Annotated in this window: 49 protein-coding genes (1 of these 49 running past the window's edge); 22 read left to right on the forward strand and 27 right to left on the reverse strand. The window is 74.1% G+C overall.

Translation table 11 applies throughout. From position 1 onward, the window contains the following. Positions 1-117: 117 nt before the first annotated feature. Both ACFV9J_RS35020 and ACFV9J_RS35025 read right to left on the reverse strand, forming a co-directional pair. Positions 118-1515: an FAD-dependent oxidoreductase gene (locus ACFV9J_RS35020; protein WP_385361352.1), complete on the reverse strand. Its 1398-nt coding sequence runs from the start codon at positions 1513-1515 to the stop codon at positions 118-120. Between the two features lie 27 nt (positions 1516-1542). Then, entirely contained in the window at positions 1543-2547 is a 1005-nt protein-coding gene (locus ACFV9J_RS35025; protein WP_385361355.1) for a DUF4349 domain-containing protein, read from the reverse strand. Between the two features lie 224 nt (positions 2548-2771). On the opposite strand from ACFV9J_RS35025, the gene hemG reads away from it, so the two are divergent. Both hemG and hemQ read left to right on the forward strand, forming a co-directional pair. Continuing rightward, positions 2772-4256 (forward strand): protoporphyrinogen oxidase, encoded by a 1485-nt coding sequence (hemG, locus tag ACFV9J_RS35030; protein ID WP_385361358.1) that lies wholly within the window; start codon positions 2772-2774, stop codon positions 4254-4256. 4 nt (positions 4257-4260) lie between these two features. Further along, positions 4261-4992 carry a hydrogen peroxide-dependent heme synthase gene (gene hemQ, locus ACFV9J_RS35035; RefSeq protein WP_385361361.1) on the forward strand — a complete coding sequence of 244 codons (732 nt, stop codon included), beginning with the start codon at positions 4261-4263 and terminating at the stop codon, positions 4990-4992. A 109-nt stretch (positions 4993-5101) separates the two neighbouring features. Here the strand turns inward: hemQ and ACFV9J_RS35040 are convergent, their stop codons facing one another. The 4 genes from ACFV9J_RS35040 to ACFV9J_RS35055 all read right to left on the reverse strand — a co-directional run bounded on the left by ACFV9J_RS35040 (position 5102) and on the right by ACFV9J_RS35055 (position 9971). Continuing rightward, on the reverse strand, positions 5102-6703 hold the full coding sequence (locus ACFV9J_RS35040; protein ID WP_385361364.1) for an alpha/beta hydrolase: 1602 nt from the start codon (positions 6701-6703) through the stop codon (positions 5102-5104). 113 nt (positions 6704-6816) lie between these two features. Next, positions 6817-7626, reverse strand: coding sequence for a TIGR04222 domain-containing membrane protein (locus ACFV9J_RS35045; protein ID WP_385361367.1), 810 nt, complete (start codon positions 7624-7626; stop codon positions 6817-6819). A gap of 114 nt (positions 7627-7740) precedes the next feature. Continuing rightward, positions 7741-9060, reverse strand: coding sequence for a DUF692 domain-containing protein (locus ACFV9J_RS35050; RefSeq protein ID WP_385361369.1), 1320 nt, complete (start codon positions 9058-9060; stop codon positions 7741-7743). A gap of 137 nt (positions 9061-9197) precedes the next feature. After that, positions 9198-9971, reverse strand: coding sequence for a peptidyl-tRNA hydrolase (locus ACFV9J_RS35055; protein WP_385361371.1), 774 nt, complete (start codon positions 9969-9971; stop codon positions 9198-9200). A gap of 44 nt (positions 9972-10015) precedes the next feature. On the opposite strand from ACFV9J_RS35055, the gene ACFV9J_RS35060 reads away from it, so the two are divergent. Together ACFV9J_RS35060 and ACFV9J_RS35065 are read left to right on the forward strand one after the other, a co-directional pair. Further along, positions 10016-10870, forward strand: a complete 855-nt coding sequence (locus ACFV9J_RS35060; RefSeq protein WP_385361374.1) for an ATP-binding cassette domain-containing protein — start codon at positions 10016-10018, stop codon at positions 10868-10870. Beyond that, positions 10867-11541 (forward strand): ABC transporter, encoded by a 675-nt coding sequence (locus ACFV9J_RS35065; protein WP_385361376.1) that lies wholly within the window; start codon positions 10867-10869, stop codon positions 11539-11541. Before ACFV9J_RS35060 ends, ACFV9J_RS35065 begins: the two co-directional genes overlap by 4 nt. Here ACFV9J_RS35065 and ACFV9J_RS35070 read toward each other — a convergent pair. The 9 genes from ACFV9J_RS35070 to zapE form a co-directional block, all read right to left on the reverse strand. Next, positions 11533-11769, reverse strand: a complete 237-nt coding sequence (locus ACFV9J_RS35070) for a hypothetical protein (RefSeq protein WP_385361379.1) — start codon at positions 11767-11769, stop codon at positions 11533-11535. The two genes, ACFV9J_RS35065 and ACFV9J_RS35070, sit on opposite strands and share 9 nt — an antisense overlap. Before the next feature lie 17 nt (positions 11770-11786). Then, positions 11787-12665, reverse strand: a complete 879-nt coding sequence (locus ACFV9J_RS35075) for a polysaccharide deacetylase family protein (RefSeq protein ID WP_385361381.1) — start codon at positions 12663-12665, stop codon at positions 11787-11789. A 90-nt stretch (positions 12666-12755) separates the two neighbouring features. Further along, positions 12756-14279 (reverse strand): FAD-dependent oxidoreductase, encoded by a 1524-nt coding sequence (locus ACFV9J_RS35080; RefSeq protein WP_385361383.1) that lies wholly within the window; start codon positions 14277-14279, stop codon positions 12756-12758. 69 nt (positions 14280-14348) lie between these two features. Beyond that, complete coding sequence (locus tag ACFV9J_RS35085; RefSeq protein WP_385361385.1) at positions 14349-15746, reverse strand: PhoX family protein; 1398 nt, start codon at positions 15744-15746, stop codon at positions 14349-14351. Positions 15747-15835: 89 nt separating this feature from the next. Continuing rightward, a complete protein-coding gene (locus ACFV9J_RS35090) occupies positions 15836-16624 on the reverse strand; it encodes a slipin family protein (RefSeq protein WP_385361387.1) in 789 nt (262 codons plus the stop codon). Between the two features lie 131 nt (positions 16625-16755). Then, entirely contained in the window at positions 16756-18246 is a 1491-nt protein-coding gene (locus ACFV9J_RS35095) for a SulP family inorganic anion transporter (RefSeq protein ID WP_385361390.1), read from the reverse strand. 8 nt (positions 18247-18254) lie between these two features. Continuing rightward, positions 18255-18836 carry a carbonic anhydrase gene (locus tag ACFV9J_RS35100; protein ID WP_385361392.1) on the reverse strand — a complete coding sequence of 194 codons (582 nt, stop codon included), beginning with the start codon at positions 18834-18836 and terminating at the stop codon, positions 18255-18257. A gap of 88 nt (positions 18837-18924) precedes the next feature. Further along, entirely contained in the window at positions 18925-19326 is a 402-nt protein-coding gene (locus ACFV9J_RS35105) for a hypothetical protein (protein WP_385361394.1), read from the reverse strand. Positions 19327-19516: 190 nt separating this feature from the next. Further along, positions 19517-20629 (reverse strand): cell division protein ZapE, encoded by a 1113-nt coding sequence (zapE, locus tag ACFV9J_RS35110; RefSeq protein WP_385361397.1) that lies wholly within the window; start codon positions 20627-20629, stop codon positions 19517-19519. 587 nt (positions 20630-21216) lie between these two features. Between zapE and ACFV9J_RS35115 the strand changes: the two genes are divergently transcribed. The 4 genes from ACFV9J_RS35115 to msrB all read left to right on the forward strand — a co-directional run bounded on the left by ACFV9J_RS35115 (position 21217) and on the right by msrB (position 24587). Beyond that, positions 21217-22014 carry a pyrimidine reductase family protein gene (locus ACFV9J_RS35115; RefSeq protein ID WP_385361399.1) on the forward strand — a complete coding sequence of 266 codons (798 nt, stop codon included), beginning with the start codon at positions 21217-21219 and terminating at the stop codon, positions 22012-22014. 216 nt (positions 22015-22230) lie between these two features. Beyond that, positions 22231-22704 (forward strand): indole-3-glycerol phosphate synthase, encoded by a 474-nt coding sequence (locus tag ACFV9J_RS35120; RefSeq protein ID WP_385361400.1) that lies wholly within the window; start codon positions 22231-22233, stop codon positions 22702-22704. Between the two features lie 73 nt (positions 22705-22777). Continuing rightward, complete coding sequence (murC, locus tag ACFV9J_RS35125; protein ID WP_385361404.1) at positions 22778-24166, forward strand: UDP-N-acetylmuramate--L-alanine ligase; 1389 nt, start codon at positions 22778-22780, stop codon at positions 24164-24166. Positions 24167-24179: 13 nt separating this feature from the next. Next, on the forward strand, positions 24180-24587 hold the full coding sequence (msrB, locus tag ACFV9J_RS35130) for a peptide-methionine (R)-S-oxide reductase MsrB (protein WP_385361407.1): 408 nt from the start codon (positions 24180-24182) through the stop codon (positions 24585-24587). 26 nt (positions 24588-24613) lie between these two features. Here the strand turns inward: msrB and ACFV9J_RS35135 are convergent, their stop codons facing one another. Then, positions 24614-25063, reverse strand: coding sequence for a hypothetical protein (locus tag ACFV9J_RS35135; RefSeq protein ID WP_385361409.1), 450 nt, complete (start codon positions 25061-25063; stop codon positions 24614-24616). A gap of 430 nt (positions 25064-25493) precedes the next feature. Next, positions 25494-28649 carry a tetratricopeptide repeat protein gene (locus ACFV9J_RS35140; protein WP_385361411.1) on the reverse strand — a complete coding sequence of 1052 codons (3156 nt, stop codon included), beginning with the start codon at positions 28647-28649 and terminating at the stop codon, positions 25494-25496. A 376-nt stretch (positions 28650-29025) separates the two neighbouring features. On the opposite strand from ACFV9J_RS35140, the gene ACFV9J_RS35145 reads away from it, so the two are divergent. Continuing rightward, positions 29026-30288 carry a hypothetical protein gene (locus ACFV9J_RS35145; protein WP_385361414.1) on the forward strand — a complete coding sequence of 421 codons (1263 nt, stop codon included), beginning with the start codon at positions 29026-29028 and terminating at the stop codon, positions 30286-30288. Then, positions 30285-30830, forward strand: a complete 546-nt coding sequence (locus ACFV9J_RS35150) for a transcriptional regulator (protein WP_385361416.1) — start codon at positions 30285-30287, stop codon at positions 30828-30830. Before ACFV9J_RS35145 ends, ACFV9J_RS35150 begins: the two co-directional genes overlap by 4 nt. On the opposite strand, the gene ACFV9J_RS35155 is transcribed toward ACFV9J_RS35150, so the two are convergent. Then, the gene (locus ACFV9J_RS35155) at positions 30740-32878 is read right to left on the reverse strand and encodes an ATP-binding protein (protein ID WP_385361418.1); all 2139 of its coding nucleotides are present in this window, start codon (positions 32876-32878) and stop codon (positions 30740-30742) included. The two genes, ACFV9J_RS35150 and ACFV9J_RS35155, sit on opposite strands and share 91 nt — an antisense overlap. Before the next feature lie 233 nt (positions 32879-33111). Between ACFV9J_RS35155 and ACFV9J_RS35160 the strand changes: the two genes are divergently transcribed. The 4 genes from ACFV9J_RS35160 to ACFV9J_RS35175 all read left to right on the forward strand — a co-directional run bounded on the left by ACFV9J_RS35160 (position 33112) and on the right by ACFV9J_RS35175 (position 36681). Next, positions 33112-34281, forward strand: coding sequence for an ABC transporter ATP-binding protein (locus tag ACFV9J_RS35160; protein ID WP_385361421.1), 1170 nt, complete (start codon positions 33112-33114; stop codon positions 34279-34281). After that, a complete protein-coding gene (locus ACFV9J_RS35165; RefSeq protein WP_385361424.1) occupies positions 34278-34982 on the forward strand; it encodes an ABC transporter permease in 705 nt (234 codons plus the stop codon). The genes ACFV9J_RS35160 and ACFV9J_RS35165 overlap by 4 nt, the downstream gene beginning before the upstream one ends. Then, entirely contained in the window at positions 34979-35644 is a 666-nt protein-coding gene (locus ACFV9J_RS35170) for an ABC transporter permease (RefSeq protein WP_385361426.1), read from the forward strand. Before ACFV9J_RS35165 ends, ACFV9J_RS35170 begins: the two co-directional genes overlap by 4 nt. A gap of 74 nt (positions 35645-35718) precedes the next feature. Then, positions 35719-36681 carry an ABC transporter substrate-binding protein gene (locus ACFV9J_RS35175; protein ID WP_385361428.1) on the forward strand — a complete coding sequence of 321 codons (963 nt, stop codon included), beginning with the start codon at positions 35719-35721 and terminating at the stop codon, positions 36679-36681. 30 nt (positions 36682-36711) lie between these two features. Here ACFV9J_RS35175 and ACFV9J_RS35180 read toward each other — a convergent pair whose 3' ends face one another. The 5 genes from ACFV9J_RS35180 to ACFV9J_RS35200 form a co-directional block, all read right to left on the reverse strand. Beyond that, a complete protein-coding gene (locus ACFV9J_RS35180; protein ID WP_356857036.1) occupies positions 36712-37323 on the reverse strand; it encodes an ATP/GTP-binding protein in 612 nt (203 codons plus the stop codon). Then, positions 37310-37669, reverse strand: a complete 360-nt coding sequence (locus ACFV9J_RS35185) for a DUF742 domain-containing protein (protein WP_109029712.1) — start codon at positions 37667-37669, stop codon at positions 37310-37312. Before ACFV9J_RS35185 ends, ACFV9J_RS35180 begins: the two co-directional genes overlap by 14 nt. A 1-nt stretch (position 37670) precedes the next feature. Further along, positions 37671-38090, reverse strand: coding sequence for a roadblock/LC7 domain-containing protein (locus ACFV9J_RS35190; protein WP_003972853.1), 420 nt, complete (start codon positions 38088-38090; stop codon positions 37671-37673). Next, positions 38087-40714, reverse strand: a complete 2628-nt coding sequence (locus ACFV9J_RS35195) for a nitrate- and nitrite sensing domain-containing protein (protein ID WP_385361431.1) — start codon at positions 40712-40714, stop codon at positions 38087-38089. The genes ACFV9J_RS35190 and ACFV9J_RS35195 overlap by 4 nt, the downstream gene beginning before the upstream one ends. Positions 40715-40782: 68 nt before the next feature. Further along, positions 40783-41796, reverse strand: a complete 1014-nt coding sequence (locus tag ACFV9J_RS35200) for a substrate-binding domain-containing protein (protein WP_385361433.1) — start codon at positions 41794-41796, stop codon at positions 40783-40785. A gap of 355 nt (positions 41797-42151) precedes the next feature. Here ACFV9J_RS35200 and cprB point away from each other — a divergent pair, with 355 nt between their 5' ends. The 4 genes from cprB (at position 42152) to ACFV9J_RS35220 (ending at position 47538) form a co-directional block, all read left to right on the forward strand. Next, entirely contained in the window at positions 42152-42799 is a 648-nt protein-coding gene (cprB, locus tag ACFV9J_RS35205; RefSeq protein ID WP_385361435.1) for a transcriptional regulator CprB, read from the forward strand. 532 nt (positions 42800-43331) lie between these two features. Then, positions 43332-44558 carry a damage-control phosphatase ARMT1 family protein gene (locus ACFV9J_RS35210; RefSeq protein WP_385361437.1) on the forward strand — a complete coding sequence of 409 codons (1227 nt, stop codon included), beginning with the start codon at positions 43332-43334 and terminating at the stop codon, positions 44556-44558. A gap of 91 nt (positions 44559-44649) precedes the next feature. Next, positions 44650-46830, forward strand: coding sequence for a germacradienol/geosmin synthase Cyc2 (cyc2, locus tag ACFV9J_RS35215; protein WP_385361440.1), 2181 nt, complete (start codon positions 44650-44652; stop codon positions 46828-46830). Positions 46831-46905: 75 nt separating this feature from the next. Beyond that, the gene (locus ACFV9J_RS35220) at positions 46906-47538 is read left to right on the forward strand and encodes a PDZ domain-containing protein (RefSeq protein WP_385361442.1); all 633 of its coding nucleotides are present in this window, start codon (positions 46906-46908) and stop codon (positions 47536-47538) included. Positions 47539-47563: 25 nt separating this feature from the next. Here the strand turns inward: ACFV9J_RS35220 and ACFV9J_RS35225 are convergent, their stop codons facing one another. Then, the gene (locus ACFV9J_RS35225) at positions 47564-48319 is read right to left on the reverse strand and encodes a metallophosphoesterase (protein ID WP_385361444.1); all 756 of its coding nucleotides are present in this window, start codon (positions 48317-48319) and stop codon (positions 47564-47566) included. 184 nt (positions 48320-48503) lie between these two features. Between ACFV9J_RS35225 and ACFV9J_RS35230 the strand changes: the two genes are divergently transcribed. Continuing rightward, positions 48504-49634: a M24 family metallopeptidase gene (locus ACFV9J_RS35230; RefSeq protein ID WP_385361446.1), complete on the forward strand. Its 1131-nt coding sequence runs from the start codon at positions 48504-48506 to the stop codon at positions 49632-49634. A 56-nt stretch (positions 49635-49690) separates the two neighbouring features. Then, positions 49691-50635, forward strand: coding sequence for an aminoglycoside phosphotransferase family protein (locus ACFV9J_RS35235; protein WP_385361447.1), 945 nt, complete (start codon positions 49691-49693; stop codon positions 50633-50635). A 20-nt stretch (positions 50636-50655) separates the two neighbouring features. On the opposite strand, the gene treZ is transcribed toward ACFV9J_RS35235, so the two are convergent. Further along, entirely contained in the window at positions 50656-52401 is a 1746-nt protein-coding gene (treZ, locus tag ACFV9J_RS35240; protein WP_385361450.1) for a malto-oligosyltrehalose trehalohydrolase, read from the reverse strand. Between the two features lie 177 nt (positions 52402-52578). Here treZ and ACFV9J_RS35245 point away from each other — a divergent pair, with 177 nt between their 5' ends. Beyond that, the gene (locus tag ACFV9J_RS35245; protein WP_385361452.1) at positions 52579-53130 is read left to right on the forward strand and encodes an FHA domain-containing protein; all 552 of its coding nucleotides are present in this window, start codon (positions 52579-52581) and stop codon (positions 53128-53130) included. Positions 53131-53346: 216 nt separating this feature from the next. Next, positions 53347-54672 carry a M14 family zinc carboxypeptidase gene (locus ACFV9J_RS35250; RefSeq protein WP_385361454.1) on the forward strand — a complete coding sequence of 442 codons (1326 nt, stop codon included), beginning with the start codon at positions 53347-53349 and terminating at the stop codon, positions 54670-54672. 7 nt (positions 54673-54679) lie between these two features. Here the strand turns inward: ACFV9J_RS35250 and treY are convergent, their stop codons facing one another. Further along, entirely contained in the window at positions 54680-57118 is a 2439-nt protein-coding gene (gene treY, locus ACFV9J_RS35255) for a malto-oligosyltrehalose synthase (protein ID WP_385361456.1), read from the reverse strand. Positions 57119-57187: 69 nt separating this feature from the next. Beyond that, positions 57188-57671, reverse strand: partial view of a glycogen debranching protein GlgX gene (gene glgX, locus ACFV9J_RS35260; protein ID WP_385361459.1) — the 3' portion only. It continues 1625 nt past the right edge of the window; only the last 484 of its 2109 coding nucleotides appear in the window; the start codon falls outside the window, past its right edge — the gene reads right to left on this strand; the stop codon is at positions 57188-57190.

Consider the following 57671-nt stretch of genomic DNA (forward strand, 5'->3'; position numbering starts at 1 on the left):
CAGTACGCGGGTCTGGGGCCGGCACTCCCCCAGCCTCCGGCCGGGGGGACCCCCAGAGCACGCACCTGACGCCGCGCGGCCGCCCTTCGGGCGACAACGCGAATTGTCAGACAGGCCCTAGCGCTGCCGCTCGACCTCCCTCGCCGCCTTGCGGGCGGCCACCAGCACCGGGTCCCACACCGGTGAGAAGGGCGGCGCGTAGCCGAGGTCCAGGGCGGTCATCCGCTCGACCGTCATCCCGGCCGTGAGGGCCACCGCGGCGATGTCGACCCGCTTGCCCGCGCCCTCACGGCCGACGATCTGCACGCCGAGCAGCCGCCCGGTGCGCCGCTCGGCCAGCATCTTCACCGTCATGGGGGAGGCGTTCGGGTAGTAGCCCGCGCGGCTGGTGGACTCGACGGTCGCCGTCACGAACCGCAGCCCCGCCCGCAGCGCGTCCTTCTCCCTGAGGCCGGTCCGCGCGATCTCCAGGTCGCAGACCTTGCTGACCGCCGTGCCGACCACGCCCGGGAAGGTCGCGTAGCCGCCGCCCGCGTTGGTGCCGACGACCTGCCCGTGCTTGTTGGCGTGCGTACCCAGCGGAATGTGCCGCTCCTGGCCGGAGACCAGGTCGAGCACCTCCACGCAGTCGCCGCCCGCCCAGATGTTCTCGTGGCCGCGCACCCGCATCGCGAGGTCGGTCAGCAGCCCGCCGTGGGCGCCGAGCGGCAGCCCCGCCGCCGCGGCGAGCCCCGTCTCGGGGCGCACACCGATGCCGAGCACCACCACGTCCGCCGGGAACTCGGCGTCCTTGGCCGCCACCGCCCGGACCCGGCCGTCCTCCCCGGTCAGCACCCCGGTGACCTCGGCGTCGTTGACCATGGTGATGCCGAGACCCTCCATCGCCCCGTGCACCATGCGGCCCATGTCCGGGTCCAGCGTCGACATCGGCTCCCGGCCGCGGTTGACGACCGTCACCTCGTAACCGCGGTTGATCAGCGCCTCGGCCATCTCCACGCCGATGTACCCGGCGCCGACGACCACCGCGCGACGGCCACGCGTGCGTGCCAGCGTGTCGAGCAGCGCCTGCCCGTCGTCCAGCGTCTGCACCCCGTGCACGCCGGGCGCGTCGATGCCCGGCAGCTCCGGCCGGACCGGCCGCGCCCCGGTCGCGATCACGAGCTTGTCGTACGACGTCCAGGACTGGGCCCCGGAATCGACGTCACGCGCGCGTACCCGCCCGCCGGCCACGTCGATCTCCGTGACCTCGGTGCGCATCCTGAGGTCGATGTCCCGGGCGCGGTGCTCCTCGGGCGTGCGCGCGATCAACGCGTCCCGTTCGGTCACGTCGCCGCCGACCCAGTACGGGATGCCGCACGCCGAGAACGAGCTGAAGTGACCGCGCTCGAACGCCACGATCTCCAGCTCGTCCGGGCCCTTCAGCCGGCGCGCCTGCGACGCCGCGGACATGCCCGCGGCGTCGCCGCCGATCACGACCAGCCGCTCGCTCTTCCCGTCCCCAGCGCTCATGTTCATGCGAACACGCTACGTGGGCGGGATCGTTCAGTCCCGCGCCCCGGGCTCCGCGCCGCGCGGCGCCTCCGACCCGCGCGGCCCCTCCGGACGGCGGCGCGGCAGCCGGGGGCGTACGACCCGCAGCCACAGCAGCGCGAGCAGCGCGGCCACCGCGGCGAACGGCGCCACCGCGCCGAGCACCACCGCCACCCAGCGCAGCATCGTCACGAAGGCGTCCCAGCCGCCCGCCAGCGCGTCCGTGAACCCCGGGTCCTCGTCCTCCTCCTTCTTCTCCTCGTGCTTCACCGGCGTCTCCGACAGGGAGAGGGTGATGGTGGCCAGGCTCGTGCGGTCCTTCAGGGCCGCCTGCCGGGCGAGCAGCGCCTCCAGCTCCGCCTGACGGGTGCTCAGCTCGCCCTCCAGGGTCACCACGTCGCTCAGCTGCGTCGCCCGGTCCATCAGCTCCCGGACCCGGGCCACACTCGCCCGCTGCGACTTCACGCGGCTGTCCACGTCCACCACCTGGTCGGTGACGTCCTCCGCCTTCGCGTCGCGCCGCAGCAGCTTCCCGGCGCCCTCCAGATCGTCGAGCACGTCCTCGTAGCGCTCCACGGGCACGCGCAGCGTCACCTCGGTCCGCTCGTGGCCCTGCGCGTCGCGGGTGGTGGACTCGTCGCCGACGTAGCCGCCGGCGTTCTCGGTCGCGGTGCGGGCCGCGTCGAGCGCCTTGGGCGTGTCCTTGACCTGAACGCTCAGGGAGACGGTGCGGATGATGTGGGCCGGGGCGAGCTTCGGCGGCGCGCTCGCACCGGCGCCGTCGGACCCGCCCTCACCGGCCGCGCCCGGTTTGCCGTCGGCCTGCGAGCCCTCCGCCTGCGAGCCCTGCTGTGGCGCGGCCGCCTTGGCGTTGCCGCCCGCGTCGGAGCCGGCGTCCGAGGCGGTGCAGCCGGTGAGGGCGAGCGCCGTGACCAGCAGCAGGCCGGCCAGGGCCCGGGCGGGTGGTACGGACCTCGCGGCCGCGGTTCTTCCTGTCGCCTGCCGTCGTGCCTGCATCGTGGATCCCCCCAGGTTGGTGGCAACTGATGTCTCTACGACGCGCGAAGGGGCGCGCACGACGGCGCGGAACGGTTCCGAAGAGATCACGGTCCGGACTCGCGGCCGGACGGGGCGCCGGACGGGGCGCCAGACGGGGCCGGGTCCTGTGGGCCAGGGGCCGGGGCCGGGGCCGTCCGTCCGGCCCCCGGGGCGCTGTCGGTGGCGTCTGAGACGCTGGGGTCATGAGCGCAAGTGACACCCCGGCGGGCGAGTTCCCACCGGAAGAGGCACCCGGACACGTAGTCGTCGTCGGAGCGGGCATCGCCGGACTGGCCGCCGCCCACCGCCTCCTGGAGGCCGGCGTCCGGGTGACCGTCCTGGAGGCGTCCGGCCGGGTCGGCGGCAAGCTGCTGCCCGGCGAGATCGCCGGAGTACGCGTCGACCTCGGCGCCGAGTCGATGCTGGCCCGCCGCCCCGAGGCCGTCGGTCTGGCCCGCGCCGCCGGACTCGCCGACCGCCTCCAGCCGCCGTCCACCGCGACGGCCTCCCTGTGGACCCGCGGCGCCCTGCGCCCCATGCCCAAGGGCCACGTCATGGGCGTTCCCGGCACCGCCGCGGCCCTGTCCGGCGTGCTCTCCGAGGAGGGCCTCGCCCGCATCGAGCGCGACGCCGAACTGCCCCGCACCGAGGTCGGCGACGACGTGGCCGTGGGGGAGTACGTCGCCGCGCGCCTGGGCCGCGAGGTCGTCGACCGCCTCGTCGAGCCGCTCCTGGGCGGCGTCTACGCGGGCGACGCCTACCGCATCTCCCTGCGCTCGGCCGTGCCGCAGCTCTTCGAGGCCGCCCGCACCCACACCTCGCTCACCGAGGCGGTCCGCGCCCTCCAGGGCCGCACGGCCACCTCACCGCCGAGCGGCCCGGTCTTCATGGGCATCGAGGGCGGCATCGGCACCCTCCCGCCCGCCGTCGCCGACTCCGTCCGCGCGCGCGGCGGCGAGATCGTCACCCACGCGCCCGTCACCGAGCTGCGCCGCACCGCGTCCGACGGCTGGCGGATCGTCGCCGGCGACCGGGTGCTGCACGCCGGCGCGGTCGTCGTCGCCGTCCCGGCCGGGCCCGCCGCCGAGCTGCTGCGCGCCGAGGCGCCCGCCGCCGCGGCCGAGCTGTCAGCCGTGGAGTACGCCTCGATGGCCCTGGTCACGCTCGCCTACCGCCGCTCGGAGGCCGCCGCGCTCCCCGAGGGCAGCGGCTTCCTCGTGCCGCCGGTCGACGGGCACACCATCAAGGCGTCCACCTTCGCCTCCCGCAAGTGGGGCTGGATCGCCGACGAGGACCCGGACCTGGTGGTCCTGCGCACCTCGGTGGGCCGGTACGGCGACACGGACATCCTCGGCCGCGACGACGAAGGCCTCGTCGCCGTCTCCCGGCACGACCTGGGCGAGGCCACCGGCCTGACCGCCGCGCCGGTCGCCACCCGCGTCACCCGCTGGCAGGACGGCCTGCCGCAGTACCCGGTCGGCCACCACGCGCGCGTGGCCCGCGTCCGCGAGCACGTCGCGAAGCTCCCCGGCCTCGCGGTGTGCGGCGCGGCCTACGACGGCGTCGGCATCCCGGCCAGCATCGCGAGCGCGTACGCGGCCGTCGACCAGATCCGGGGCGACCTCGGCGGTGTGGAGCAGCTCACGGCCCACCCGGTGCAGAGTCTGCACGGCGGAGCGGGAGAATAGGGCCATGAGTGACGACGCCTCCACCCCCGCCGCCGAGCGGATCCCGAACAAGGGCAAGCTGGCCAAGGACCTCAACGAGGTCATCCGCTACACCCTCTGGTCCGTGTTCAAGCTCAAGGACACCCTCCCCGAGGACCGCGCCGGGTACGCCGACGAGGTCCAGGAGCTGTTCGACCAGCTCGCCGCGAAGGACGTGACGATCCGCGGCACCTACGACCTGTCCGGGCTGCGCGCGGACGCCGACCTGATGATCTGGTGGCACGCCGAGACCGCCGACCAGCTCCAGGAGGCGTACAACCTCTTCCGCCGCACCAAGCTCGGCCGTGCGCTGGAGCCGGTCTGGTCGAACATGGCGCTGCACCGCCCCGCCGAGTTCAACCGCGCGCACATCCCGGCCTTCCTGGCCGACGAGACGCCGCGCGACTACATCAGCGTCTACCCCTTCGTACGCTCCTACGACTGGTACCTGCTGCCCGACGAGGACCGCCGCCGCATGCTCGCCGACCACGGCAAGATGGCCCGCGGCTACCCGGACGTGCGCGCCAACACGGTCGCCTCCTTCTCGCTGGGCGACTACGAGTGGATCCTCGCCTTCGAGGCCGACGAACTGCACCGCATCGTCGACCTCATGCGCCACCTGCGCGGCTCCGAGGCCCGCCGCCACGTCCGCGAGGAGATCCCGTTCTACACGGGGCGGCGTAAGGACATCGGCGAGCTGGTGGCCGGGCTGGCCTGATCAACGGGTGCGGTTGTCGGGTCGGCCGGGGGTCCGGGGGTTGTCCCCCGGGAGATGCGGTACCGGGCTGCGCAAGGACATCGGCGAGCTGGTGGCCGGGCTGGCCTGGTCAGGCCTTCGGTGCCGCGGCCCGCCTGGGCTCCGGTTCCGGGCGCGGGGCGCACGAGGTGTCCCGCGCCGGGAGGCGGCCCTCCAGCAGGTACGCCTCCAGGTGGCCGTTGACGCAGTCGTTCGGCCCGCCCGCGATGCCGTGCGTCCCCGCGTCCCGCTCGGTCACCAGCACCGAGCCCGACAGCCGCCGCCGCAGCTCCAGCGCGCCCTCGTACGGGGTCGCCGCGTCCCGTTCGGCGGCCAGGACCAGCGTCGGCGGCAGCTCACCCGGCGCGGTGCGCACGTCGAGGGGTTCCTGCCGGGGCACCTGCCAGTAGGCGCACGGCAGGTTCGTCCACACGTTGTCCCAGGTCTCGAACGGCGCCCGGCGGGCCAGCCGGGTGTTGTCCCGGTCCCAGACCCCGAAGTCGGCCGGCCAGGGCGCGTCGTTGCACTCGACGGCCGTGTACACGGCGTTGGAGTTCTCCGCCGCGACGGCGCCCTCCTCGGTCCGCGTGCCCGCCTGGTCGATCAGCGGCTGCGGATCGCCCTTCAGGTACGCCGACAGCGCCTCGGCACGGTGCGGCCAGTAGTCGTCGTAGTACCCGGCCTTCAGGAACGCCCCCTGCAACTGCGCGGGCCCCACCGTGCCGCCCGCCGGCTCCACGGCCAGCCGCGCGCTCGCCTCCTCGTAGCTGTCCTGCACCTGCCTGGCCGTGTCCCCGAGCCCGTACACGGCGTCGTGCTCGGCGGCCCACTCCTTGAAGTCGTCCCAGCGGTCCTCGAACGCCTCCGACTGGTCGAGGTTGTTGCGGTACCAGACCTGCTCGGGGTCCGGGTTCACCACCGCGTCGAACACCATCCGCCGCACGTGCGAGGGGAACAGCTCGGCGTACAGCGCGCCGAGGTAGGTGCCGTAGGACGCGCCCATGAACGTGAGCCGCCGCTCGCCCAGCGCGGCGCGGACCACCTCCAGGTCCCGGGCGTTGTTGAGCGAGTGGTAGTGCCGCAGCGCGTCCCCGCCCCGCTCCGCGCAGTCGCGCGCGTACGCCTCGGCCTCGGCGGCGCGCTTCTTCTTGTACGCGTCCGAGGGCTGCGTCGGCGCCGGCCGCGGCCCCTTGAAGAAGTCCCCGGGGTCCTGGCAGGACAGCGGCGCGGAGGGCGCGACCCCGCGCGGGGCGTATCCGACGAGGTCGTAGGCGGCGGCGATGCGCTTCCACTCGGGCACCATGCCCACCAGCGGGAAGTACAGCCCGGAGGCGCCGGGGCCGCCCGGGTTGTAGAGGAGGGCGCCCTGGCCGGGGACCTCGCGCCCGTCGTCGTCCGGGTCCTCGTGGGTGGCCCGCACCCGGCTGACGGTGAGCCGGATTTGCCTGCCGTCCGGGTGGGCGTAGTCCAGCGGCACGGTCACGGTGCCGCAGCGGATGCCGTCCGGCAGCTCCTCCGCCCTTGGGCACCTGCCGAAGTCCACCCCGGCCGCGGCCGCGCGCCGGGCCGCCGCGGCGGTGCCGAGCGCCTCGGCGGATCCGGGCCCGGCCGGCGGCGCCGCCCGGGCGGGGGCGGCGGTGAGGGTGGCCAGCAGCAAGGACCCGGCGGCCGAGTAGAGGACGGCAGCTCGCATCGCGTATCCCTTCGGTGCACGGTGTGACACAAGGGATGTTTGGTGCGGCGGCCGGGCGGGGCAAGCACCGCCCGCGGGTGTCGGCGCCGAGTGCCCCCGTACGCCCCCGGGCGTCAGGCCCGGCGCTCCCAGTGGTCCCCGGCGTACTTCTCGCGGTGGGCGAAGGCCGCACGCAGGTCCGGTTCGCCGATCGCGTGCACGCCGCGCACCGCGACCGAGGTGAGGAAGGTCCTCTCGTCCGCCGTGCCGTCGGCCCGCTGGACGAGGGCGCCGACCAGCCGTTGCCCGGCGGGGGAGGCCCAGCGCGCGTACGGGTGGATCTCCATCCGCGTGATGGCCAGGCAGCCCAGGGTCAGGGCGAGCGGCAGCGCGAACCAGAGGGCGACCAGGAGGCGCGGTTCGGTGGCGGGCAGCGGCAGCGCCAGGGCGACCAGGCCGAGCGCGCACACCGTCACCGCGGCCACCCGCACCCGGCGCGCCCCGGCCGCGACGCCACCGGAGCCGCCACCGGAGCCGCCGTCGGGTACGGCGAGGCCCGCTCCCACCAGCCGGTCGGACAGGCCCCGTACCGCGTCGGCGGCGGCCGCGGCGGCCCGTACCGGCGCTATCCGGGACTGTCCGCCGGGTCCTATCGCCCCGATGACCGACCGCTCCATGTCGTCCCGGCCGCACGGATCGACGACGGTGGCCCAGCCGGTGTGCGCGAGCAGCAGCCGCCGCTGACGCGCCATCGAGACCAGCGTCAGGTCCGCCACCCGCCGCGGACCACCGGACAGGAACGCCGCCTCGTACAGCGTCAGCGTGTGTTCACGGACGACTGCGCGCGGTTCCACGGCCGCCGCGCGCACGGCGGCCAGGCACAGCCGCAGGCACGCGAGACCGGCGACGGCCCAGGCCGACAGGAGGAAAAGGACCCAGAACATGCCGTACTTCTATGCCAAAGGCTTTCACCGGCGCCATGCCCTTTTCACATTCCGGGACGCAGCGTTGTGGGTATGTGACGTTCCGCTCGGCGATGTCCCCCGACGCCGCCCGGTTCAGCGGCGCAGCAGAACACGCCTGGTCGCACGGGCCAGCCGGGCCCCGGGACGCGCCGACCGCGGCACCGGTCCCGACCGCTCCAGCCACCACTCCCGCAACTCCCGCCGCACCCCCGGGTCCTCGCCCTCCCCCGGCGCCGTCCGCAGCACGTGCTCGACGAAGTCGAGGGCGTCCCGCCGGTAGCCGCCGGTCATCGGACGGTCCTGCGCGTAGGCGAGGAAGGCGGGCCGGTACCGCGCGCCCAGGATCACCGGCAGCTCGGGCGCGACCTTGCCGACCACGTCGGCCCGCTTCCCGGCCAGCGCCCGCGCCTGCACCCCCAGCCGCACCCGGTCGAACCCCTCGGGCACCGGCGACCCCGCGACCAGCGCGGACAACAGCGCGGCCTGCGCGAGCCCGAGCCGCTGCCGTACGGCGTCGTCGGCGCCCGTGCCCGCACCGGTACCGGTGCGCGAGGTGCGGTCGGCCGCTCCGGTCCCGGTGGCCGCCGCCCGCCCCTGCTCCACGGCGCCGCGGATCGCCTCCACCTCACCCCGCAACTCGTCGCCGGAGGGGAAGTTCTCGTCGCGCTCCAGCAGCACGCCCGGCGGCGCGACGCGCGAGGCGAGGTCGGTCAGGATGTCCAGCACCGGCCGCGCGACGGGGTGGGCGTGGCTGTCGTGCCAGACGCCGTCCCGCTCGAAGCCGCCCGCGACGTGGACGTAGGCGATGGCCTCCAGGGGCAGCTCGGCGAGCGCCTCGGCGGGGTCCTCACCCCGGTTGACGTGGTTGGTGTGCAGGTTCGCCACGTCGATCAGCAGCCGCACGCCGGTCCGGTCGGCCAGCTCGTACAGGAACTGCCCCTCCGTCAGCTCCTCGTCCGGCCACGAGACGAGCGCGGCGATGTTCTCCACGGCGAGCGGGACGGGCAGCGCGGCCTGCGCGATGCGCACGTTCTCGCACAGCACGTCGAGGGCGTCGCGCGTGCGCGGCACGGGCAGCAGGTGCCCCGCCTCCAGCGACGGCGACGCGGTCAGCGCCCCGCCCGCGCGCACGAACGCGATGTGCTCGGTGACCAGCGGCGACCCGAGCACCTCGGCCCGCTCGGCCAGCGCCGCCAGCCGTCCCGGGTCCGGCCGGTCCGCGCCGCCGAGCCCCAGCGAGACTCCGTGCGGCACGACGGTCACGCCGCGCTCGCGCAGCCGCAGCAGCGAGTCGGGCAGATGCCCGGGACACAGGTTCTCGGACACGGCCTCGACCCACTCGATGCCGGGCATCTCCTCGACGGCGTCCGCGATCTCCGGCCGCCATCCGATGCCGGTGCCCAGTCGTCGCATGGCCGATCCCTCCCTCCGCGTCGTCATGACCGGGGTATCGCCCGCGGGAGCGGGCCCGAACCCCGTTCAGGGCGCCTTCAGAGGAACATTTGAGGTTCGCGGGCCGCCCCGGGCACCGGCTGGTTCGCCGCCGCCGGCTACGGGCGCGCCCGCCGCAGCGCCGGATGGTCCGCCACCACCGTGCACGAACCCGGCGCGATCTCCGTGAACCCGGCGTCCCGCACCACCGGCAGGCCGCCGGTGGTGAGGCCGGTCCAGCGGGCCGGGTCCGCGGTGCGCGCCGACAGCGGGAAGCCCGCGTCGCGCCACGCCGTCCGCTCGTCGTCGGACAGCTCCCACCAGGCGAGCTGGGCACCGTGGCCCGCCTGGGCCATCGCCTTGCCCGCCGACATGTCCAGGTCGGGGTTGAGCCAGAGCACCGGCGCGGTGGGGTCGGCGTCGACCGGCGGCTCCGGGTCGTCGAGGTCGGTGCCGGAGACCTGGAGGCGGGCCAGGTCCTTGGGCCAGCCGTCCAACGGGACCGGCGGGAAGACCCGTACCTCGGCGTTCTTGCCGGTGACCGTGATGCCCGGCAGCGCCTCGGCCCGCCGCCACTCCGCGCCGCGGGCCCGCCGCACGACCTTGCGGATACGCGCGTCCTGCCAGTCCCGCACCGCCCGCGCCCACGTGCCGTCGCCGGTCGACCGCTCGTCGGCGAGCATCACCAGCACCGCCCGGGCCGCGGTCTCCAGCGCGTCGGTGCGGGACGGCGGCGCCGCCCGCTCGATGCGCACCACGAGCGGCAGCACGAACTGCGGTGCGAGGTCGCGGTCGCCGGGCTCGGGACGGAAGGGGCTGTCGGGGGCGGGAACGGGGGCGGGGACGGGAATGGGGGCGGGGGCGGGGACGGGTGTCGTCGGGTCGTTGCTCACGCCCTACAGTCTGCCAACCCCCGCGCCTGGGAGAGTATGGCCCCATGCGACGCGAGCTACGGCTGGACGGTGTGGGCCGCCGCTACGGTCTGCGCGGCCCCTGGGTGCTGCGCGGGGTCGAGCTGGGCGTGGAGCCCGGCGCCCTCGTCCGCGTCGAGGGCGCCAACGGCACCGGCAAGTCGACCCTGCTGCGCCTGCTCGCCGGGATCGACGCCCCCACCGAGGGCCGGGTCACCGGCCGCCCGCGCACCGCCTACGTCCCCGAACGCTTCCCGCCCGCCCTGCCCTTCACCGCCGCCCAGTACCTGACCCACCTCGGCACCGTCCACGGCCTGTCCCGCCGGGCGGCGGCCCGTGCCGCCGGGCACTGGCTGGAGCGGCTGGGGGCCGCCGGGTACGCCGGCACGCGGCTCTCCCGGCTGTCCAAGGGCAGCAGTCAGAAGGTGGCGGTGGCGCAGGCCCTGCTCGCCGAGCCGGAGCTGCTCGTGCTCGACGAGGCCTGGACCGGGCTCGACACGGACGCCCGGGCCGAGTTGGAACGGGCGGTCGCCGAGCGTACGGCGGCAGGCGGTGCCGTCGTCTTCGTCGACCACGACCCGCGCCGCCTGGCCGACGCGCCCGGCGCCGTGTACGTCGTGCGCGACGGTCACCTGCACCCCCGTACCGGACCCGCCCCGGTGCCGGCCGGGCCGCGGGTCGTCGTTCGGGTGCAGGGGCCGCCCGCCGCCGCCCTGCCCGCCGACGCGCACCGGGTTGCCGCCTCGGCGCAGGAGACCGGCCCCGGTTCCCACACGCTCAGCGTCCCTGCCTCCCACTCCGACGTCCTGCTGCGCACGCTCCTGGCCGCCCGGCCGCCCTGGCACGTGGTGAGCGTGCACGCCCCCGAGGACCGCCGATGACCGCTCTCCTGCGCTACCAGACGGCCCTCCTGCTGCGCTCCCAGCGCTGGCTGCCGCCCGTCGTCCTGTACGCCGCCGCCCTCGGCATCGGCGTGCAGGGCGGCCAGCCGGTGCTCGACTCGCTGGGCTGGGCGGCGGCCGCGCTGCTGCCGGTCGCGGCCTGGCTGGTGCGGATCTGCGTCACGGGCGAGCCGCCCGCCGCGCGGGGGTGCGTGTCGGCGGCACGGGGTCCCGCGCGGGCCCACCTGGCCGCCGTGCTGGTGGGGCTGGCCGCCGCCGTCGTCCTGGGCGCCGCCGCGACCGTCGTCGTGACGCTGATCAGCGACCCCGTCAGCACCGGCCACGGAACGCGCGTGCCCCCGCTCCCGGCGGCCGGCGCCGGACTGCTCGCCGCGCTGGTGTGCGCCCTGCTCGGCACCGCCGTCGGCGCGCTCACCGCCTGGCCGGTGCTGCGCTCGCCCGGCCGCGCGGTCCCCGCCCTGCTGCTGGCGGCCCTGCTGGCGCTGGTGACGTCGGGGTCCCCGGCGCGGGCGGCGGTCGGCGGCCTGGTCACCGGGTCCAGGTCGGGCGCGGTCCCGCTGCCGCTGCTGCCGCTGGCCGGGGCGGCGGCCGTCGCCGCGGGCGCGACCGCCGTGGCCTGTGCGCTCGGCTCGCGCAGGTCGTCAGCCTGAGCAGGCGGTGCGCTGGGCCTCCTGCCACTCGCAGACCGGGCAGAGCGTGATGCCCTTGTACGACTCCGGGTATTCCGTCGGCTCCCGGCACTGCACGCACTCGGCGTACGGCGGACAATCGGCCTTCGGCGGCCGGGGCGCGTCGATCAGGCAGTAGCCGCCGGGCTCGCAGCCGGCGCCGTCCGGCTCCGGCTCCGGTTCGTGGCCGTGGTCGTGGTCGCTGTCCATGTCTCAAGCCTAGGACGTCAGGCGTGCCCGTTCGCGGCGCGGACCAGCTCCGAGACCTTCACGAAGCGGTACCCCTGGCGGCGCAGCTCCGGCACCACCGCCCGCACCACCTCCTCGGTCACCGGGGCGGCGCTGCGCGTGCAGTGCATGACGACGACCGAACCCGGCCGCACCCCGTCGAGCACCTGCCGGGTCACCGCGTCGGCGTCCGTCGCGAAGGCGTCCCCGCTCACCACGTCCCACTGCACGGCGGTGACCCCGGTGGCCGACAACTCCTTGAGGGCCGCCTTGTCGTAGCAGCCGCCGGGGAAGCGGAAGTACGGCATCGGGTTCGGCACCCCGGCCTTCTCGAACGCCGTGTACGCCCGCTCCAGGTCCGGGCGCATGCGGTCCTTGGGCACGGTGGGCAGGCCGTAGCAGTCGTCGGTGTACGCGTAGTGGCTGTAGGAGTGGTTGGCGATCTCGAACCGCGGGTCCCGGCCGATGGAGCGGGCCTCGTCCGGGTACTCCTCGGCCCAGCGACCGGTCATGAACACCGTGGCCGGCACCTTCAGTTCCCGCAGCGCCGCGATCAGCCCCGGGTTGTCGAACCGCTCGCCCGACGCCGCCCGCGGCCCCTGGTCGGCGGTCATGTCGGCGTCGAAGGTGAGGGCGACCGGCTTGCCGTCCCGTCCGGCGCCCTGCGTGCCGTCCGTGCGGGGGCCGTGCTCGAAGACGGGGGTGAGGCCCGCGGGGCCGGGGGCGAGGGTGGGGGTGGGCGTCCGGGAGGGGGACGGGGACGGGGCGGGGGCCGAGGGAGCCGGACGGGGGGCCTGCTCGGCCCCGGTGGTTCCGCAGGCGGCGAGGGCGGCGCCCAGGGCACAGAGCGCGGCGGCGCGTCGTACGAGAGTGATCACCGTACGAACGTAGGAGTGCGATGTTCTTTTTGTATGACTATGAGAGGTGGCGTGCCGCCTCGGTCACCCGCCCGGCTCAGCTGCCGGGCGTCAGATGTCCCGCGGCTCCAGCGGCTTGGTCGCCGGGCCCTCCAGCACCTTGCCGTCGGTGCCGAAACGGGAGCCGTGGCAGGGGCACTCCCAGGCGCGTTCGGCCGCGTTGAAGTCGACCAGGCAGCCCAGGTGGGTGCAGCGCGGCGAGACGGCGTGCAGGGCGCCCTCCTCGTCCCGGTAGACCGCGAGCCGGTCGCCGCCCGCCCGGACCACCGCGCCCTCGCCCGGCGGCAGCGCCTCCACCGGCGGGGTGGGCCGCAGCCGGTCGCCGACGAAGTGCCGGGCCACCTCGGCCTGCGTCCTGAGCAGCGCGGGCGCCTCACGCACCGCCGTGCGCAGCCGGCGCGGGTCGTACAGCCCGCTCCACGCGCACTCCTCGCCGGTGATCTGCGCGGTGAGCAGCCGGCCCGCCATCATGCCGCCGCTCAGTCCCCAGCCGCCGAAGCCGGTGGCGACGTAGGTGTGGTGCGCGCCCGGGTGCAGCGGGCCCACCATCGGCACGGTGTCGGTGGGGTCGATGTCCTGCGTGGCCCAGGCGTGGGTGCGCTCGACGCCGGGGAAGTGCTCGTCGGCCCAGGCGGCGAGGGTCTCGAAGCGCTCGCGGGTGTCGCCCGTGCCGGGGGTGAAGTGCTCCCCGGTGACGACGAGCAGGCGGCGGCCCGTGTCGGCCAGGGGTGCCGTGCGCACCGAGCGGGTGTTCTCCTCCGGCGTGATGTACATGCCGCCGACGTCGCGATCCGCCTCGACGGTTCCGGCGACGACCAGTTCGCGGCGCGGGGAGAGGCGGGCGAAGAGCAGGGCGCGGTCGAAGACCGGGTAGTGGGTGGCCACCACGACGTCCCGGGCGGTGACCGTCGCCCCCGCCTCCGTCCTCACCCGGCAGGGCTCGCCCTCGTCCAGACCCTGGACGGTGGTGCCCTCGAAGATCCGCCCGCCGCGCGCCTCCAGGTCCGCGGCGAGGGCCAGCAGGTACTTGACGGGGTGGAACTGGGCCTGTCCGGTCACCTTCACGGCGCCCGCCACCGGGAACGGCAGCCCGGTCTCGGTCACGAACGAAGCGGGCAGCCCCGCCTCCTCGGCCGCGGCCGCCTCGGCGCGCAGCTCGTCCGCGCGGCCCGGGCCGCGGACGTACGTGTAGGCGTCGCGGGTCTCCCAGTCGCAGTCGATGCCCAGCTCGGCGACGACCCCGGCGGCGTGCTCGATCGCCTCGGACTGCGAGCGGGCGTACAGCCGGGCGCCCTCGGGGCCGCGGGTGCGGCGCAGCCTGTCGTAGACCAGGGTGTGCAGGACGCTCAGCTTGGCGCTGGTGTACCCGGTGACCCCGGCGGCGACCCGCCCGGCCTCCAGCACCGCCACGCTCCGCCCGGCCCGGGCCAGCTCCCAGGCCGTGCTGAGCCCGGCGACACCGGCACCGATCACGGCGACGTCGACGTCGAGGTCCTCCGCGAGCGCGGGACGGGGCGCACCGCCCGGTGCCGTCTGAAGCCAGTACGAGTCGCCGACCTGCACGTTCTGAGTCATGCGGCCCGGGTACCCCAGGGCCGCGGCTTCAGTGACCGCACGGCGCGCCCCGCCTGCGTCCCCGGGCCGCTACCCGCGCCAGGGCCCGGTCACCGCGAAGGTGGTGCCGGGCGTGTAGCAGTTCATGTACATCGTGTCGCCGTCCGGGGAGAAGGTGACACCCGCGAACTCACCCCACTCCGGCTCCTCCTCCGTGCCGATGTTCTGCGCGCCGCGCGCCATGGCGTACACCTCGCCGCGCCGGGTCACGCCGAAGACGTGCTGGGCGCCGCCCCCGTCCTCGCAGACCATGAGGCCGCCGCTGGGGGCCAGGCAGATGTTGTCCGGGGACTCGCCCGGCAGCTGCACGTCGGTGTCCGGACCGAAGACGATCACGAGGGTGAGCCGGCGCCGCTCGGGGTCGTAGCGCCAGATCTGGCCGTAGTGGTCGGCCGCCGAGCCCTCGTCGCTGTGGGCGAAGGACGACACGAAGTACACGCACCGCCCGCCCCAGTAGCAGCCCTCCAGCTTCTGCGCGTGGGTGATGCCGCCCCGGCCGAAGTCCTGGAAGCGGATGGGCGTCCCGTCCGCCAGCGGGTCGGGCACGTCCACCCACTCGATACGGTCGAAGGTGGCGCCCGTCTCCTGGATCGAGGACAGGTCGGGCACGCCGGGCACGCGCATCGCCTGGAGCCTGCCGCCCGCCCGCAGCGAGCCCCGGCCGCCCAGCGGCTTCTCGGGCAGGAACCGGTAGAACAGGCCGAACGGCCGCTCGAAGGCGTCCTCCGTCTCGTACACGACACCGCGCCGCGGGTCCACGGCGATCGCCTCGTGCTGGAAACGGCCCATCGCGGTCAGCGGCACCGCGCCGGTGCGGTGCGGGTCGGCCGGGTCGACCTCGAAGATGAAGCCGTGGTCCTTGGTGTAGCCGTTGGTCCCGGCCCTGTCCTCGGTCTCCTCGCAGGTCAGCCAGGTGTGCCAGGGTGTGGGGCCGCCCGCGCAGTTGACGGCCGTACCGGCGATCGCGACCCGCTCGGACAGGACGTGGTTGCGGGCGTCCAGCGTCAGCGCCGTACAGCCGCCCTTGCCCTCCGGATCGTAGGTGAGGCCCTCGACCGTCGGGACGGGGACGCGGCCGTCCTCGCGGTTCTCGTGGTTGCGGACGAGGTGGGTGGTGCGGCCGTGCCTGCGGGAGGAACGCCCCGGGAAGGCGGACATGCCGTCGTGGTTGGAGGGCACCGGCCCTTCGCCGGAGCGCAGCCGGTCGCCCTCGCGGGACAGCACCCGGTAGCGGAAGCCCTTGGGCAGGTCCAGCAGTCCGTCGGGGTCGGGGACCAGGGGGCCGTAGCCGGTGTGGCCGAGGGACTGGGCGGCGGCGGTGCCGGCGAAGAGTTCCGAGAGGGCGCCGGTGAAGGCGATGCCTGCGCCCAGGGCTCCGGTACGGGCGAGCACCTGGCGGCGGGTCGCCGCGCTGTGGGACGTGGACATGGGGAAACCTTCCTGCTGGCGGACAGGACTGTGACCCCGCCGTGTCTATCACCTGCCGGGAGTCCCGGGAACCACGCGCGTAGCTCGTGTCACCGCTGGACCGGGTGCTCGACCGGGTGCTCCTGCGCCTTCTCCAGGAACCGCAGCAGCTCCACGGGGAAGGGCAGCACCAGGGTGGAGTTCTTCTCGGCGGCCACCGCCACGACCGTCTGGAGCAGCCGCAGTTGCAGCGCCGCGGGCGTCTCGGACATCTCCCGGGCCGCCTCCGCGAGCACCTTCGAGGCCTGCAGCTCGGCGTCCGCGTTGATCACCCTGGCGCGCCGCTCACGGTCCGCCTCGGCCTGGCGGGCCATCGAGCGCTTCATGGTGTCCGGCAGCGAGACGTCCTTGATCTCGACCCGGTCGATCTGCACGCCCCAGCCGACCGCGGGGCTGTCGATCATCAGCTCCAGTCCCTGGTTCAGCTTCTCCCGGTCGGACAGCAGATCGTCCAGGTCGCTCTTGCCGATGATGGAGCGCAGCGAGGTCTGGGCCATCTGCGACACCGCGAAGCGGTAGTCCTCGACCCGGACCAGCGCGTTGGCCGCGTCGACCACCTTGAAGTACACGACCGCGTCCACCCGCACGGTGACGTTGTCGCGGGTGATGCCCTCCTGGGCGGGCACGGGCAGCGTGATGATCTGCATGTTCACCTTGTGCAGCCGGTCCACGAACGGCACGATCATGGTGAACCCGGGACCGCGCACCTGCCCCGCGAGCCGTCCGAGCCGGAAGACCACCCCGCGTTCGTACTGCTTGACGACCCGTGCCGCCGAGGCGACGTACAGGACGCCCGCGCTGCCGACGGCGGCGGCCGCGGTCAGAAGCTCCTGGACCATGGCGACCTCCTCACTCGGAGGACGGTTTTTCACCCTTCCTGTCACGATAGGCCCGCCGCCGGGTCCGGGGCCATGCCCGGGACCCGGCGGCGGGCTTCCCGCCACGCGCCGGCCCGCTACACCCCGGCCCGCTACACCCCGGCCTTCTCCGGTTCCGTGACCTTCACCGGGTCCGTGCCGGTGGCGCTGTGCCGTTCCGCCCAGTTCTCCAGGGCCGTGCGGCAGGCGTGGTCCAGGTGGTGCAGCCCGGACAGGTCCAGCTCGACCGGGCGGTCCTGCGGCAGCGCCTCCAGGCCCTCCAGGATCTTCGGGAGCCGCAGGAAGGTCGCGTTGCCGGTCAGATGCGCCTGGACGGGGCCCGCGCCCTTGTCGACGATCTCCAGCTTGAGGTGCGAGGCCTCCCAGGCGGCCTTGACCACGGACAGGGCCAGACCGATCAGCACGCCCTCGAACATGTTGACCGCGACGATCGAGACGGCCGTGACCACCAGGATCAGCGCCTCGCCCCGGTGGTCGCGCCACAGCGGCAGGATGCTGCGGAACGGGATCAGCCGCCAGCCCGCGTGCACCAGGATGCCCGCCAGCGCGGGCAGCGGGATCAGGGCCAGCACGGACGGCAGCAGCGCCGCGAACAGCAGCAGCCACACGCCGTGCAGCACCCGGGACGCCTTGGTGCGGGCTCCGGCGGCGACGTTGGTGGAGCTGCGCACGATGACCGCGGTCATCGGCAGTGCGCCGAGGACGCCGCACACGGTGTTGCCCGCGCCCTGCGCCATCAGCTCCTTGTTGTACTCGGTGCGCGGTCCGTCGTGCAGCCGGTCCACCGCCGCGGCGCTGAACAGGCTCTCCGCCGAGGCGATCAGCGTGAAGGCGACGACCGTGCCGAGCAGGCCCACGTTCGCCAGCTCGCCGAAGGCGTCGGCGCCGGGCGGCTGGACGACGTCCAGCAGGCCGCTCACCTCGACGGTCGCGACCGACAGGCCGAACGCCGCCGTGACCGCCGTGGCCAGACCGACGGCGGCCAGCGCCCCCGGCACGGTCCGCGCCCGCTTCGGCAGCCGCCTCCACAGGACCATCACCGCGACGGTGCCCGCGCCCAGGGCGAGCGAGGTCAGCGCCTCGGTGCTGCCCAGCGCGTCGGCGGCGGCCCCGGGCAGCCCGGTGAGCTTGTCCATGCCGGAGGCGGGCGCCTGGAGACCGGCGGCCGCGTAGAGCTGGCCCGCGATGAGCACCAGGCCGATGCCGGCCAGCATGCCCTCGACGACCGACAGGGAGATCGCCCGGAACCAGCGCCCCAGCTTCAGGGCACCCATCACGAGCTGGACGATCCCGGTGGCGAGCACGATCACGCCGAGCGCGGGCAGCCCGTACTGGTCGACCGCGCCGAAGACCAGCACGGTCAGCCCGGCGGCCGGGCCGGAGACCTGGAGGCTGCTGCCCGGCAGGAATCCGGTGACGAGGCCGCCCACGATGCCGGTGACCAGACCGAGTTCGGCCGGGACTCCGGAGGCGACGGCCACGCCCACGCACAGCGGGAGCGCGACCAGGAACACGACGAGGGACGAGGTGAGGTCCTGCCGCCAGTGCGGGAACCTCCGGTTCTGGCCGGCTATGAGGGACATGGCGGCGCTCACAGGGTCTCGAACGCGTCGGTGTCCGCGCGGTGCGCGCGCACAAGACCGGTGTGGACCTCGTAGTACCAGCCGTGCAGCCGCAGCCGGCCGTCCGCCAGCCGCTGCTCGACGCAGGGGTAGGAGCGCAGGCGCAGCAGTTGCGCCAGCACGTGGTGCTGTACGGCCCCGGCGACCGTCGGGTCGGCGGGATCGCAGGGCTCCGGCTCGTCCGCCGCGTGCGCCAGCCAGTCGCGCACGGCGGGTACGGCGGTCAGGTCGTCGCCGCGCACCAGCGCGCCGACGGCGCCGCAGTGCGAGTGGCCGCAGACCACGACGTCGGTGACGCCGAGGACCTGGACGGCGTACTCGACGGTGGCCGCCTCGCCGTAGGGGCGCTCGGTGTCGTGGGGCGGGACGATGTTGCCGGCGGTGCGCAGTTCGAAGAGCTGGCCGGGGCGGGCGCCGGTGATCAGGGCCGGTACGACCCGGGAGTCGGAGCAGGTGATGAACAGGACTTCGGGCGACTGGCCTTCGGCGTGCCCGGCGAACTCCTCAGGGCGCTGACCGAACGTACGGGCGTTGTCGATGAGGGGCTGCATGATGTGGGTTTCCTCCTGGCGCGCGGTGGGGTGCGCGTCGGACGGGTGGGACAGAGGTGGGCGTCGTGCCGGTGGTCCGTCCGGTCCGTCAGCAGCGGAAGACCTGGAGTGCCGCGGGGGCGTGGTCCGTCGAGGATCTCGGCCGGTGCTCGGTGGCACGGCCGGACGGGACGGAGTCGGGTGCCCCCGGGACGGCTTCCCGCGGCAGCGGGCGCCGAGGGGTGCCGGACTGCGGCGCGGCGGTGGTGCGGTGGCGGTCGCGGACGCGCGGCGCGGTGGTCGGCCCGCCCGGGTGGCCGCCCTCGCGGCAGGTGACGGTCTCGTCGTGTGCCGCCATGCCGGAGGGGGTGGTTCCGGGGCGGACGTGGGCCACGGCATCACCGCTTGGATACGCGGATGCGAAGGATGCGGTGGGGGCGAAGAACTGGAGCGTACACAGGACGGGGGCGAGGATCGCGACCACGGTCCGGGCCGCCGTACGTCGGTACACGCGGCCCCCCTCCAGGCAGTTCTTGCCGCTGGTATATGCCGGGGGGACAGGTCAATGCCCGGCAAAAGCATGGTCAATGCGCGGTCAAGAAGCACGTTAACCCTGCGAAGGACTTTGCAGGGTTAACGGGACGTTACGGGCCGGAGAGAGCCTCAAAATGGCGGCTGGGTTGGCGGGAACCGACCGTTCCTCAGGGGGTGTCCACCAGCCGCGCCGCGTCCCGGGCCAGTGCGGTGAGCCGGGAGATCGCCCGGAAGTACTTCTTGCGGTACCCGCCCTTCAGCATCTCCTCGCTGAACAGCTGGTCGAAGGGCAGCCCGGAGGCCAGGACGGGCACCTCGCGGTCGTAGAGCCGGTCCGCGAGCACCACGAGCCGCAGCGCCGTCGACTGGTCCGGCACCGGACGCACCCCGGTGAGGCACACGGCCGTCAGACCGTCGGTCAGGGCCCCGTAGCGGCTGGGGTGGACGCGGGCGAGATGGTCGAGGAGGGCGGCGAAGTCGTCCAGCGAGGCCCCCTCCGTGGTCCGCGCCGCCCGGGTCACCTGCTCGTCGGAGTACGGCGCCGGGGCCTCGGGCAGACCGCGGTGGCGGTAGTCCTCGCCGTCGATGCGCAAGGCGCGGAAGTGGGCGGACAGGCCCTGGATCTCGCGCAGGAAGTCGGCCGCCGCGAACCGGCCCTCGCCGAGCTTGCCCGGCAGCGTGTTGGAGGTGGCGGCGAGCGCCACGCCGGCCTCCACGAGCCGGGCGAGCAGGCTGGAGACGAGGACGGTGTCGCCCGGGTCGTCCAGCTCGAACTCGTCGATGCACAGCAGACGGTGCCCGGACAGGGTCCGCACGGTCTGCTGGAAGCCGAGGGCGCCGACGAGGTTGGTCAGCTCGACGAAGGTGCCGAAGGCCTTGCGGGAGGGCTCGGCGGGGGTGGCGTGCCACAGGGAGGCCAGCAGATGGGTCTTTCCCACGCCGTAACCGCCGTCGAGGTACACGCCGCGGGGTCCGGCCGGGGTCTTCGGCGCCCGGCCGCGGCCCAGCCCGAAGAAGCCGCGCCTGCCGCCGGCCGCGCCGGGCGCCTCGCCCAGCCCGCCCGCGAAGTCCTCCAGAACCCGTACGGCGTCGCTCTGGCTGGGCTGGTTCGGGTCCGGGAGGTACGTGCCGAAGCGGACGGAGTCGAAACGGGGCGGGGGCACCATCTCGGCGACCAGGCGGTCCGCGGGGACTCGGGGCTCGCGGGCGCACAGGGAGACCGTGGCCGGAGCCGTCCCGGTTATCGCGGCGGGGACGGAGGCGGGAGAGGAGGACGACACGGTACTCAATGGTAGGGCCTGCACGGAGGGCCCCGTCGTCGGCCGGGCGGCGTCGCGAGCGGGGCGGGGCGAGGCGGGCGGGGCGGGCGGGGCGCGGCGGGGCGCGGTGGGTGGGCGCGGTGCCGGGTGCCCGTGTGGCGGGGTGCCGGGGTGGTGTGGGGCCCCGCGGGTGGAGCCCGGGTGCCGCACGGGGCCCGGCGCGGGCTCGGCGCGGCCCCGTCGTCGGCTGGGCGGCGTCGCGAGCGGGGCGCGGTGGGCGGGCGGGGTGCCGGCTGCCTGTGTGGCGGGGTGCCGGGGGCGGTGTGGGGCCCCGCGGGTGGAGACCGGGTGCCGTACGGGACCGGCGCGGAGGGCCCCGTCGTCGGCCTGGCGGCGGCGCGAGCGGGGCGCGGCGCGGCGGGGCGCGGTGGGTGGGCGCGGTGCCGGGTGCCCTTGTGGTGGGGTGCCGGGGTGGTGTGGGGCCCCGCGGGTGGAGACCGGGTGCCGTGCGGGGACCGGCGCGGGCTCGGCGTCGTGGGCGCGCTGTGTGGGGGTAGGGCCTCCGGCCTGCGCGGTTGGGGTGGCGGGCGCGTGGAACACTGCACCCCATGCGACGCCTGTTCCCCGTGTCACCCGTGACCGATCCGACCGCCGGCCCGGGCGGCGGCGCCGAGACCGACCGGGAGTGGAGCCTGGCCGAGCTGGCCGCCGCCTACGCGTACCCCGAGCCGCACGGGCACCGGCGGACGTGGCTGCGGGCCAACATGGTCTCCACCCTCGACGGCGCCGCCCAGCACGACGGCCGCTCCCAGCCCATCTCCAGCGCGACCGACATGCGGGTCTTCGGCACCCTGCGGGCACTGGCGGACGTGGTGATCGCCGGCGCCGAGACCGTACGGCAGGAGGGGTACCGCCCGGGTCGCGCGCGGGCGGATTTCGCCGAGGCGCGGCGGGCGGCCGGTCAGGCGCCCGTGCCGGTGATCGCGGTGGTCAGCGCGAGCCTGGAGCTGGACTTCTCGCTGCCGCTGTTCACCGCCCCGGTCGTGCCCACGCTGGTCCTGACCGGCGCCGCCGCGGCCCCGGACCGGATCGCCGCCGCGGAGCGGGCCGGGGCCCGGGTGGTGATCGCGGGGGACGGCGTCGGTGTGGACCCGGCCCGTGCGCTCGGGGCGCTCGCGGAGCTGGGGCACACCCGGCTGCTGACCGAGGGCGGCCCGCGGCTGCTGGGGCAGTTCGTCGCGGCCGGTGTGCTCGACGAGCTGTGCCTGACCGTCTCCCCGATGCTGACCGCGGGGGACGCGCAGCGGATCGCGGGCGGACCGGCCGTCGGGATGCCGCGGCGATTCGCCCTGGCGTCCCTCTTGGAGGAGGAAGGTTTCCTCTTCAGCCGCTACCGGCGCGACTGAAGACAGCCCGGCCCGGGCGGACGGCGGCGACCGGACAGGGGTTCGGTCGTTACCGCACATCCGGGAATCAGCGGAATCTCCCGTTCCGTTTAGCTCGCGCCGGGCACACTGATTCCGGCAGTACCCGTGCGATCACGGGGCAGGATGGTTTCCGCAGGGTCTGGTACGGCCTACGGAGGGTGGGCCCACGGGCCCTCGAAGGAGAAGGGGCGCCTGGTGTTCACAAGCGTTTTGATGATCGAGAAGGCCCTGACGTCCGCCGACGTGGAGTTCGTCACCACCTTGCACGGGGACGAGCAGGTCGGCTTCCACGTGCTGCTCCAGCCGCGCGGCGATCAGGCGGACCGCCTGCTGCGCGCCATCGACGACGTCGCGCTCGGCGAGCTGGACGACGCCGTACGTGAGGGGGAGACCCCGGAGGGCCGGGAGGCGCAGAGCGTCGGGGAGCGGGCCCTGGAGGTGTCCCTCACGGCCCTGCGCGCGTCCGGCGCGCAGGCCGAGGGACGGCTGATCGAGGACCACCCCCTGGACGAGCTCAAGGCCGTGGTCATGGAGATCGCGGCCGACGAGGTGATCGTCCTGACCGACCCGCACTACGTGGAGGAGTTCTTCCACCGGGACTGGGCCTCCCGGGCCCGGCACAAGGTCGGCGTACCGGTCCTGAAACTCTTCTCCCACAGCAAGGCATAGGCTGGTGCCGCGCCTCCGCCGAGGGGGCGCGGCCTCAACAGATCACCGACGGACCACCCTGGGAGAACAGCGCATGGCACCCGGCCTTCCCACCGCCATGGACCGACCGCACTTCATCGGCATCGGCGGCGCCGGAATGTCGGGCATCGCCAAGATCCTCTCCCAGCGCGGCGCCGCCGTGGCGGGCAGCGACGCCAAGGAGTCCGCGACCGCCCAGGCGCTGCGCGCGCTGGGCGCCACCGTGCACATCGGGCACGCGGCGGACCACCTCGCCGACGACGCGAGCTGCGTGGTCGTGTCCTCGGCCATCCGCGAGGACAATCCGGAGCTGGTCCGCGCCGCCGAGCTGGGCGTCCCGGTCGTGCACCGCTCCGACGCCCTCGCCGCCCTGATGAACGGCCTGCGCCCGCTCGCGGTCGCCGGTACGCACGGCAAGACCACCACCACCTCGATGCTGGCGGTCTCCCTGTCCGAGCTGGGCCTGAGCCCGTCGTACGCGATCGGCGGCGACCTGGACGCCCCCGGCTCCAACGCCCTGCACGGCGAAGGCGAGATCTTCGTCGCCGAGGCGGATGAAAGCGACCGCAGCTTCCACAAGTACGCCCCCGAGGTCGCCATCGTCCTCAACGTCGAGCTGGACCACCACGCCAACTACGCCTCGATGGACGAGATCTACGAGTCCTTCGAGACCTTCGCCGGCAAGATCGTCCCCGGCGGCGCCCTGGTGATCGCGGCCGACCACGAGGGCGCCCGGGAGCTGACCCGACGGCTGGCCGGCCGGGTGCGGACGGTGACGTACGGAGAGTCCGAGGACGCCGACGTGCGCATCCTGTCCGTCGTCCCGCAGGGCCTCAGGAGCGAGGTCACCGTCGTCATCGACGGGGCCGAGCTGACCTTCGCCGTCTCCGTCCCCGGCCGCCACTACGCCCACAACGCCGTCGCCGCCCTCGCCGCGGGCGCCGCGCTCGGCGTCCCCGCCGCCGAGCTGGCCCCCGCGCTGGCCGCCTACACGGGCGTCAAGCGGCGCCTCCAGCTCAAGGGCGAGGCGGCCGGCGTCCAGGTCGTCGACTCCTACGCGCACCACCCCACCGAGATGACCGCCGATCTGGAGGCCATGCGCGCCGCGGTCGGCGACGCCCGCATCCTGGTCCTCTTCCAGCCGCACCTCTTCTCCCGCACCCAGGAGCTGGGCAAGGAGATGGGCCAGGCACTGTCCCTCGCGGACGCCTCGGTCGTCCTGGACGTCTACCCGGCCCGCGAGGACCCGATCCCCGGCATCACCAGCGAGCTGATCGTCGAGGCGGCCCGCGCCGCCGGCGCCGACGTCACACCGGTCCACGACAAGGACGCGTCGCCCGCGCTGGTCGCGGGAATGGCGAAGGCCGGTGATCTCGTTCTCACCATGGGCGCGGGCGACGTGACGGACCTCGGACCGCGCATCCTGGACGAGCTGTCGAAGTAAGGGGCTGAGACTCATGTCGTACGACGTCGAGAAGCCGGACGAGCAGTGGCGGGCCGAGCTGGCCCCGGCCGAGTACGCCGTGCTGCGCGAGGCCGCCACCGAGCCGGCCTTCACCGGTGAGTACACCGACACCAAGACCGAGGGCGTCTACTCCTGCCGCGCCTGCGGTGCGGAGCTGTTCACCTCCACGACCAAGTTCGAGTCGCACTGCGGCTGGCCGTCCTTCTACGACCCGAGGGACACGGACGCGGTCGAGCTGATCGAGGACCGCTCCCACGGGATGGTCCGCACCGAGGTGCGCTGCGCCCGCTGCGGTTCCCACCTCGGTCACGTCTTCAAGGGCGAGGGCTACCCGACCCCGACCGACCAGCGGTACTGCATCAACAGCATCTCGCTGCGGCTGGCGCCCGCGGGGGACTGACCTCCGCGGGCGGGTCCCGTTGCCGCTCAGTCCGCACGATCGGGCGCTGTGCCCCCGGTCGTGCGGAACGTCAGACGGGTGAACGTGTGCCCCTGGACGACCGGGCCGTCCTGCCTGCCACCGGTGATGCTGTTGTGCACGGCGCCCGGTGGCGGGGAGGCGGGGGCGAGTTCGTCGACGAGCCGCCGGAGTTCCCCGGCCGCCCCGGGATCCTGCTCCAGCAGGCGGCGGAGTCTGAGCCGCACCGACGCGGTCACATCGGACCTGAGTTCCTCCTCGGCGGCCGTCCCCTCGGCCGCGACGAGGGTGGTTCGGGACTCCTCCAGCTCACCGGCCACGCCGTCGGCCTCGGCCTCGGCCCCGGAGGCGAAGAGCCCCACCACGCGTTGCCTCACCTGTCCCCACGCGTCGGTGACCATCAGGCCCACCACCGTGGTCGCTCCGGTCCCGATCAGTGCCATGAGTTCTGCTTCCACGGGGCTCCTTCGCCTGCTTCCCGGGGACTCCGCCTGGTGCTCGGGGCGTCCAGCGTAGGCGCGCCCCCGCAGTCCGTGCGAGGGGGCGGGGTCTCCGCCCCCGCCGTGCCGTTGAGCGGACGGTGCACGGCACCCTCCCGACCGATGGCGAGAGGATGGTGTGATGAAATTCTTTGATCTCACCCCCGGAGCGTGCTGCTGCCGCTACGTTGTGTGCTCGTCGGCGCGATCTTGAACGCCGGCGTCCCCGACGTACCAGTTCAAGGAGCACAAGCACAGTGAACCGCACGCGCATCGTCCACGCCCTCCTCGCCGTCCCGGCCGCCGCCATGGTGTTCATGGTGTCCAGGTGGATGTGGGTCGTCGAGAACGGTCTGGCCGGCTGACGGGCCGGGGGCCGTGGGGGCGGCTCCCCGACCGGGTACCGGACTCAGTTGGCCGCCGGTGCCCGGTGACTCGCCAGGAACCGGAGGAGGTCGGCGGCCTCCGTCTCCGCGCCCAGGGAGCGGTAGCGGTCGGCGGCCCGTTCGCCGTATCCCTCGGCGAGACCGGCGGGCCCGGACAGCACCGCCGTCCGGGCCAGGCCCGCCAGCGCCTGAGCGGAGCCCAGGGCGAAATGAATCCGGTCGGCCACCTCCAGAGCCCGCTCGTAGCCCCTTGCCGCGAGGTCGAACAGCCCCGATTCGCGCTGCACGTCCGCCGCGCCGATCAACGCGCGCAGTCTCTCGTACGGGTTGTCGATGCCGACGGCGATTCGTTCCGCCATCGTGAAGTGCAGCAGCGCCTCGGCGCGGCGCCCCGCCCGGGCGTGGGCCGTCCCGGTGCGGATCAGCACGTCGGCCTCCCCCAGGCTGTCGCCGCTGGCGCGGTGGGCGGCGAGTGCCCGCTCGAAGTGGGTGAGCGCCTCCTCCGTACGGCCCACCGCCTGGAGCACGGCGGCGAGATTGGTCGAGAGAATCGCCAGGTCCACCCGGCCGCCGTACTGCCGCATCAGCACCAGTGACCGTTCGTAGCAGTCACGGGCGTCCGCGTAGCGTCCCTGGAGGAAGTGCAACTCGCCCCGATTGTTGAGGGCCTGGGCGAGCCCGTGGGGATCGGGCAGCCGCTCGTAGATCGCCTCCATGCGCTGCACCCTGCCGAGGGCCTCGTCGTACCTCCCCAGGTAGGACAGGGCCGCCCCCTGCACGTTGAGGCAGTCGGCCTCCCCGGAGGGATCGCCGACGGTGCGGTACAGCGCGAGCGCCTGTTCCAGGACGGGCAGCGCGGTGTCGCCGTGACCTGCCGCGAGGCGGGCCCGACCGGACTGGAACAAGGCGTCGGCGCGGCCGTGTCCGTCATGCAGTTCCTCGTGGATCGAGAGTGCCTCGGTCGCGCACTCCAGGGCCTCGCTGTGATTGCGTTGCGCCAGGAGATCCGCCCGGTCCGTCAGAGTCCGGGCGAGCAGGGCGGGGTCGGCGGACGCACGCAGGACGGGCAGTGCCGCGTCGAAGAGTTCGGAGGCGACACTCCACGCCCCCCACAGTTTGAGGCTCCTCGCCAGCACGCACGGGTAGAGCGCCGCGTACTCCGGGTGCTCCGCGGCGGCCATACCCGCGACCGCGGTGAGGTTGGCGCGCTCCACGGTCAGCCACACCGCGGACTCGTCGGCGTCGGCGAGCGCCGGTTCGGGCAACGACGCGGCCTCGTGCGGCAGAGGCAGGGCAAGCGCACGGCGGTGCGGACGGGTCAGCCGGTCGGCCCGGTGCGCCGTGCGGAGGTAATGGGCGGCGAGACGGCCGGTTGCGGCGCGCCGCTCCCGCTCGGTGTCCGTGTCCAGGCCGACCTGGACGGCGTACGAGCGAGTGAGGTCGTGCAGGCGGTAGCGTCCGCGCACCGGTTCCTCCAGGAGGCTGGAATCGAGAAGCTCCTCGACGCACCGTTCCATCCGCCCGGGATCGTCGCGGAATTCCTGACCGGTCAGCGCGGCGGCTGCGGACAGGGTGAGATCCGGCCCGGGGTGCAGGGCCAGCAGGCGCAACAACACCTGTGCGCGGGCGCCGAGCTCCGTGTACGAGAACCGGAACACGGAGTCGATCAGCGCGTCGAACTCCTGGAGCGGCCTGATCGAGCGCGTCAGCCGGTCGAGCAGGTGCTGCAGATCCCACGCTTCCCGGTGCCGGAACCGGCTCGCCAGGAGCTGTAGGGCGAGGGGGTGGCAGGCACAGGCGTCCGCGACCCGCCGCAGGCTCTCCGGCTGGGCGGCCACCCTCGAGGTCCCGACGACCCGGGTGAAGAGCGACGCCGCCTCCTGGCCCGACAGGGTGTCCAGGAACACCGACGAGGCTCCGTCCAGCCCGGCGAGCCGGTTCCGCGTCGTCACCAGCACACGGCAGGCGCGGGCGCCGGGCAGCAGCGGAGCGACCTGGGCGGCATCCCGTACGTTGTCCAGGACGAGCAGGACACGGCGCCGGGCGGTCCACTCCCGCCATCTGGTGGCGCGTTCGTCCACCGTGGACGGCAGCTCACCGTGCCATCCGGTGGTGTGCAGCAGACCGGCCAGGGCCTCGGCCGGTTCCAGCGGCTGCCGACCGCTGTAGCCCCGCAGATCGACGTAGAGCTGGGCGTCCGGATAGGCCGGGGTCAACTGGTGCGCAGCGTGCACCGCGAGGGCCGTCTTGCCGATGCCGGGCATCCCGTGGATCACGGTGACCGGCAGCGCGGTGCTCGCGTCGTTGCCGACCGAAGCCTCGGCCAGGAGAATGCGCAGTTCGCCCGCCCGCCCGATGAATTCCGGGATGTCGCGCGGGAGGCAATTGCGGGGCTCCACCGGCGGGTCGGAAGAGAGGGGAGCCGCAGGAGCGGCCCGAGGGGCCGGAGCGGTCGACGGGGAGAGCGGCGCGGGGCGAGCGGTGAGCGCGGTCTCGTTCCGCAGAAGCTCGTGATCCTGTTCGAGCATGCGCAGATGGAGCTGCTGGAGTTCCGCGGTCGGCTCGATGCCCTGACTGCGGTGCAGCCGCGTGCGGGTCTCCCGGAAGACGGCGAGCGCCTCGTCGTGGCGGCCCGAGCGGTACAGCACCAGCATCAGCGAGCCGATGACCCGCTGCGCGAACGGGTTCTGCGAGGCGAGCTCCTGGAGCTCGCCCACCAGGTCCGCGTGCCGGCCCAACTCCATTTCCAGACCGATTCGTTCCTCCCGCACCCGTCGGTGATCCTCGGCCAGCCGAACGCGCGCCGACAGCGCCCACGAGTTGTCGGCGAACTCCGCGAGCGGCTCGCCCCGCCACAGGGACTCGGCGGTGCGCAGGAGCCCGACGGCCAGTTCGCGCTCGTCCCGTGCCGCCGCGGCCACCGCCTGTGAGCGCAGCCGGCCGAACCGCAGCAGGTCGATGTCGTCGGGGTCGGCACGCAGCTGGTACTGGCGGGAGGACGGCCGGACCACCCGCACCAGGTCGTCGCCGACCGCGCGGCGCAGCCGGCCACGCAGCCTGGACAGATAGCTGTGCAGCGTGTCCAGTGCGGTCGGGGGCGGCTCACCGTCCCAGACCCGGTCCACCAGCGTGTCCACCGCGACGGGTTCACCCCGTGCGTGCAGCAGCACGGCCAGCACGCAACGTTCCTTCAGCGATCCGAGTTCGTGCTGCCGCTGGTCGTGCCAGAGCTCAAGAGGTCCCAGAACGAGAAGGTCCACCGTCTCCCCCGATGGGTGCGCTTCTTCCCACGGTCATGGCAAAGGTGTGATGCGAACCACTGTTCTACGGTCGTACTGGGGCGTCAGGGGTGGAGTCGCGGGCGCACGGGAGCAGCTACGGGGCGCACGGACTCCCGGGCCGGCCGGCTTCCCACAGGAGTGCAGGATTCCTGCAAGCCCGACGTCCAGCCGACCGGGCATCCCCCTGCCAGCGGCGGCGCTCCGACGCGGCCGTGAGGACCAGCCTCGAAGACCAGCCACGAAGACCATACGGAAGGACCGGGGGATCTCAACGATGAGCTTGACAGTGCCGGAGCCGCACGCGCGGCACGTGCCGGTGCGTCTGGACGTCCAACGCTGGGCCACGCACCGCAGCCGCCGCAGAATCCTGGTCGTGGTGCACACCGTCGTCACGGGCCAGCGACTGCTCGATGCGATACGCCTGCTCGAAGGCGACACCAGAGTGCAGACCTTCTTCACCCAGGCGCCCGACGTGTTCAGCAACGGGGTAGACGCCTTTCTCGCACGGCTGGGCGGCCTGGTGCTGCCCTGGAGCCAGGCGGTGCAGACACATTTCGACCTGGCACTGGCCGCCGGCCACGGCAACCTGCACGATGTGCAGGCGCCCGTGGTCGTACTGCCGCACGGTGCCGGGCACAACAAGGTCGTCTCGGCGGTGCCGGACGGCCACCCGGCGGCGGCGCGCAAGGGTGCCTACGGACTCAGCAGACAGCGCCTGGTGCGGGACGGTGTCGTGGTGCCCGAGGCGATCGTGCTGGCCCACCACGAAGAACTGACCCGGCTCGGACAGGACTGCCCCGAGGCCGTGCCCGCGGCGCAGGTGGTGGGCGATCCGTGCTTCGACCGCATCGCGGCGAGCCTCTCCCTGCGGGCCCTGTACCGGGAGGCACTGGGCGTCAACGGCCGCCGCCGCATGGTCCTCGCCTGTTCCACATGGGGGCCCGACTCGTTGCTGGGACACGGGTGGGGCACGCTGGAACGCCTGGTCACCGAACTGCCGAAGGACGAATACCAGATCGCCGCTCTGCTGCATCCGCACGTCTGGAACGCCCACGGCGACTGGCAGGTCCGTGCCTGGCTGGCCGAACTGGCGCGCGCGGGCCTCCTCCTGCTCAGCCCGCACGCGGACTGGACCGGGGCGGTGGTGGCCGCCGACCACATCGTGGGCGACCACGGTTCGGTCTCGCTCTACGGCGCGATGACCGGAGCGTCGGTGCTGATGGCCGGCCGCTCCGACGCCGCTGTGGACCCGAGGTCGCCGATGGCCGAACTCATGTCCTTCGCACCACGGCTGCGGGACGACCGGCCGGTGCGGCAGCAACTCAAACGGAGTTCAGTGCTCCGCCGGGCGCACCGGTACGAGCGGGTCGCGGCCCGGATCACCTCGGAACCGGGCCGGTTCGCGCGCCGGATGCGTGCGCTGCTCTACCGGAAGCTGCGCCTGCGCGCACCCGCCGCACGCGGGTCGGCCGTGGGACCCGCGAGCCTGCCCCTGACGGTGCGGTACGACGACCCCGGCGCAGGGGTGTCGCGATGATGCCGCCGGCCGTGGTGTCGCAGCGGGAGCGGCTGCTGACGGTGGAGGGCGGCCCCGGTGCGGTCCACCGGGTACGCACCGTGCTGCTGGACCCGGTGTCCGGGGCGCCGTCCGTGGACGAGCACGTCAGGGTGAGGTGTTCCGCGCCGAGCCGGTGGACGGTACTCGCCGACGTGCTGATCGCGCCCGGCGCCGGAGCCGGACGGGCCGCCCGCCTCGCCGGAGCCTGTCCGGGGGCCCTGGTCGTGGCGGTGTACCGCGGGACCCGGTGCTGGCTGCGGCCGGGTCGGTGCGGTCCGGTGATCCTTTTCGAGGCCCGAGCGCCGGGACGGCCGCACGCAGTGTGGGACCGCGTCGCCTCGCTGGCACATGCGTGCCTGGTGGCGGGGCTGCCGGTGCCGGAACTGGGACCGGCCCTCGCGTTCCTGTGCTCTGCGGGGGCCCGCCGGGTTCACCGTCCCGGCTCGTCGCTCTCCAGGGCCCTGAGCCGGCGCCGGACCTCCGCGGCCTCCTCCGACCGGGACCGGCCCGCCGAGGCGTAGAGGTCCAGTGCCTGCCGGCAGCGGTCCCGGGAGAGCTGCCACCGTCCGTGCCGCTCGGCGGCCTCGGCCAGGGATCCGAGGGCACGGGCGGCCTCGTACGCCGACACCTCGCGCAGGGCCGCCCACGCCGTGGTCAGGAGCTCCTCCGCCGGGTCGAGCCGGTCCAGAGCGAGATGCGCGCGGCCCGCGCAGATGGCCGCGCGCGCCGCGTTGTACGTGTCGCCCGCCTCGTCCAGCGTGCCGTGGGCGGCACCGGCATGGAGGACGGCTTCCTCGGCCCGCCCCTCGTCCAGCGCGAGGTCGGCGAGGTTGAGGGCCGCCAGTCCGCCCGCCCGGCGGTCTCCGTACGCCGGCAGTTCGGCGGCGGCGCGCCGGAAGAACTCCGCGGCCCGGCGCCGACGCCCGAGCCGCTGGAGGGCGAGCCCTCGGTAGTTGAGGGTTCGGGCATGACCGAGCCCGTCGTCGGCCGAGAGGAACAGACGCGCGGCCCGCTCGAACATCTCCAGCGCGTGACCGGGGTTTCCGGCACCCAGTTCCCCGACTCCGCCCGAGGTGAGCATCCGGCACTCGGCCGCCGTGTCCCCCAGATCCCGCGCCGCCGCCAGTCCTTCATGGTGTGCCCCTGCGCACTCCGCGTGGAATTTGCGCCGTAGGAACAGCGGCCACAGAGCGTCGGCGAGCTGCCAGCACACGGTGCGAAACCCGGCGTCGGCCGCCTGGTGGAGCACCGCCATCAGGTTGGGCAGTTCCCGTTCCAGCCAGTCCAGGGCGGCTTCGGGACCGGGACCCACCTCCGCGACGACCACGGGTCCGGGGCCGTAGTCCCGGGCCATGGTCCGGTGCTGGGGGTCGAGGATCTCCTCGGCGCGGGTGGCGCTCGCCAGATAGTGATCGGCGATGCGCCGCACCGCGGCCTCCCGTTCGGGGGGCGACTCCTCCTCGTCGGCCTTCGCCCGGGCGTGCAGTCGTACCAGGTCGTGAAAGCGGTGGCGTTCTCCGGCGGCCTCGACGAGCAGGCTCGCGTCGTGGAGCACGTCGAGGAGCCCGGCCGCCTCCCCGTCCGCGGCGCACAGGGCGGCGGCCACCGAACCGTCGAACTCCCGGCCCGGGTGCAGCCCCAGCAGCCGGTAGAGCCGGGCGGCCGATACGGGCAGCGCACGGTAGGACACGTCCAGCGTCGCCAGTACGTCGTGGTCGCCGTCGATGGCCAGTGCCTCCAGTCTTCGGCGCTCCTCGCCGAGCGCGCGGACCATCGTGCCGATGTGCCGCCCCGGACGCGAGGCCAGCCGGGCGCCGGCGACCCGGACCGCCAGTGGCAGCCCGGCGCACAGTTCCACCAGGGCACGCGCGTCCTCGGGCTGCTCGCTCACGCGCCCGTCCGACAGGGTGTCGGCGAGGAGTTCCACCGCGGCCTCGGGGCCCAGCGGCTCCAGCTGGACGGGGCAGCAGCCGTCGACCGTCAGCCCCGGGAGCCGCCGGCGACTGGTCACCACGGTCACGCTGCCACCGGCGGGCAGCAACGGCCGTACCTGGGCCGCGGTCGCCGCGTCGTCGAGCAGGACCACCAGACGCCGGACCGCGGTCAGCGACCGGTACAGCGCCGTCCGTTCGGAAAGCCGCGCCGGGATCTGCTGCGCCGGAACGCCGAAGGCCCGCAGGAACCGGGCGAGTACCTCGGCCGGATGCTCCGGCCCCTCGGGGGACTGGGCTCCGAGGTCCGCGTGGAGTTGGCCGCCGGGAAACCGGGAACGCAGGGTGTACAGCCAGCTCAGGGCGACCGTGGTCTTGCCGACGCCCCCCAGCCCGCTCAGCGAGGCCAGGACGGGCCGGTCCTCCCGCGCGGCGCGGGCGCGGTGCCGTTCCAGCGTCGCAAGCTCCCGTGTCCGGTCGATCACCCGCACCAGCGGCGGCAGCTGCCAGGGCGTCGGCTCGACAGCGGCCGGACGAGGTCCGAAATGGATACCGCCGTATACGGCACCCGCCTGGACGACGGGTCCGTGCACCGTGCCGCTCAGCTCGTTGTGCGACTCGTGCCCGCCGCTGCGCACCCGCGCCCCCGTGCGTGTGAGTACCCGGACCCTCGACGGATCCCCTTCTATCCTTTCCGCGCAGGCCGCCGTTATCCCCGGATTCCCCGTGTGAACGCCCGAGCAGCGGGAAGGAGTCGCCCCGGAGCCAACGGGGGCCCCGCGGACCAGCCGTCTACACTCGACCGGCGACGGCCCCACCGACCGCGGCCGGAGCGGGCAGCTTCTGCCAGACCCGAAGGGTATTCGGCGTTTTGATACGGATGGACTCAGTCACCAAGCGGTACCCGGACGGCACCGTGGCGGTCGACCGGCTGTCGCTGGAGATACCCGACCGCTCGATCACGGTCCTCGTCGGGCCCTCGGGCTGCGGCAAGACCACGACCCTGCGGATGATCAACAGAATGGTCGAGCCCACCGAGGGAACGATCCTGCTCGACGGCGAGGACCTCCAGCAGCAGCCCGTCACCACACTGCGCCGGTCCATGGGATACGTCATCCAGAACGCCGGGCTCTTCCAGCACCGCACGATCCTCGACAACATCGCCACCGTGCCCCGCATGATCGGCTGGGGCAAGCAGAAGTCCCGCGAGCGGGCCGCGGAGCTGATGGAGCGGGTGGGGCTCGACAGCTCGCTGGCCAAGCGGTACCCGTACCAGCTCTCCGGCGGCCAGCAGCAGCGCGTCGGCGTGGCCCGGGCGCTCGCCGCCGACCCGCCCGTGCTGCTCATGGACGAGCCGTTCTCCGCCGTCGACCCCGTGGTCCGCAAGGGACTGCAGGACGAACTCCTGCGCATCCAGGACGAACTGGGCAAGACCATCGTCTTCGTCACCCACGACATCGACGAGGCCATCAAGCTCGGCACCATGGTCGCCGTGATGCGCACCGGTGGCCGGCTCGCCCAGTTCGCACCGCCCGCCGAGCTGCTGTCCGACCCCGCGGACGACTTCGTGGAGGACTTCCTCGGCGCCGACCGCGGCATCCGGCGGCTCTCCTTCTTCCCGTCCGCCGGCCTGGAGCTGACCACCGGCCCGGTCGTGCGCGCCGACGCGACCGCGGAACAGCTCGCCGCCGCCGGCGGCGCCCCCCACGTGCTGGTGACCGACGCGGACGACCGGCCGCTGGGCTGGGCCGAGCCGGGCGACCTGACGGCCGGAGACCTCGCGGCCGGGCGACTGCTGTCCCACGGGCGGCCGTTCGTGCCCGGCACCGACTCGCTGCGGGCCGCCCTCGACTGCGCCGTGCTCTCGCCCACCGGCTGGGCCGTCGCCGTGGACGCCGACGGACGGGTGACCGGCGTCGTCTCCCAGCAGACCGTCGGCGCGGCGATCCGCTCCGCCCACGGCGTGGGGAACCCCGGCGCGGGAGCCCCCGGCGACGCCCGGGCCGAGGAGCCCGGCGACGTCACGAAGGTCGCCCCGTGAACGGCTTCTTCGACATACCGAGCGACCTCGACAACACCTACTTCGGCCTGATCGGCCTGCATCTGCGCGAGGCGCTGCTGCCGGTCCTGGCCGGGCTGCTCGCCGCCCTGCCCCTCGCCCAGCTCTGTGTGCGCTTCCGCTGGCTGTACCCGCCCGTGCTCGGCGTGACCACCGTCTTCTACGCCATCCCGTCGCTGGCCGTCTTCGTGGTCCTCATCGACTACACCGGGCAGAGCGAACTGACCGTGATGATCCCGCTGGCCGTGTACAGCCTCGTGGTGCTCGTCCCGGCGATCGTCGACGGCGTGCGGTCGGTGCCCGAGGAGACGCTGGCCGCGTCCACCGCCATGGGCTTCGGGCCCGTACGGCGCTACCTCCAGGTGCAGTTGCCGATCGCCGTGCCCGCGATCCTCGCCGGGCTGCGGGTCGCCGTGTCGGCGAGCATCTCCCTGGTCAGCGTCGGCGCCCTCATCGGCAACCAGGGCGCCCTCGGCAATCTCCTCGCGGACGCCCAGAAGTACGGCCGGCCCGAGCTGGCGGTCAACTCGGTCCTGACGACCGCCGTACTGGCCGTCCTGTGCGACGCGCTGCTCGTCCTGGCCCGCAACCTGCTGACGCCGTGGATGCCGCGCGGCAAGGGCGGGCGCCGCCCGAAGGAGGCCGCCGAGCGGCCCGAACCGCAGGAGGCGGCGACCCGGTGAACGTCCTCGACTTCGTCAACGCCTTCTTCAGCGACAGCGCCCACTGGAACGGCTACGACGGCATCCCCACGCGCCTGCTGGAACACGTCCAGTACACCCTGATGGCGCTCGGACTCGCCGCCGCCGTCGGGCTGCCCGTCGGGCTGCTGACCGGGCACACCGGACGCGGCGGCAACGCCGTCGCCTTCGTCGCCACCGCCGCCCGCGCCCTGCCCAGCTTCGGTCTGCTGGTGCTGATCGCCGTCGTCGTCGGCATCGGCCTGCTGCCCGTGATGGTCCCGCTCGTCGTGCTCGCGGTCCCGCCCATCCTCGTGACCACCTACGAGGCGCTCCGTTCCGTCGACCCCTCGCCGGTGGACGCCGCCCGGGGCATGGGCATGCACGAGTCGGGCATCCTCTTCCGGGTCGAACTCCCGGTCGCCCTCCCGCTGATCCTCAGCGGGCTGCGCTCGGCCGCCATCCAGGTCGTGTCGACGGCGACCATCGCCGCCTACGTCAGCCTCGGCGGCATCGGCCGCTACATCATCGACGGGCTCTATCAGCGCGACTACGAGAAGGTCGTCGGCGGTGCCACCCTGGTGGCCGTCCTGGCCCTGGTCACCCTCGCGCTCTTCTGGGCGGCGGGACGGTTCGCGGTCTCGCCGGGGGTGCGCAGGCGTTGAGCGCCCGGGCCGACGGAGAAACCGTAACCAGGCCGTACTTGACTCATCGGCAAGCGGATCGTTTGGATCGACGGATGAATTCCACCGCGAAGAGCAGCAGGCCCAGGACCAGGCACACCGGCGCGGCGGCCGTCGCGCTCACCGCCGCGGCGGCGCTGCTCGCGGGCTGTTCCTCCGACTCCGACGGCACCTCCGACAACCCGCTCGCGGGTGACAAGGCGGAGGCCGGCACCGTCGTCGTCGGCTCGAACAACTTCGCCGAGAGCACCCTGCTCGCCGACATCTACGGGGAGGCGCTCAAGGCCAAGGGCCTCAAGGTCACCTACAAGCACAACATAGGCAGCCGGGAGACGACCTACGGCATGATGAAGAACGGCTCCGTCACGGTGCTGCCGGAGTACAACGGCTCGCTGCTCGCCTACCTCGACCCGAAGGCCGAGCAGAAGTCCGTCGAGGCGGTGAACGAGGCGGCGAAGGCCAAGCTCGACAAGAAGCTGACGCTGCTGGAGTCGTCACCGGCCGAGAACAAGGACTCGGTGAGCGTCAACGCCGAGACGGCGAAGAAGTACGGTCTCACCGCCGAGTCGACCCTCGCCGACCTCAAGGACGTCGCACCGGACCTGGTGATCGGCGGCTCGCCCGAGTTCCAGACGCGGCAGCAGGGGCTCAAGGGCCTGGAGTCGGTGTACGGACTGAAGTTCAAGTCCTTCAAGGCGCTCGACGCGGGCGGCCCGCTGACCCAGTCGGCGCTGACCAAGAACGACGTGCAGGCGGCGGACGTCTTCACCACCGACCCGACCATCATCAAGGAGAAGTTCGTCGTCCTGAAGGACCCGGAGAACCTCTTCGGCCACGCGAACGTGACCCCGCTGGTGACCAAGGACGGGCTGGACAAGGAGGGCGTGGCCACGCTCAACGCGGTCTCCGCCAAGCTGGACACCGAGACGCTCCTCGACCTGGACGCCCAGGTCCAGCTGGACAAGAAGGACCCGCTGGACGTGGCCAAGGAGTGGCTGAAGTCCGCGGGTCTCCTCTGACGGACGCTCAGGACGAAGCGCTACGACGTGCTACGAAGCCGCGGCCCCGGTCGCGGCGTCGATCAGCTGGTCGATCAGGGCGATCAGGACGTCCCGGCTGGAGGTCCGCTCCCGCGCGTCGCACAGCAGCACCTGCACGTGCTCCGGCAGCGCGAGGGCCTCGCGGATCTCCGCCGCCGGGTACGGGTGCCGGCCGTGGAAGCCGTTGACGGCGACGACGAACGGAATGCCCCGCCGCTCGAAGAAGTCGATCGCGGCGAAGCTCGACTCGGGCCTGCGGACGTCGACCAGGACCACCGCGCCGAGCGCCCCGATCGCCAGGTCGTTCCACATGAACCAGAACCGCTGCTGACCGGGCGTACCGAAGAGGTACAGCACCACGTCCCGGCCGATGGTGATCCGGCCGAAGTCCAGCGCCACCGTCGTGGCCCGCTTCTCCTCGATGCCGGCGAGGTCGTCGACGTCCAGGCCCGCCGCGGTCAGCGGTTCCTCGGTGCGCAGCGGGGCGATCTCGCTGACCGACCCGACCATGGTGGTCTTGCCGACGCCGAAGCCGCCCGCGATCAGGATCTTCACCGCCTCGGGCGCGGTGGAGCGGGCGGATGCCGTGGGCGTCTCGGCGACGCGCTCAGAGCCGGCCAAGGCCGTCCCTCACTTTCTGCAGCAGGTCCAGGTCGTCGGTGGCGCGGGAGACCGGGTGCGGCGGCCGTGCGGTGATGCGGCCGGCCTCCAGCAGGTCCGAGAGCAGGATGACGACCACGCTCACCGGCAGGTCGAGACGGGCCGCGAGCTCCGCCACGGCCATCGGCTCGGCGCACAGCCGCAGGATCCGCAGGTGCTCGGGCTGCGGCCGCGCCGCCCGGGCGGGCTGCGGATCGATCGCGGTCACCGTCGTGATGAGGGTGAAGTCGGCGCGGCTGGGCCTGGTCCGGCCGCCGGTCAGGGTGAACGGCCGCACGAGCCGGCCCGCAGCGTCGCCTCCGGTCACGTCACTCGCCGGGGCCGGCGGTGGCCCGCGGTGCCGCGCTCAGGTGCTCGCCGATCTTCTTCACCAGCATGTTCATCTGGTACGCCACCACGCCGACGTCGGCGTTCGGCCCGGTGAGCACGACCAGGTGCGCGCCGGGGCCCGCGGAGGTGAGTATCAGGTAGCTGTTGGCCATCTCGATGAGCGCCTGGCGCACCGGGCCGCCCCGGAAGTCCATGCTGACGCCCTTGCTGAGGCTCATCAGGCCCGACGCGGTCGCCGCCAGCCGCTCGGCGTCGTCCCGCAGGAAACCGGTGGACTTGCTGACGACCAGGCCGTCCTCGGAGAGCACCACGGCCTGGTTCACGTCGGCGACCCGCTCCACGAGTCCGGTGAGCAACTGGTCCAGCTCGGTGTGCGTGGCGGGGGAGGGTCGGGTCATCGCGTGTCCTTCGTGGGCGGTCGGCGGTCGGCGGTCGGGGTCGAGTGGGCGGCGGAGGAGAGCGCGTGCCCCTCGGTGGCGCGGTCGTCCCCGCCACCGGCGCCTTCGTCCGCCTCGTGTGCTTCGTGTGCTTCGTGTGCGTAGGCTGCTTCGTCCGCGTCGTCATCGGTGTGGGCCCGCAGCGTGCCGCGCTGGAAACCGGCGAGGGACGAGGCGGCGCGCTCGGCCGTGAAGTCGGCGTAGGCGTCGCCGGCCGCGTCGTCGGAGCCGTCCCGGCGGCCGCCCGGATCCTCGTCGCGCAGTTCGGCGGCGAGACTGGTCTGCGGTACCCGGCGGGGCAGCGGCGCCAGTCCGCCGCGCCCCTCGGGGGCGCCGTGGGCGAAGTCATCGGAGCGGCCGCCGGGGGAACCCGCCGCGGCCGCGGACGGGCTCGCGGGCGCCGGCCGGGACGACCGTACGGGGCGTACCGGCCGGGGGCCGCCGACCGGGTCCCCGTCCGCCGCCGAGGCAGTGGCGGACCGTCCCGCCGAGGCGCCCGGAGCTTCCTGGCCGGTGCCGGTGCCGGTGCCGGTGCCGGTGCCGGTGACCGGGCCCGCCGGGTCGGCCGAGTCGCGCGCGGTGGCCGCGGCGACCCAGGGGGCCCGCGCGCCGTCCGCCCCGGCACCGGTGCCGTCCGGCCCGCCGACCGGCTCCCGCACCACGATGTCGTGCGGGATCAGCACGATCGCCGTGGTCCCGCCGTACGGCGAGGGGCGCAGCGTGACGGTGATGCCGTGCCGGTGCGCGAGGCGGGCCACGACGAACATGCCGAGCCGCAGGTCGTCGGCGAGCGCCACCACGTCGAACTGCGGGGCCACCGCCAACTGGGCGTTGAACGACGCGTAGTCCTCCTCCGACAGGCCGAGCCCGCGGTCCTCGATCTCGACGGCCAGGCCCTTGGCCACCAGCGCCGCCCGCACGCCGACCGGGTTGGGCGCCGGGGAGTACGCGGTCGCGTTGTCGATCAGCTCGGCCAGCAGGTGGATCACGTCGGCCACCGCGGGCGGGGCGAGGGCCACCTCCTCGTCGGTGTGCAGCTCCACCCGCTGGTACTCGGCGACCTCGCCGACGGCGCTGCGCAGGATGTCGACCAGCGACACGGGCTCGCGCCAGGTGCGCCGGGGCTGCTCGCCGCTGATGATGACGAGGTTCTCCTCGTAGCGCCGCAGCTGACTGGCCGTGGAGTCCAGTTCGTACAGGCCCTTGAGGATCTCGGGGTCCGTGTGCTCCCGCTCCAGGGCGTCCAGCTTGCCGAGCTGCATGTTGACGAGGTTCTGGCTCTGCCGCGCGATGCCCAGGATGACCTTCTGGAAGCCGCGCCGGGTGTCGGCGAGTTCGACGGCGGTGTGCACGGCGGTGCGCTGCGCCGTGTTGAACGCCTGCGCGACCTGGCCGAGTTCGTCCCGTCCGTAGTCCAGCGGGGGCGTCGCGGACTCCACGTCCACCGTCTCGCCCCGCTCCAGGCGGGCCACCACGTCGGGCAGCCGCTCCTCGGCCAGGCTCAGGGTGGCCAGCCGCAGCCCGCGCAGCCGCCGGGACAGCGAGCGGGTGATGCGCCAGGACATCACGATGCAGAGCAGCAGGGCGATCAGGCCGCCCGCGCTGAGGGAGGCGGCCGTGATCAGCAGCCCGCGCGCCTCCTCCGCACTGCGGTCGAGCAGCCCGTCCGTCTGCTGCCGGATGAGCTGCCCGTACTGGGTGCGGATCTTGTCGAAGGCGGTGATCCAGCGCTGTCGTGCATCCGGCAGGTCGATCCGGTCGTCCCCGTTCCCCGAACGGGCCTCGAGCACCTGGTCCTCGACGTCCTGCATGGACTTCCACTCGGAGCTGGCGAGGATGCGCTCGGTCTGGGTCTTCGCGCTGCCGGTCAGCGAGGGGAGGATCTGGTCCTGCACCAGCCAGCGGCGGGTGTGCACCAGCTGGGCGAACCGGGACCACTGCTCCTCGTCCATCCGGCCGGACGGCCAGGCCAGGGTGAGCTGGGCGTCCTCCTGGGAGCCCAGCTCGGCGGCGTGTTCGAGGGCGACCAGCGGACCGGCCTGCGAGGTGAGGTCGCCGTCGTCGACCTGGGACAGCTCCTGGAAGGCGTGGATCTGGTCGTCGACGATCGCGGTGTACTGGTCGAGTGCCTGCTCGGCGGTGATGTCGCTGGGGTCGTCCACCTGGTTGCGGTAGTACTCCAGGCTGCCCACCGAGCCGAGTACCGAGTACAACCGGTCCGAGACGCGTGCGGGAGCGCTCTCGATCGCATCGGACTGGCCGACCAGCTGCGCGACCGCCTCGTCCGTCTTCTTGCGCTGTGCGTCCAGTGCCTCCCGGTCGCCGTCCGGTGCGGCCAGCCAGGCGGCCGACAGACTGCGCTCCCGCTGCAGGGCCAGGGCGGCCTCGGTGCCCATGGCGCCGGTGTCGCGGCTCAGCTCCGTCTGCGCGCGCAGCCGCAGGCCCTCCGAGAACATCTGGATCGTTGTGACGCCCCACACGGCCGCGAGGGTGACGCCGGGGACCAGGGCCAGGAGGATCAGGGAGAGACGTATGGAGCCGAGGCGGCGCCGGGCACCCTTCTTCCGTGACTTCCGTGCAGGCATCGTCGTCCTAGGCGATCAGTGGGGCGGGGTGGCGGGGGAGCGGAGGTGCCGGCGGCCGCGGGGCCCGGTCACCGGGTGCCGCCCGCGGCGAACTCGGCGACCGAGTCGGCGTTGGTCCGGGTCACGAACGCGGGGCCGGTCAGCACGGGGGCCACGCCGCCGCCGCTGACGTTGCCGTTGGTGCGGTAGAGCCAGAGCGCGTCCACCGCGAGATAGCCCTGCAGATACGGCTGCTGGTCCACGGCGAACTGGACGTCCCCGCTTTTGACGGCGGCCACCAGGTCGTTGTCGAGGTCGAAGGTGGCGACGTGGGCGTCGCTGCCCGCCTCGTCCACCGCCTCGACCGCGGTGAGGGCGAACGCCGCGCCGTTCATGACGACTTCGTCGATGCTGGGGTCCTGCCGCAGCCGCGCCGCGACGGCCGCGCCGACCGCCTTCATGTCGGTGCCCTCGACGTAGAGCATCTCGGTCTCGCCGCCGAAGGTCTTCTTCACACCGGCGCAGCGGGCCTCCAGGGCGACGTTGCCGCGCTCGTGGATGACGCACAGGGCGTGCTTCGCGCTGAGGTCGTCCAGCTTGTCGCCGACCGCCCGGCCCGCGACGCTCTCGTCCTGCCCGAAGTACTCCAGGAGCCCGGTGGACCGCCAGGCGTCGATGCCGGAGTTGAGGCCGACCACCGGGATCCCGGCCGCCTTCGCCTCGGCGACCGGAGCCTTCATCGCCTGCGGTTTGGCCAGGGTCACGGCGATGCCGTCGGCCTTGTCCCGGATCGCGTCCCGCACGAGGTCGGCCTGGTCGGCGGTGTCGGCGTCCCCGGCGTAGGTCAGGTCGACGCCGTCCTTGGCGGCCGCCGCCTCGGCGCCCTTGCGCACCCGGTCCCAGAAGGCGTCGCCCTCACCGCCGTGGGTGACCATGACGATCTTCATCCGGTCGCCGCCGGACCCGCCCGCGGCGTCCGCCGCCGAGCCGTCCTCGTCCCCGCCGAGGGCGGAGCAGCCGGCCACCAGCAGGCAGACGGCCGCGGTGAGGGCCGCGGCGCGTGCGGGTCCGGGGGAGTGGGTGGGCGGGGGAGCTGTACTCATGGGGGCGGGGGCACCTCGCTGTGCGGCCGAGCAGGAGGAACGGGGCGGGACGGCCCGGAGCCGCGGGTCAGTGCGCCAACCGGGTGAAACTCGCCTGGCCGGAGCAAACCGTGTGTGACCGCTGGTAGTCAAGTGACCAGCGAACTGCTGTGAGTTGTCGGTGCCGCATCGTGATGAACGGGGGTGGCGAAAGCGGGCCGAAGCGGAATGCCGGGCGGTATGCCCGGCGGGGTCCGTGGGCGACCGGGGTGCCACGGAGCTGATCTGACGGGCAGTTAGCCGGTGGGTTATCGTGTGCTGGGGGTAAAGGCAGGCGGCACGGTCTGTCGAGTTCCAGCCCGGGAGAATCCAGCCGATGGCGAGGCAGCTGCGCGCCGAGCAGACCCGCGCGACGATCGTCGGTGCGGCGGCCGACCTGTTCGACCGCCACGGCTACGAGTCGACCAGTCTGAGCGAGATCGTCGCCCACGCCGGGGTCACCAAGGGCGCCCTGTACTTCCACTTCGCGGCGAAGGAAGACCTCGCGCACGCCATCATGGAGATACAGTCCCGCACCTCCCGGCGGCTGGCGAAGGACCTGGACGGGCGGGGCTACTCCTCGCTGGAGGCGCTGATGCGCCTCACGTTCGGCATGGCCCGGCTCTGCGTACAGGGTCCGGTGCTGCGGGCCGGGCTGCGGCTGGCCACCGCGGGCGTACCGGTACGGCCGCCTCTGCCGCACCCCTTCACCGAGTGGCGGGAGATCGCCGCCTCCCGGCTGCTGAACGCGGTGCGGCAGTCCGACCTGCACCAGGACATCGACGTCGACTCCGTCGCCCACACCCTCGTCTGCTCCGTCGTCGGCACCCGAGTCGTGGGCGGCACCCTCGAACCGGCCGGTCGCGAGCCCCGCCGCCTCGCCGAGATGTGGTACATCCTGATCCGGGGCATGGTCCCGGTGCCCCGACGCGCCCGCTACGTCACCCTCGCGTCCCGCCTGGAACAGGAAACGGGCACGACCTGACCGCCCGGCACGGGGCCGCGCCCGGCCTGACCGCCCGGTACGGGGGCGTTCGGTCCGGCCGTCCGGTACGGGGTCGCGCCCGGCCTGACCGTCCGGTACGGGGTCGCGCCCGGCCTGACCGTCCGGTACGGGGGCGTTCGGTCCGGCCGTCCGGCGCGGGGGCGTTCGGTCCGGCCGTCCGGCGCGGGGTCGTTCGGTCCGGCCGTCCGGCGCGGGGTCGCTCGGCTCGACCGTCCGGTACGGGGGCGTTCGGTCCGGCCGTCCGGTACGGGGGCGTTCGGTCCGGCCGTCCGGTACGGGGACGCTCGGCTTGACCGTCCGGTACGGGGTCGTTCGGCTTGACCGTCCGGCGCGGGGGCGTTCGGTCCGGCCCTCCGGTACGGGGTCGCGCGGTCCGGCCGCCCGGCCCGGGCACGGTCGGCTCGACCGTCCGGCGCGGCACGCGCGGCTCGACCGCTCGGGATGGGGGACGCGCTCGGGTCTACCGCCCGGCACGAAGGATGCGCGCGGTTCGGGCGGTACGGTGGCGCGCATGCCCGACACCCCGTCCGTGACCGCCCCCGTCATCCTCGGCGACGAGCCCGGGTCCTTTCCGCACGGTGTGCTCGCCGAGCGGCACCCCGCCGTCGTGCGGCAGGTGCGGGACGCCTTCCCGTTCGACCCCGAACGGCTCCGCGCGCTCGACGCGTTGCTCGCGAGCTGCGCCGACGGCGTGGTCGAGCCGCTGCCCGCCGACGCCGACCCCACCGGCCGCGACCGGGACCGCTGGGCGCGGTGGGGCATGGACGCGTACGCCGGCCGCTCCTGGTACGACGTCCCCTGGCTGTGGGCCGAGAGCCACTTCTACCGCCGGCTCCTCGACGCCGTCGGCTACTTCGGCCCCGGCGCCTGGCAGGGCGTCGACCCCTTCCGGCCCGCCAAACTGGCCGAACTCGACGCGCCGGAGACGGACGAGGAACTCGCCGCGCTCGACGGCCTCGACGAGCTGTCCGCCGAGGAGCGGACCCGGGCGCTGCTGCACGGCTCGCTGTGGGGCAACCGCGCCGACCTCGGCTTCCGCCTCTCCGACCGGGGCGCCGGCCCCGAGGGCGCGGTGGACGCACTCGTCGCCGACGACAGCGACACCCTCTGGTCCCTGCTCCCGGCCCCCGGGACGGGCCCCACGGGCCCCACGGGCCGGGGTCCGGCGACGCTGTGTCTCGTCGCCGACAACGCGGGCCGCGAACTCGTCCCCGACCTGCTCCTCGTCTCGCACCTCCTCGCCGAGGGCCGCGTCGATGGGGCCGTCCTGCACGTCAAGCCGTACCCGTACTACGTCTCCGACGCCACGCCCACCGACGTGCTCGACGCCCTGCGGCGGCTGGCCGCGGCGGGCGGCGCGGCCGCGGCACACGGCGAGCGGCTCTGGACCGCGCTGACCGACGGCCGCGTCACCGTCCGCGCCCACCCCTTCTCCTGCGCCCCGCTGCCGTACGCGGACATGCCCGACGACCTGCGCGAGGACTTCGCCGCGGCCACCGTCACCGTCCTCAAGGGCGACCTGAACTACCGGCGTCTGGTGGGCGACCGGTGGTGGCCGCCGACCACCTCCTTCGCACAGGTCACCGCGTACTTCCCCGGCCCGGTCGCGGCGCTGCGCACCCTGAAGTCCGACGTGGTCACCGGGCTCGACGCGAAGACCGAGGCCGCGTTGGAGGCGAGCGGCGAGCGGCGCTGGCGGACGAGCGGCACGCACGCCCTGATCCAGGTCAGGCGCTGAGAAGTTCCCGCGTTCCGGGCTGATTCACGCGATGGTGTGATCATGTGCGGCCCGGCGGATGCGGTCGAAGGGCCCTGGGTAGGGCCGGGCCATGACGCAACAGCCCTTCCAGCTCCCGCACTTCTACCTGCCGCACCCCGCACGGCTCAACCCGCATCTCGACGAGGCCCGCGCCCACTCGACGACGTGGGCGCGCGAGATGGGCATGCTGGAGGGCTCCGGGGTCTGGGAGCAGTCCGACCTCGAAGCCCATGACTACGGCCTGCTCTGCGCCTACACCCACCCCGACTGCGACGGGCCGGCGCTCTCCCTCATCACCGACTGGTACGTGTGGGTCTTCTTCTTCGACGACCACTTCCTGGAGAAGTACAAACGCAGCCAGGACCGCCTCGCCGGCAAGGCCCACCTGGACCGGCTCCCGCTGTTCATGCCGCTCGACGACGCCGCCGCGATGCCCGAGCCGCACAACCCGGTCGAGGCGGGCCTCGCCGACCTGTGGACCCGCACGGTGCCCGCGATGTCGGCCGACTGGCGCCGCCGCTTCGCCGTCGCCACCGAGCACCTGCTCAACGAGTCCATGTGGGAGCTGTCCAACATCAACGAGGGGCGGGTCGCCAACCCCGTCGAGTACATCGAGATGCGCCGCAAGGTCGGCGGCGCCCCGTGGTCGGCGGGGCTCGTGGAGTACGCGACCGCCGAGGTGCCCGCCGCCGTCGCCGGGACCAGGCCGCTCAGGGTGCTGATGGAGACGTTCTCCGACGCCGTGCACCTGCGCAACGACCTCTTCTCCTACCAGCGCGAGGTCGAGGACGAGGGCGAGCTGAGCAACGGGGTGCTGGTCCTGGAGACCTTCTTCGGCTGCACCACCCAGGAGGCCGCCGAACTGGTCAACGACGTCCTCACCTCGCGGCTGCACCAGTTCGAGCACACCGCCTTCACCGAGGTGCCCGCCGTCGCCCTGGAGAACGGCCTGACCCCACCGGAGGTCGCCGCCGTCGGCGCGTACGCGAAGGGCCTCCAGGACTGGCAGTCCGGCGGCCACGAGTGGCACATGCGGTCCAGCCGCTACATGAACAAGGGGGAGCGGCCCCTGGCCGGCTGGCAGGCGCTGACCGGGCCCGGCACCTCCGCCGCCGACGTCGGCGCACTGCTCGCCGAGGCCGTCGCCCGCCGCACCCGCTCGTACACGTACGTGCCCTTCCAGAAGGTCGGCCCGTCCGTCATCCCCGACATCCGCATGCCCTACCCGCTGGAGCTGAGCCCCGCCCTGGAGGGTGCCCGCCGCCACCTGTCCGAGTGGTGCCGGAGGATGGGCATCCTCAGCGAGGGCGTCTGGGACGAGGACAAGCTGGAGAGCTGCGACCTCCCGCTGTGCGCCGCCGGACTCGACCCGGACGCCACCCAGGACCAGCTCGACCTCGCCTCCGGCTGGCTGGCCTTCGGCACGTACGGCGACGACTACTACCCGCTGGTCTACGGCCACCGCCGGGACCTCGCCGCCGCCCGGCTGACCACGGCCCGCCTGTCGGACTGCATGCCGCTCGACGGCGAGCCGGTCCCCCCGCCCGGCAACGCCATGGAACGCTCCCTGATCGACCTGTGGGCGCGCACGACGGCCGGTATGACGCCCGAGGAGCGGCGCCCGCTGAAGAAGGCCGTCGACGACATGACCGAGGCCTGGGTGTGGGAGCTGTCCAACCAGATCCAGAACCGTGTCCCCGACCCCGTGGACTACCTGGAGATGCGGCGCGCCACCTTCGGCTCCGACCTCACCCTGGGCCTGTGCCGCGCCGGACACGGCCCGGCGGTGCCGCCCGAGGTCTACCGCAGCGGCCCCGTCCGCTCCCTGGAGAACGCGGCGATCGACTACGCGTGCCTGCTCAACGACGTCTTCTCCTACCAGAAGGAGATCGAGTACGAGGGCGAGATCCACAACGCGGTCCTCGTCGTGCAGAACTTCTTCGGCGTCGACTACCCGGCCGCCCTGGGCGTCGTGCAGGACCTGATGAACCAGCGCATGCGCCAGTTCGAGCACGTCGTCGCGCACGAACTCCCCGTCGTCTACGACGACTTCCAGCTCTCCGAAAAGGCGCGGACCGTCATGCGCGGCTACGTCACCGACCTGCAGAACTGGATGGCCGGCATCCTCAACTGGCACCGGAACGTCCCCCGTTACCAGGCCGAGTACCTGGCGGGACGCACCCACGGCTTCCTGCCGGACCGGATCCCGGCCGTGCCCGTGCCGAGGAGCAGTCCCGCCCTGGCGCGCTGACCGACGTTCAGTCTCACTCTTTCGTGGCTCGTCACGCGCCGGTGCGCCGGGTAGAGCACCTGCCGGAGGCGATCCATGGAACAGACAGCGTTGCGTCCCAAGCCGATGCCCGGCCGGGATCCGGGACCCGGCACCGAGCCCGACGGTGCCCGGCGCCCCCACGCCGGCCGTCGCTGCCGTCGGCGGCTCACCACCCTGCTGCTCGGCGTGCTCGCCGGGGCCGTCCTGCTTCTCGCGGGCGTGGGACTCGGCACGGTGGGCGCCACGGTGATCGGCATGAGCAAGCTCGCCGAACTGCAGCAGCGGGCCGCGGCGCAGGGACCGGGCGGCTCCGGAGGAGTGGGAGGGGAGGAAGCCACGGGGACGGCGACGGGCACCCGGGGCGCCCCGGCGCACCCGTCGGCAGGTCCGTCCGGCGGCCGGTCCCCCTCCCCGGCGCCGGCCGGCGCGACCCTCGGGGTGGAGGCCGTGGACGACGAGAAGCCCGGGGCCCGGGTCGTGGGCGTCCACGTGCCGGGCCCCGGGTACACGGCGGGCCTGGTGCGGGGCGACGTACTGCTCGCCGTCGGCACGACCCGCGTCGACTCGGCGGCCGACCTGGCGCACGCCGTGGCCCGCGCCAGGCCCGGCAAGGAGGTCAAGCTCACCGTGCGCCACCGCAGCGGCGGCTACCAGCAGCTGACGGCCGTACCGGGCGTCGTCACATGACGGTGCCGCCGCACGAGGGCTGCCGTCACGCGACGGTGCGGAAGTGGCTCGTGAGCCGTCCGGCGTCGTCCAGCACGTGGAAGGCGAGCCCGACCGGCGCGTCCCGGTCCGCGACCTGCTCGCCCTCCCAGGGCAGCCGCAGCGTCCACGTCACCCCGGGCCCCACCACCAGCGGCCGCCCGGCGAACACGGTGGCCGCGGGCGAGTGCGCGTGGCCCGTGATCAGCCCGGCGATCGGGGGCCTGCGCTCCAGCAGTGCGGCCAGGCGCTCGGGGTGACGCAGTTGGCAGGAGTCGGGCAGAGGATGGTGCACGGGCGCGGGCGGGTGGTGGAAGGCGAGCAGGGCCGGAAGGCCGTCGTCGAGACCGTCGAGCGAGGCCTCGATCCAGTCGTACGTCTCCCCGTCCAGCTCCCCCTCGTCGCTGCCCGGGATGCTGGAGTCGCACATCAGGACCGCGCCGCCGTCGAAGACGTGCACGTCGTTGACCGGGCCGTCGGCGGCGGGGCGGCCGAGCAGGGCCTTGCGGTAGGACGCACGGCTGTCGTGGTTGCCCGGGCAGGTGAGCACGGGGAACGGCGCCGAGCCGTCCCGCAGACCCAGGACGCGGGCGGCCTCCTCGTACTCCGCCTCCGTGCCGTGGTCCGCGATGTCCCCGGTGACCAGCAGCGCGTCCACCCGCCCCGGCAGCCGCCACAGCCTCTCGCGCACCCGCTCGGCGCGCTCCGTCGCCCGCGGGCCTGTGTCCAGGTGCAGATCGCTGATGTGCGCGAGTACGAGCACGGTGTCGGCCTCCTCCGGGCGCCCGGACCGCGACGCCCCCGATGCTAATGCTTGAGTGGCATCCAACCATTAGTCGTAGGGGCCGAGCAATGCCAATCGGCTCGCGTCGCCCCCCTCCTGCGGGCAGGATGCTGCCCGTGGCCCCTTCACCCCTCCGCCCACTCTTCCGCCCCGGGAGGCCCGGATGACCGGCAGCAGCCCCGCCGCTTCCTTCACCGCCGACGACTACCGGGCCCGTATGGAGCGCGCCTCGCGTGCGGCCGCCGACGCCGGCCTCGCCGGGCTGCTGGTGGCCCCGGGCCCGGACCTGGTGTGGCTCACCGGCTACGCGCCCACGGCGGACACCGAACGGCTCACCCTGCTCGTCCTCGCCCCGGACCGCGACCCCGTGCTCGTCGTCCCGACGCTCGAGGCCCCCGACGCGGCGAAGGCGGCCGGCGCCCCCGCCCTGACCCTGCGCGACTGGACCGACGGCAAGGACCCCTACGCGGCCACCGCCGCCCTCCTCGACGGAGCCGGACGCTTCGGCATCAGCGACAACGCCTGGGCCATGCACCTGCTGGCCCTCCAGCGCACCCTGCCCGACACGTCGTACGCCTCCCTCACCGAGGCGCTGCCGATGCTCCGCGCCGTCAAGGACGCGGCGGAGCTGGAGCTGCTGGCGGCGGCGGGCGCGGCCGCGGACGCCGCCTTCGAGGAGATCCGGCGGGTCCGCTTCGCCGGGCGCCGGGAGTCCGAGGTCGCGGCCGACCTGGCCGGCCTGCTGCGCCGGTTCGGGCACTCCCAGGTCGACTTCACCATCGTCGCCTCCGGACCCAACGGCGCCAACCCGCACCACGAGGTCGGCGACCGCGTCATCGAGGACGGCGACATGATCGTCCTCGACTTCGGCGGCCTCAAGGACGGCTACGGCTCGGACACCTCCCGCACCGTCCACGTGGGCGAACCCACCGACGAGGAGCGCCGGGTGCACGACCTGGTCCGCGCGGCGCAGGAGGCCGGCTTCCGGGCGGTGCGCCCCGGCGCCGCCTGCCAGGACGTCGACCGGGCCGCCCGCGCGGTCATCGCCGACGCCGGGTACGGCGAGTACTTCATCCACCGCACCGGGCACGGCATCGGCGTCACCACGCACGAACCGCCGTACATGATCGAGGGCGAGGAGCAGCCCCTGGTGCCCGGCATGTGCTTCTCCGTCGAGCCCGGCGTCTATCTGCCCGGCCGGTTCGGGGTACGCATCGAGGACATCGTCACCGTCACCGGCGACGGCGGCAGGCGGCTCAACGACACCACCCGGGAGATGGTCGTCGTCGAGTGACCGGTGACGGACCGACCCCGAACGCCCCGGCAGACCCTTCAGGACGACGGCGCGACATGACCCAGGCACCGACACCCACCGCGGACACCGTCCGCCGACTGGTCCGCTCCCTGCTGGGCGGGAGCACGGAACCCGACGTCCGGCCGGTGGCCGAGGGCGTCGCACCCGACACCTGGTGGGTCGGCACCCGGCACGTACTGCGGCTGGCCCCCGACCGGGAGACCGCGGTGCGCGGCCGCCGCGAACTGCGCCTGCGCGAACTGGTCCGGCCGTACCTCCCGGTCGCGCTGCCGACCAGCGTGGCGCACGGGGAGTGGGCGCCGGGACTCGCGTACACCCTGGACGCCAAGGTGGCCGGCGGGTCGGGCGAGGACCACGACGTGTCCGCCCTGGGCGAGGCGGACCTCGCGGCGCTGCTCACCGGCCTGCGCGAGGTGCCGGTCCGGCAGGCCGAGACGCTCGGCGTACCGCGGGCGGCCCCGCGCCTGCTGGAGGCCCTGCGCCAGTCCGCCGAGCGTGCCGCCCGCCGCCTCGCCGCCGCCGACGAGTTCGACACCGCGCGGCCGGAGCGGCTCACCCGTCAGGCGGCGGCCCAGCTCGGCGTCCAGCCGGGCGCGGCGGTCCTGGTCCACCACGGGCTGACCGGCGGGCACCTGGTGGTCAGCGCCGACGGCCGGGTGCGCGGCGTCCTCGGCTGGAGCGACGCGGTCCTCGGCGACCCGGCCGAGGACATCGCCGGGCTCGCCCTCTCCGTGGGTTCACCGGCCGCCGTCCGCGCGGCCACCCTCGCCGGCTACGGCGCCCGGCCCTGCCTGCGCGGCCTGTGGCTGGCCCGCTGCGACGCGGTGGTCCACCTCGCGGAGGCACTCGACGGCCACCCCGGCGGGCCGCCGCCCGCGGCCGTGCCGCTGCTCAGGACCCGGCTGCGACGCGCCTGGGAACCGATCCTCCTGGAACGCGTGACCGAGCTGCGCGACGACGGCCGGGACGAGACCGCCTGAGCGCCTCGAACCCCTCCTGCTCACTCCTGGGCCAGCACCACGCTCGACTCGCCCGGTACCCGCAGTATTCCGTTCGCGCCCGGCCCCTCGACCGGTTCCCACGCCGCGAGCACGCGCGCGGGGCGGTTGCCCAGGGGGATCGCCGCCGGTTCGGTGCCCAGGTTGACGGCCACCCGGATGTCGCCGCGCCGGAAGGCCAGCCAGCGCCCCGTGCCGTCGTAGGCCACCCTGGTGTCGGCCAGGTCCGGGTCGGTCAGGTCCGGCTGCTCGGCGCGCAGGGCGATCAGCCGCCGGTACCAGTCCAGTACGCGCGCGTGCGGCTCGCGCTCCGGCTCCGACCAGTCGAGGCAGGAGCGCTCGCGCGTCGCCGGGTCCTGCGGGTCGGGCACGTCCTCCTCCCGCCAGCCGTGCGCGGCGAACTCCCGCCGCCTGCCGCGCCGTACCGCCTCGGCGAGCTGCGGGTCGGTGTGGTCGGTGAAGAACTGCCACGGCGTGCCGGCCGCCCACTCTTCGCCCATGAACAGCATCGGCGTGAACGGCGCGGTCAGCGTCAGGGTGGCCGCGCAGGCGGCGAGGCCGGGGGAGACCAGGGACGCCAGCCGGTCGCCCTGGGCGCGGTTGCCGACCTGGTCGTGGGTCTGGCCGTAGCCGGTCAGCCGGTGCGCGGCGACCCGGCCGCGGTCCAGCGCACGGCCGTGCGAGCGGCCCCGGAAGGCGGAGTACGTACCGTCGTGGAAGTAGCCCCGGGTCAGCGTCTTGGCGAGCGCCGCCAGCGGATCGCGCGCGAAGTCGGCGTAGTAGCCCTGCGACTCCCCGGTCAGCGCGGCGTGCAGCGCGTGGTGGAAGTCGTCGTTCCACTGCGCGTGCACGCCCAGGCCGCCCTCCGCGCGCGGGGTGATGATCCGCGGGTCGTTCAGGTCGGACTCGGCGATCAGGAAGAGCGGCCGCTCCAGGTCGCCCGCCAGGTCGTCCACGGCGGTCGACAACTGCTCCAGGAAGTGGCACGCGCGCGTGTCGACCAGTGCGTGCACCGCGTCCAGGCGCAGCCCGTCGATCCGGTAGTCCCGCAGCCACGCCAGCGCGCTGTCGACCAGATACGCCCGCACCTCGTCCGAGCCGGGCGCGTCCAGGTTCACCGCGACGCCCCAGGGCGTGTGGTGGGTGTCGGTGAAGTACGGGCCGAAGGCGGGCAGGTGGTTGCCGGAGGGGCCCAGGTGGTTGTGCACCACGTCCAGGACCACGCCGAGCCCGAGGTCGTGCGCCCGGTCGACGAACCGTTTCAGCGCCTCGGGCCCGCCGTACGGCTCGTGCACCGCCCACAACGAGACCCCCTCGTAGCCCCAGCCGTGCCGCCCGGGGAAGGGGCACAACGGCATCAGCTCGACGTGCGTGACGCCGAGCCCCGCCAGGTGTGCGAGGCGCTCCGCGGCGGCGTCGAGCGTCCCCTCGGGGGTGTACGTCCCCACGTGCAGCTCGTACAGGACGCCGCCGGGCAGCGGACGCCCGGCCCACGGAGTGCGCCACGCGTACCGCCCGTGGTCGACCACCGCGCTCAGCCCGTCGGGGCCGTCCGGCTGGCGGCGCGAGCGGGGGTCCGGCAGCACCGGACCGTCGTCCACCGCGAAGCCGTACCGCGAACCGTCCCGCGCCCGGGCCTCACCGCACCACCACCCCGGCCGCTCCGGATCGCGCTCCAGCGCGCGCGTGGCGCCGTCGCACCGCAACGTCACTCGGCCGGCCTGTGGTGCCCACACCTCGAACTGCACGGACGGTTCCCCTTCGTCTGCTCACCGTGATGTAGCGCGTCCATGTTCCAGCACGAGGGGATCATTCCGCTGGGGATTGCCCTGGCTCGCGGCGGGTGTCGTGACGCTCGCGCGCGGGGCGGCCGCCGTTTTCCCGTCTTCTGGACACTCCGGCTCCGCTGACCGACAATCAGCTGCGTGACGTCGTCCTTCGAGTTCCCCACGTATCCCGCGCGGTTGTCCGACGCGGAGCGCGACAAGGCGCTGAGCCTGCTCCGGGACGGCGTCGCCATGGGGCGCCTGTCGCACGACACGTTCATCCGCCGGATGGAGCTGGCGCTCGCCGCCCGCCGCCTGGAGGAGCTGGCCGTGCTCACCGCCGACCTGCCCACCGAGAGCCGGCTGTCCCGGCTGGTGTTCGGCACCGTCGAGGCGGTGTCCGGATTCGGCGTACGACTCGGCCGGGCGTGGCGGGCCGAGCGGCTGCCCAAGCTGCTGCTGCCCCATCCCGGCGCCGGACATCCGCTGCGCATAGGGCGCGATCCGGCCAGCGGACTGCGGCTGAGCCACGAGACGGTCTCCCGGGTGCACGCGGAACTCAGCCGTCAGGGCGGCATGTGGGTACTGCGCGACCTGGGCTCCACGAACGGCACCACGGTCAACGGGCGGCGGGTCATCGGCGCGGCCGTCGTCCGCGAGGGCGATCAGATCGGCTTCGGCGGGATGTCCTTCCGCCTGGCGGCGAACTGACGCGGCCCGGCGACCCGGCGGCTGCCCTCCGGGGGATCCATGGCCCGCGCCTCACCCGGAGTCGTGACCGTCTCCGTGGCCGAAACCGCTTTGCTTTTCGCGGTGTTGACGTACCCCGCAAGTCGTGACTGACTGTGCGTACACCGCGCACACCAGGTGAATCGACGGCCCGCTTCGTGGAGGTGTGCCCTGCCGCCCCTCCTGCGCTACCCGACCGTGGACGAGCTGGGCGCCCGGGCCGCCGCACTCGTCGCCCGGTACCCCCGACACGCCCGGCTGCGGCGTGTCGGCACGTCCCGCGCGGGCAGCCCGCTGCTGCTGCTCTCCGTCGGCCACGGCAGCCGCCAGGTCCTCGTCGTCGGCGGCCCGCACGCCAACGAGCCCGTGGGCGGCGCCACCGCCCTGCGGCTGGCCGAGCGGGCCGTGGCCGACCCCCGGCTCACCGAGGGCGCCGACGCCACCTGGAACCTGCTGCTCTGCGTCGACCCCGACGGCCTGCGCCGCAACGAGGGCTGGCTCACCGGCCCCTACACCCTCGGCCGCTACGCCCGGAACTTCTTCCGGCCCGGCTTCCTGGAGCAGCCCGAGTGGCTGCCCGACGGCCCGGACCGCGCCACGCTGCCCGAGACCCGCACCCTGCTCGCGCTCCAGGACGAACTGCGGCCCTTCCTGCAGTGCTCCCTGCACGGCGTGGACGTCGGCGGCGGCTTCGTCGAGCTGACCCACGAGCTGCCGGGCCTCGCCCAGCGCATCTCCCACACCGCGGCCCGGCTCGGCATACCCCGCGAACTGGGCGCCTACGACACCCTGTACTGGCCCGACCTCGGACCCGCCGTCTACCGCATCCCGCCGCCCCGGCGCGGCGACCTGACCGCCGCCATCACCGAGGCCGCCGTCGACTCGACCTGGTGCCACCCGCGGCGGCACGGCACCGTCACCGCGGTCGTCGAGGCTCCCATGTGGGGGGTGGCCGCCGTGGCGGACGACTCGCCTCCCGTCGACCGCGACGGCCTCCTGCGCACCGTGAGCCGCACCCTGCGCCACGACACCCGCCGGCTGCGCCGCGTCCTGGCCCGGCTCAGGCCCCACCTCGCCGCCGTGCCGGAGGCGGCGCACCTGCTCGCACCGGTCGACGACTACCTGCTGGTCTGCCCCCGGCTCGCCGACGAGTGGGACCCCGACACCGCCGACCGGACCGACCGCTCACTGCCGCCGATGAACACCTCCCACCTGGTGGCCCTGCGGCTGGCCGGACGCCGCCTGTCGCTGCGCACCGCCGGGCTGCTGCACCAGCTGGTCACCCGTACCGGGGGCGATCCGGCGGGCGTCCTGTCCGAGCTGGACCGGCTCGTCGACGAGGGCTGCGCCGACTACCGCGACGGCTGCGGGGCGCACTGGATACCGGTCGGGCGCCAGGTGGAGTACCAGACCCGGGTCGTGCTCGCCGCCTTCGAACTGGCCGGACGGCGTACCGCCGCGGGCGCCCGCCCGGGCGAGCCCGGCCGGGGTTCCCAGGCCGCGGTGCCGATGCACCGCGACTGACCCGCGATCAGCCACCGTCCCCCCGTGTCCCCGCCTCCTCCACCCGCTCCAGGAGCGCCACCGGCGTGTCCGCGAACAGGTCCGCCACGCGCGCGTGGCCCGCGAACTCCCGTCCGGGCGCCAGCGCGTCGGCCCAGCTGCCGGGCGGCAGCGGCAGCGTCGTGCCGCGCCAGCCTCCCGCCTCCGCCAGCCGCAGCGACAGCCGGGTCACGGCGGTCACGGTCCGGCCGGACCTGACGAACGCCGCACAGTGTGCCGCCGCCGGGCCCTCGGCGGGCAGCGGCTCGTACGTTCCCGAGTCGCCGAAGACGCCGGGCCGCCGGGCCCGCAGCGCCAGCGCCGCCCGCGTCACCGCCGCCTTCGCCCCGGCGCCCCCGGCCCAGCCCTCGTCCCCGGCCGCGGGGAAGTCCACCGCGCGGCGGTTGTCCGGGTCCACCAGGGCCAGGTACTCGTGCTCGGTGCCCTGGTAGAGGTCCGGTACGCCCGGCATCGTCAGATGGACCAGCGCCGTGCCGAGGACGTTGGCCCGGATGTGCGGCACGAGCGCCTCGCGCAGGGCACTCACCCGCGCGCCCGGCGCGCCGCCCGGCCCCGCCGCCACGAACCGGGCCACCGCCTCCTCGTACGAGGGGTCCCGCTCCGTCCAGCCGGTGTGCGTCCCCGCCTCGCGCACGTGCTTCAGCAGCGCCTCCCGCACCCGTTCCCCGTCCGCCGGTCCCAGACCGAACACCGTCTGCCAGGCCGCCCACGCCACCTGCCCGTCCGGCGGGCCCCCGTCCGTGCCGGTGGCGGCCCCGGTGACCTCGGTCAGGACGTCCGCCCACCGCGCGGGGCACTGGGTGAGCACCGCCAGCGCGGCGCGGACGTCGGCGCTGCGTTTGGTGTCATGGGTCGACACGACCGTGCCCGTGGCGGGCCAGTCGCGCTGCACGCGCGCGCAGTAGGCGTGGAACTCCTGCGGCGACACCGCCGGACGGCCCGGGTCCCCGCCCACCTCGGTCGCCGACAGCAGCGGCACGTAGCGGTAGAAGGCCGTGTCCTCGACGGACTTGGCGCGCAGCGCCGACGCGGTCTGCGCGAACCGCGTCCGGAACTCCACCTGGTCCGGCCCGTCCCCGTACCGCCCGAGCACCAGGCCCCGTACGACGTCCACCGCGCCGGCCTCCTCGGGCACCGTGAAGGCGAGCCGCGCCCCGGCCGCCGCCTCCTCGGTGACGACCGCCGCCGCGTCCACCGAGGTGTACGGCCGGTACACCTCCAGCCGCACCAGCAGCTCCACCAGCGCCGTGCGCAACGCCCAGGGCGCCCGGTCGCGCAGCGCCGGGTCCGGCGCGGCGGCGCACAGCCGGTGCGCCACCCGGGTCAGCCGGTCCAGCTCGGTGGCCAGCTCGTGCGTGAGCACCTCGTACGCCGCGCGCCGCACCGTCGCCGCCCAGTCCCCGCCCAGGTCCGCCTGCGGGACGGCGAACCGGCGGTACCGGTCGAGCAGTTGCCCGTACCCGGCGGGGTCCGTGAACAGCCCGTCGACGTGCCGCAGGGCGTCGTAGCCGGTCGTGCCCGCGACGGGCCAGGCGGCGGGCAGCCGCTCCCCGTCCGCGAGGATCTTCTCCACCACCGTCCACCGGCCGCCGCTCGCCCGGTGCAGCCGTTCCAGGTACGCGTCGGGGTCGGCGAGGCCGTCGGGATGGTCGACGCGCAGTCCGTCGATCACGCCCTCGTGCAGCAGCCGCAGGACGGTGCCGTGCGTCGCCTCGAACACCTCCGGGTCCTCCACCCGCACGCCGATCAGCTCCGAGATGCTGAAGAAGCGCCGGTAGTTCAGCTCGGTGCGGGCCAGCCGCCACCACACCGGGCGGTACCACTGCGCGTCCAGCAGCCGTGGCAGCGGCAGGTCCGCGGTGCCGTCCCGCAGCGGGAAGGCGTGCTCGTGGTAGCGCAGCACGTCGCCGTCGACCCGGAGGTCGTCCAGCACCTCGCCGGCCGGGGCGCCCAGCACCGGCACCAGGAGCTGTCCGCCGCCCGCCTCCCAGTCGACGTCGAACCAGCGGGCGTACGGCGACCCGGGCCCCTCGCGCAGCACCTCCCACAGGGCGTGGTTGTGGCGCGGCGACATCGCCATGTGGTTGGGCACGATGTCCACCACCAGGCCCAGACCGTGCTCCCGCGCGGTGCGCGACAGCGCCCGCAATCCCTCCTCGCCGCCCAGTTCGGCGCGCACGCGCGCGTGGTCGACGACGTCGTAGCCGTGCTGCGAGCCCGGGACCGCCTCGAGGACGGGGGACAGGTGCAGGTGCGACACGCCGAGCGAGGCCAGATACGGCACGGCCGCCGCCGCGGCCTTGAAGGGAAAGGCCGGCTGCAGCTGGAGCCGGTAGGTGGCCGAGGGGAGCGAGGGACCGGAGGGGACGGAGACGGGGGAGACGGGGCTGGGTCGCTCAGGTGTCATGGAACCCTACGTACCCGCCCCGCCGCCATTCCTGTCACCGTCCCCCGCACGGGTGCGGCGCGAGACCCCCTACACCGGCCGCTGCAGCACCGTCAGGCTCCGGTCCAGCAGGGTCAGCCGGTCCCCGGCCTGCACCTTCGGGCCCGTGCCCGTGGGCACCCCGGCCGTCAGGGCGGTGTCGACGACCACCTCCCACTGCCGGCCGTGATCGACCGGCACCACGAAGTCCAGCGGTTTCGGCGCGGCGTTGAACATCAGCAGGAACGAATCGTCGGCGATGCGTTCCCCGCGGGTGCCGGGCTCGGAGATGGCGTTGCCGTTCAGGAAGACCGTGAGCGCCGAGGCCCGTGCCGAGTTCCAGTCCCGCTGGGTCATCTCCGCGCCCTCCGGTGTGAACCAGGCGATGTCCGACAGCTCGTCGTGGGTGCCCTGCACCGGGCGCCCGTGGAAGAAGCGGCGCCGGCGCAGGACCGGGTGGTCCTTGCGCAGCCAGACCATCGCGCGGGTGAACTCCAGGAGGTCGTGGCCGTCGTCGGGCCACGCCACCCACGCC

The sequence above is a fragment of the Streptomyces sp. NPDC059906 genome (assembly GCF_042730645.1).
Taxonomy (GTDB): domain Bacteria; phylum Actinomycetota; class Actinomycetes; order Streptomycetales; family Streptomycetaceae; genus Streptomyces; species Streptomyces rubrogriseus.

Coding starts and splice junctions, on each gene's coding strand:
- ACFV9J_RS35025 (WP_385361355.1), bottom strand. CDS start 2,547: ATGCAGGCACGACGGCAGGCGACAGGAAGAACCGCGGCCGCGAGGTCC.
- cyc2 (WP_385361440.1), top strand. CDS start 44,650: ATGACGCAACAGCCCTTCCAGCTCCCGCACTTCTACCTGCCGCACCCC.
- ACFV9J_RS35195 (WP_385361431.1), bottom strand. CDS start 40,714: ATGCCTGCACGGAAGTCACGGAAGAAGGGTGCCCGGCGCCGCCTCGGC.
- ACFV9J_RS35230 (WP_385361446.1), top strand. CDS start 48,504: ATGACCGGCAGCAGCCCCGCCGCTTCCTTCACCGCCGACGACTACCGG.
- ACFV9J_RS35080 (WP_385361383.1), bottom strand. CDS start 14,279: ATGACTCAGAACGTGCAGGTCGGCGACTCGTACTGGCTTCAGACGGCA.
- ACFV9J_RS35070 (WP_385361379.1), bottom strand. CDS start 11,769: ATGGACAGCGACCACGACCACGGCCACGAACCGGAGCCGGAGCCGGAC.
- ACFV9J_RS35065 (WP_385361376.1), top strand. CDS start 10,867: ATGACCGCTCTCCTGCGCTACCAGACGGCCCTCCTGCTGCGCTCCCAG.
- ACFV9J_RS35040 (WP_385361364.1), bottom strand. CDS start 6,703: ATGCGAGCTGCCGTCCTCTACTCGGCCGCCGGGTCCTTGCTGCTGGCC.
- cprB (WP_385361435.1), top strand. CDS start 42,152: ATGGCGAGGCAGCTGCGCGCCGAGCAGACCCGCGCGACGATCGTCGGT.
- ACFV9J_RS35115 (WP_385361399.1), top strand. CDS start 21,217: ATGCGACGCCTGTTCCCCGTGTCACCCGTGACCGATCCGACCGCCGGC.
- ACFV9J_RS35020 (WP_385361352.1), bottom strand. CDS start 1,515: ATGAACATGAGCGCTGGGGACGGGAAGAGCGAGCGGCTGGTCGTGATC.
- ACFV9J_RS35060 (WP_385361374.1), top strand. CDS start 10,016: ATGCGACGCGAGCTACGGCTGGACGGTGTGGGCCGCCGCTACGGTCTG.
- ACFV9J_RS35145 (WP_385361414.1), top strand. CDS start 29,026: ATGAGCTTGACAGTGCCGGAGCCGCACGCGCGGCACGTGCCGGTGCGT.
- hemQ (WP_385361361.1), top strand. CDS start 4,261: ATGAGTGACGACGCCTCCACCCCCGCCGCCGAGCGGATCCCGAACAAG.
- ACFV9J_RS35085 (WP_385361385.1), bottom strand. CDS start 15,746: ATGTCCACGTCCCACAGCGCGGCGACCCGCCGCCAGGTGCTCGCCCGT.
- murC (WP_385361404.1), top strand. CDS start 22,778: ATGGCACCCGGCCTTCCCACCGCCATGGACCGACCGCACTTCATCGGC.
- ACFV9J_RS35090 (WP_385361387.1), bottom strand. CDS start 16,624: ATGGTCCAGGAGCTTCTGACCGCGGCCGCCGCCGTCGGCAGCGCGGGC.
- ACFV9J_RS35200 (WP_385361433.1), bottom strand. CDS start 41,796: ATGAGTACAGCTCCCCCGCCCACCCACTCCCCCGGACCCGCACGCGCC.
- ACFV9J_RS35210 (WP_385361437.1), top strand. CDS start 43,332: ATGCCCGACACCCCGTCCGTGACCGCCCCCGTCATCCTCGGCGACGAG.
- ACFV9J_RS35220 (WP_385361442.1), top strand. CDS start 46,906: ATGGAACAGACAGCGTTGCGTCCCAAGCCGATGCCCGGCCGGGATCCG.
- ACFV9J_RS35235 (WP_385361447.1), top strand. CDS start 49,691: ATGACCCAGGCACCGACACCCACCGCGGACACCGTCCGCCGACTGGTC.
- ACFV9J_RS35175 (WP_385361428.1), top strand. CDS start 35,719: ATGAATTCCACCGCGAAGAGCAGCAGGCCCAGGACCAGGCACACCGGC.
- ACFV9J_RS35150 (WP_385361416.1), top strand. CDS start 30,285: ATGATGCCGCCGGCCGTGGTGTCGCAGCGGGAGCGGCTGCTGACGGTG.
- ACFV9J_RS35100 (WP_385361392.1), bottom strand. CDS start 18,836: ATGCAGCCCCTCATCGACAACGCCCGTACGTTCGGTCAGCGCCCTGAG.
- ACFV9J_RS35050 (WP_385361369.1), bottom strand. CDS start 9,060: ATGCGACGACTGGGCACCGGCATCGGATGGCGGCCGGAGATCGCGGAC.
- ACFV9J_RS35045 (WP_385361367.1), bottom strand. CDS start 7,626: ATGTTCTGGGTCCTTTTCCTCCTGTCGGCCTGGGCCGTCGCCGGTCTC.
- ACFV9J_RS35190 (WP_003972853.1), bottom strand. CDS start 38,090: ATGACCCGACCCTCCCCCGCCACGCACACCGAGCTGGACCAGTTGCTC.
- ACFV9J_RS35095 (WP_385361390.1), bottom strand. CDS start 18,246: ATGTCCCTCATAGCCGGCCAGAACCGGAGGTTCCCGCACTGGCGGCAG.
- treY (WP_385361456.1), bottom strand. CDS start 57,118: ATGACACCTGAGCGACCCAGCCCCGTCTCCCCCGTCTCCGTCCCCTCC.
- msrB (WP_385361407.1), top strand. CDS start 24,180: ATGTCGTACGACGTCGAGAAGCCGGACGAGCAGTGGCGGGCCGAGCTG.
- hemG (WP_385361358.1), top strand. CDS start 2,772: ATGAGCGCAAGTGACACCCCGGCGGGCGAGTTCCCACCGGAAGAGGCA.